Below are 57,671 nucleotides of genomic sequence, written 5' to 3'. Positions count from 1 at the left end.
AGCCTAGTTCAAACGGTACTACCTTATCAGCCTCACCCCAAATTAATAAAGTTGGTACATTAATTTTCTTCAATTCTTGACTAGGCAAGTCCCCTTCTCTATGCCTTAATAATCGAACAAGAGAGCAATAAAAAGCCTTTTCTTTTAATGGTCTGGAAAATTCATGGATTAATTCATCATGTATATAGGATGAATTTGAAAACACATTATTCAATGTTTCATTTATATCTTTCTTCATGATCCACCTTCTTGCAAAAAATGTGAAAAAAGGTAAGTATGAACTATACCTTAAAGAATTCTTCGCTTTTTCCCTATATGCTGAGCTACATAATAGAACCATTTTCTTTATCAATTCGGGATGCTTTTTTGCCAAATACAAAGAAATTTGACCTCCCATAGAATGTCCAACGAGAATGACGTCTTTAAAAGAAAAATAGTTAATACAGTCATATACAAGCGCTGCATAATTTTCAAAGGAATATACGAATACCTTAGATTTTTCACTTCGGCCAAAACCTGGTAGGTCAATAGCAACAACGGAAAAATGTTCTTTTAATAAAGGAATTAATCGTTTAAATGTATAAGTCGATGATACAAAACCATGTAATAAAATGATCGGAGGCTTATCATTTATAATGGATTCACAATAAATTTGCATCCCTTGCAGTGTAATGTACTCCTTCTTTATTTCTGCATGATTCATTTTTATCATGCACCCCCCTTTATTTTTGCTACATAAAAAATAAGTAATGCAAAAAGTAAATAAACATGTTAGTACTAAATATTTGCTTACTTTATTACGCCTAAGGGCAGCCCACGTCCTGTAGGCAACGGGTAATGTCACCGTCCTGGTTCCGGGGCACGGCCTCAACTTCCTACCACTTACTCGGTAAGTGGTAGGGGATTTCGACTCGTGCTGATCCCACTGGAGTCGCTGCCCTTCACTCCTGAAACGTTCTATTTTCAGTGTAGGATACGAAGTAACACATCCTTCACAAACTGCTTAAATTTTTACTATCAAAAGTATAGATTCAAAGACCCCGGGATCTTTTTTTAAAAGATAAATGGTACCCTTAGCTTAGTGTTATTTTCAGGTAGACAAAATAATTGACTACACAAATAAGTATGGTTAATATATCCATATTTAAAGATAATAATTCTCTATTAAAATTAAAAAAAACTACGGTTTATATTATCCGCAGCTTTCTTTATCTATATGAAAGAGTGTTTAATGGAGCTACATTTTCTCATTAAGTATATCAGTCATCCTTATTAATTTCTGTCCTAATATCTTTCTTCGAGATGTTATCAAACCATGTAGCTGGTTTCCCAAGCTTAGTTACCTTTTCCCACTGATCCAATAACCAATATCGATATAATCGTTCGCTTTTTAATTTACGTGGACGAGAGAATGGATCTGAAATTCCGTTTGCCATGATTGTTATTTTTAAATTAGAGCCAGAGGTATTCATTAAATAACTTCCTAGCTTAAAAATTTCCGCTTTATGGAATAGGTCATTTAACCTTAAATTTATTTGTCTGAATGCATTCATGTCTACATCCTGTGAATAACCAATATTAATTAAAAGTTGGTTACTTTCCGCAAAGTCTTCTGGAAGATAAGGTGCAGATATGACATATTTTAATGGTTCATCAAATGTATCCCCTTCAAATGTTCTTATAAAGAGGCAATCTTTATTATTTTTAACAAACGCCTTTATATCTTGAACATCAATATTAATATCACCTGTTTGGTTAAGCATTTCTCTAATTGCTTGTATCGGTCTTTGTTCAATTTGTTCAAAAAATATTTTTGCTTCTTTAATAGAAGTGTTTGAATCTAGCACTTCCATCATTCCATCACTATAAAAATAAAGAATTCCATCACAAATGTCCTTTAATTTGAAAAATTGGTGTATAGCTGCTTCCATCCGACTTTTCCCTTCAAAACGAAAGGGAAAGCGGAATATAATAAACAATAAGACATTCCTTTCTCGTAAATGATAAAGCTTCTTAATTAATGACTCTGTTTCACTTGGATTTCCCCCAGTAAATCTAAAAAAACAAATATTATCCTGTTCCATCGTGAGGAGGTATTCTAGTTCGTTATCACTTAACTCTTGTTTTATTTCATAGATTGTTATAGCATTATTCATTTCACTGTCCCCCTTCTTGCTCTTAATTATATAAAAGGGAATATAAAAAGCCTGTCATTTGCCGTCGTTATAAACACCAATATCTTTGTCATAATGTGCAAAAACTACTCAACTGCTTGTCTTTTTTGTATACTAGATTAACAATTTAAAAGAAAGGGACAAGAGACATGAATGAATAATCAGACTAAAATCATTATGATTGATGTAATTCATCGAAGTTTGGACGTTATAGGTAAGTGAATTGGATGATCCTTTTCCAAAGCTACTTTCAATTTTTGCTGCATGACTCCAATACCTCCATAACTTAAAAGAGGAAATTGTTTAGAGCAAGTATCGGGAAAAACATTATGAATGATCGGAACATACTTTTTCCCAGTTAACACAACAACATCATTACAATTGTATAATTGTTTTTCAATTGCTTGTTCTTGTAAGTCATTTATGGTTATTATTTCATTGCTCTTTCCGTTGAAAGTTATATCATAGGGTCCGTCAACAATATCATTTTCAAATAAAAACCCATGCTTTGCTGATAAGATAACCCAATAGTCAAAAAAATGCATAGCGTAGGCACGACACAAACGATGAAACGTACTTAAATATACATCTTTTGCTGGCATTGAACCAAATGTTGGATGTTTGTCCCAAACTTTTTTCTTTCCACATGGTATAATGCATAACTGCTTCAACTGCTTTCCTCTTCCCTTCTTATTAACATTCGTGCTCCTAACAATAAAGCCCAAGCACGTCCACCTTCCCCTTTGAAATAAAATTGGATAGGACGTTCTGTTTTTATAATCACCAATTTATTGGCACTGGCGCCCTTCAACTCAAAAATCTCTCCATTCATATTTAGCATTGGTCTGTTATTTTCAATAAATATTTTAACAGATGACCCTTCTTCACAGCTGTACTTACCAACAACGTTAGCTAATTGATCTATGGAAAGATTTTTTTCGGGATATGTTATACGTTTCTGTTCAAATGGTATATGTAATGCTGTATTAACTGCCCTTAACCAAATGTCGTCTGCTGCAATATTTGAAACATTACAAAGTACCGCCACAACCAAATTCTTTTCTGGAATAAATCCAAAATTTGATGATACTCCTGGTTGTCCTCCACCGTGCTCCACTAGAGTCATATTAGAATATTGTTTAGTTACTTTAAAGGCATAGCCATAATATGAACCTTCTGTAATTTCAAATGGATTTATCCACATTTGTTTAAGAACGTTAGAGGAAATCCATTGTTCCCTATTCCTTTTTCCAGCATCAAGGTAAAACTGACCATATTTCAATAAATCTAAAGCGGTTGACCTTACTCCACCTCCAACTTCATAGTTACCAAGTCTTGGCCATGGTTGTTCTTCTAACTTGTTTGTACTCCCATTATAATCATAAGGCGTTGATACATCTTCATATTTAGCCACTTCCTCTAAACTCATTGTTGAACGATACATGTTTAATGGATTTAAAATCATTTCTGTTATATGACGGCGAAATAGTTTCCCAGTAATTCGTTCAATGATGGCTCCAAGTAAAATAAAGGTGTCATTACAATAACTAAAAAATTTACCAGGTTTCCCCAAAAACTCTGGCTGTTTAGAATCGAAATATGTTACATGTTCTTTTAGTTTGTTCAGGTCTTCACGCCTTTCCATAGGTGCCAAGCCTGTTGTATGAGAAAGAAGATGGTAGATTTTAAATTGTTCCATATCCCTTACCCCTCGTATGGACCATTCAGGTAAATGTTTGATTACTGGATCATCTAGGTTTATAAGCCCTTTATCCTCTAATTCCATAATAGCTAAAGCTGTAAATGATTTTGTAATAGAAGCTATTCCAAAAATTGTATTAGGAGTAATTGGCTCCTCCGTTGTTATATTTTTATAACCAAATCCCTTTTGATAGATGACTTCTCCATGTTGTGATACAGCAACAGATACACCACAAATATGTTCATTATTCATTTTGTTAAGTAAGTAGTTTTCAAATTGGCTCCATTGTATTGTTTCCATCATTCCACCCCACTATTGAAATAAATTTTACTAGGCGAAAACGCTTTATGACAACTGCTTTGCTTTATAAAAATTATACATATGTTACTTAAACAAAAAATTATTAACTTAAATAATTACCCTTACCGTATCTAATAAAATTTTGCATGAAATAACCTTACTAACTATTTAATACTCCATATTCTAACTAAACATATCAATAAATATATATTGAATAAACTTACCTACTTGCATTTACCAGAAGGAGAGTGTCTATGTCACATTTAAATAAACCATATCTGATAACACGAAGCTTGTCTCCCGAAAACCAAGAAACACCAATTCACTTCTTAGAACATTTTACCCCTACTCCCCCTGACTATTTTTATATTAGGAATCATTTTAACTATCCGCCCTTAAAAGAAGATAATTATATATTATCGATTAAAGGTGAAGTTGGTAGCGTATCAACCTTTCACATTAATGATTTAATTCACTTTCCTTTAAGGACGGTCAAAAATGTTCTTGAATGTGCTGGAAATAAACGATCTTTTTTTTCTCCTAAAACTTATGGAGAGCAATGGGAGGCAGGAGCCATTAGTCAAGGAGCTTGGACTGGTATTTCTTTAAATAACATGTTAAAGATCACTGGGATTAGAAGCTCAGCAAAAGAGGTTGTATTTGAAGCACATGATAATGGGAAAGAAAAGAATAAACAAAATTTGCCGTACTGTCGGAGTTTACCATTAAGTAAAGCTTTACATGAAGACACAATAGTAGCACTTTTTTATAACGGGACTCCAATACCATATAAACAGGGTGCTCCTCTTCGACTAATTGTTCCTCATTGGTACGGAATGGCATCTGTAAAGTGGTTAAAATCCATTACATTAATTAATCATTCATTTCAAGGTCCTTATCAAACAGAAGACTACGTATATTATCCTAATAAGTATAATGATGAAAATGCTTCCTTTGTTACAAGCATGAACGTGAACACAATCATTCAAAAACCACTAGACTATTCAACATCTAGTAAAGGGACACATTGTATAAGTGGTATTGCGTGGACCGGATTGGGCCGTATTAAAAATGTTTACATAAGTACTGATGATGGTCAATCATGGAATAAAGCAACATTGCATCAAGCATTAAGTAAATATGCCTTTGTTCCATGGAGCTATGTATGGGAAGTAAATGATACAGGGGAATATACAATCCTTTGCAAAGGAGAAGATACCGCTGGACGAATTCAACCCGACAAAGCCTATTGGAACCGTAAAGGATACGGTTATAATGCAGTTTACAAAGTAAAAGTAAAAATCGAATAAAAGGTCTAAGGTGTGTTCTAGCTAGAACACACCTTAATAATAACGACGTCTAATATACTCTCCTTATCACCTTATAATATAGGTGATAAAAGCCTAGAAATAGACTCTTTAAATCTAATCTTTCTTGAACGGTTATTATACATCTCTTGTGTTAGTTCTGTTGACACTTTCATATCTTCTTCAAACATAGAAGCGAGTTTTCGAGATGTTTTAACATCGTATAAAAATGCATTCACTTCAAAATTAAGTTTAAAGCTCCTCATATCAATATTTGCAGTACCTACGGAATTTAGCTTTCCATCAACGACAATCGTTTTTGCATGAATAAAACCTTTCTCGTAAATGTAAACCTTCCCTCCTGCCTTTAACAACTCACCAACATAAGAAAAAGTTGCCCAGTATACAAAAGGGTGATCTGGCCTATTAGGTATCATTACCTTCACGTCTTTTCCAGATAAAGATGCAATTCTAAGTGCATCTAATAAGCTTTGGTCTGGTATAAAATATGGGGTTTGAATTAAAATAGATTCTTTTGCCGCATTTATCATATTTATATAACCATTTTTCACTTGTTCCCATTCAGAGTCTGGACCACTTGACACAATTTGCATGGCACAATCCCCATCACTGTTTTTCTTAGGGAAGTAACGATCTTCATAATGAATGTAATAATGCTTTGAAGCCTGATTCCAATCTAATATGAACCTTGTTTGAATGGCATCTACAGCCAATCCTTTTATTCTTAAATGAGTATCTCGCCAATAACCAAATTTTTTCTTCTTGCCAAGGTACTCATCACCTACATTAAAACCACCTACGTAACCAATTTGTCCATCAATATTTACGAGCTTTCTATGATTTCTATAATTTAATCGTAGATTTATTAAGGCAAGCTTGGAAGGGAAAAAGACCCCAACTTCTCCCCCAACTTCAGCAAGTCGAGAAAAATTCTTTCTTCTTAACTTTCGGGAACCAAGTTCATCATATAACACACGTACTTTAACACCATCTTTAGCTTTCTTTATTAATTCATTGATAATTCTTTTTCCTAATTGATCGTTTCTAAAAATATAATATTGAATATGTATATGGTTTTTTGCACCTTGAATATCATTAATTAATTGATCAAATTTTTCATTTCCGTCATTTAATATCGTTACTTCATTTCCTTTTGTTAATGGAGCATCATTATTAACTAAGTGCATGTAAATTAAGTCTCGATACTCATCTACCATTAAATTTCGAAAGTTAAATGCTGGATTTTCTATTTGTTTGATTTGTTGTGAGATTAAATCTTCAATACCAACCTTTCTTTTTCCATCCCAATCAAATAATCTTCGTCGAGTTAAGTTTTGCCCTAAAAATAAATAAATGATGAAACCCAGGAAAGGAATGAAGGTTAATATCATTAGCCAAGCCCATGAAGCACTAGCATCCTTACGTTCAATAAAAATTATAACAATAGCAAATAATATATTAATAACAAATAATACCGCTAATAAGATTGATAAAATATCCATGTATCAGCCTACCTTACCAGTCATTTCCTGTTATTTTAACACGAGATTCACTTAATTCATACTAAATCGTTCGGGATATAGAATAATCATTTACTAAATGATTATTTATTCATTTGTAAAACATTCACCATTTGTTCATATTTTCCTGTGAGGTTTTTGGGTATATATATACTAAGAGATAAAAAGGGGGTTATACCGTAGGAGACTCAACCATTCATGTTGGTTCCGACAAAATAAATAACTCATACTTCTTTTGAGTTATGTAAGACGAAGTTTGCTTATGTTGTCTCGAAAAAGTGTTTTGAATTGAATAATGTTTGATTGGATTTAAAAAAACTAAATAAATGAAACCTTAAACGGAAGCAACAGTTTCCTTATGTTAGTTACTATCAAACCTATTTAAGTACAAAAGAAAAGATTTTTCTAACCAACATTTTTTGATCAGTGAACGATTTTTCTAGTATTTTAGCTCAGTTTAAAAAAAACGATCAATTATAAAATAAACTAAGAGCTAAAATTTGCACCATTTAACGAATAATTTTAAAAAGGAAAGTAGAAATGGTTGAGTCCCCTTAGGTACTAACTTTCCCCTTGCTAATAAGCTAGGGTAATTTTATTGATTTAATACACTACACTAATAAAAAGAGCTCGACATAGCCGAGCTCTTTTTATTATAGCTTTTTTATACTTCGTTTACCTTGCTTTAATGAACAACTGAACCCATGCCCCATGATAAAACCCTACACCAATAGTATCGAAATTATCATTAAGTATGTTTTGTCTATGACCAGACGAATTCATCCACGAGTTCATAACTTGCTCAGGTGTTGTTTGACCCTTCGCTATATTTTCAGCAGCTGCTTGATAGCTTATACCAAATGTTCTGATCATATCAAAAGGGGAACCATAATTTGGACTATTATGTGAAAAATAATTTGAATTAATCATATCCTCTGCTTTTTTATGAGCAACATTTTTTAAATCAGCGCGATGTTGTAAAGGCTGAAGCCCCCTATTTTGTCGTTCTCTATTTACTAATTGAACAACTTGATCTTCAAATTGACTGTGATGCTCCGCAGATTCTTTTAATCGAATAACTTCTCCAACATGCATGTTATAAGGATCTACGTCTGGATTTAATCGCATTAACTGTCGATAATCTACATTATAACGTTGACCAATAAACCAAAAAGAGTCCCCAGGAGAAACTTTATAATGTTCAAATGGTGGTTCATCAAACATCTGAATTTGAGCATTAGACATCACAGGAAAAATAAACATCAAAGCAAAAGTTGCCAAAGCAATTTTCTTAATCATTTTTTACCTCCATTAATTTAAATTGTAATTTCATTTCTTTTTTAGTTTGTTTCCTCTTCAGAAAACCATGTATAGAAAATTAATTTTTCTATTTTAATTTGGAGGTAATCAATTTATTATATGTATTTTTGAATTCCATTTAAGATTTAAAGTTAAAATTTAAAATGTTATTCCTAAAACAATGTAGCTTAGTATCATGTTTCATTCTTTAATTATTGTTTCTACTTAAACTCAATAATTGTAATTGTTTATACAATCACCTATTTGAGCCTTCGTTATCTTTTTTTCTTCTCCAAACACTCTTTGCCATAAAGATGTCCGGCTTTCCGATTCCGTTTGCATCTGGAAGTATACCAGCTAATTCATAGCCCATCTTTTTATAAAACTCAAAGGGGTGATTATTCAAGTTTTTTATCTCACTTATATTTTTTAAAAGATTAGGATATAAGTCTTTATCAGAAACAGAAGTCATACCATTTTCATCATCTGTACCTAACCAAATCGTTAAACCTCCACGTTGCTTAACCTCATGTTCAAAGCTTGCAATTAAAGCAGTCCCAATGCCCTTTCCTTGTTCGTCTTTTTTAACAACTAACGGGTGTAACTCCCATACTTTACCGTCTCTCTCACTTATACCGCCAATCCATCCTACAACTTTTTCTTCCTTTAATGCAATTAAGCTTATTCTACCTACCTTTAATGATTCTCTTACTTCAATAAGGGCAGAATCAATTGTTGGCCAAGCTTTTGGCCAGTTTTCAGCAAAGCTTTCTTTAAGCATTTCCGCTATTTCATTTATGTATTTCTCTTGTTCTTCTTTAAGACAAATAATTTCCATCAAGGTGCCTCCTTTTTTCTTCGTAAATTTTCTTTTATAAAAATAGTACAACAAGAATTTATTTTGAGTAAAGTATTGTCCTTAGGTGTAATTGAGTCACCTGAACAAATGAACCTCCAAGATGTGAATTATCATCCCTCATGCTGCAAGTTTTCACTTGTATGGTATTGGTGATCTACCCTGAAAATAGAACCGTTCAGGAGTGGATGGCGGCGACTCCAGTGGGATCAGCACGAGTCCGAAAATCCCCTAGCACTTACTGTGTAAGTGCTAGGTAGTTGAGGCCGTGCCCCACGGTAAAGAAGACACTGTGAGGCATGAACAGATGTCGCACTTATGCCTGTGGTGAAAGCGTCCGCAAGAAACGGATGAACCATCTTTATGTATAATTTTCATCCTCCATGGTGCAAGCCTTCACTTGCATCGGCGGTCTACCCTGAAAATAGAAAAAGGATAAAAGAAATGATTTTCTTTTATCCTTTTCAATCTAATTAGATTTTTTTGTTTTCATTTTATAGGATATTTGCTTTAGTTGAAAATAAAGAAAGCATCCTACACAAAAACCTAAAATGGCAATAGTTGCAGCAATCGTTACCATTCCTACAAATACCCACGACAACCAATGCCCTGAAGTTAATAATAGAACAAGTGCTACTGTAAGCAATGATGCTGCGATCGATTGATTAAAACGTGTTAACACTGCAGACTCAGTTGCATCATTTCCTAAATCCTTCTTTATTAATGCATTTGTTACTATAAATGCTATATTCGCTTTAGGACCAAATATAAGTGACAATAAAATAAGAAGTAATGTTATTCCAACTAGCCATGTACTTTGAAGAATAATCGATAATAATGTTAATGTTGCCATCATCAGTTGATTTCCCTTAACTAAAGTCATAGGAATTTCTTTCATTTCATCCCCACCTTTCGAATTTCAAATTCATATACGATTACTATGAATTATCTCAAAGTACAAATAATATGACAACAATTTTGCTCAAAAGAGTGGATTTCATCTATTTATTCGAAGCATAATTCTGTTGAATAATTTATAATAAATAAACATCAGGCTTATGATAATCATACTATAACCAAGGATGGCAACTCCTTTTGTTATGCTATTTCCATCAGGATTACTTGCCACTACAATAAGTCCAAATATGATTAAAATGATTGTAGTAGCTCTAAACAAAATTGCTGCAAAACGAAACCATATTTCAGTCATCTGAATTTCAACTCCCTCTTTTACCCATTATTTCTAAATTTCCTTTTATATGTTTTACATTTTTAATTTTCCTTAAACAAATTTCCTTAAACCTTTGAAAAAATGTTTGTTTTCTAGTAAAATGTTAAAATTGTGTGGGTCTATTTAATCACACTTTTTTTTCACATATTCATAAACTAATGATAAATAAACGGATAGCAGGAGGAGAAAATAATGCAGTATACTCCAATAGCCTTCGAGAGGAAAGAAGAAAAGAAAAAAGAGACTTTAATTGAAGAATTTGAGGATTTAGAATTTCAAATTTATCGTATGAGAGAAAATATAAAAGAAATTGGTAAACGTAGTCAAATCCTTGGAATAGAACAAACAAAAGAAGATAAATGGGTCGTTGTTTATTCGGAGGACGACGGTCACATTTGCAAGATTATGTTATGTGATTGTGATTCTCCATATCGAGGGAAATGGGACTTCTCCATTCATGCGCAATACACAAATGACAATGAAATTCATATTGATGATATACGAGGAGAAGAGAATCGTGGCTTTGGTACTGTTTGTATGAAATATCTAAAGGACCACGCACTGGATCAAAATATTCAATATATAACTGGAGAGATTGTAAAAAGAGATTGGGATCATATTGATCGACTTGTACACTTTTATGAGAAACATCATTTTCATGTGGAAATTGAAAGTGAAAAGAAATTTGGAGAAATTTACTGGAGTCCAAGAGTATAAACAAAAACACTGAAGGAAGGTGTGTACTTGTAAAATACAAGCACATCTTTTTTACATATTAATTTACTTATCAAGTATTAATGTAATAATCGGGATTGTTACTAATGTAGTTACAATCATAATTATTCCAGAGCTTGCCAAAAAAAAGCTTAATGCACCTACTACTGCAGTGCTTACGGGAAGAAAGAAAGTTCCCGTTATGAGAATAATTAAGGAAGAACTATACTTAATCCATCCTTTCATGAACGTTCTTTGATGAATAATGATAGCAAACACAAGTTGGAGTAATATTAAAACACCTCCTAGTATTAAGAAAGAGGTCACTAACATTCACTCTCCTTTTCATTCCAATAATACTATCCATTACGTAGTATTATAAAACCTATCCTCAACCAATATATGCATTTCTTTCATAAAATGTACTTTTAAGTTCACAAAAACGTGTCGGAACATGGTCCCGCACATTTTTGTGAACTACCTGTCTTAACGAAAATGTAATTTTACAATGACAGGAGCAATAATGTATTTTATTAGATCTGTATCAGAAATAGCCTCTCTGTTTATGTCTACGATATCACCATTAGTTCCTGAGAATAACTCCATCGCCTCTAAAGGTACGCCCTGGTATTTCAGTTCAATTAACGGAACATTTTCATTATTTACGATTTTAAATTGTATTCCAGAAAAACCTCCATCGTTCTTACCAATAATATTTCCATTATGGTCATAAATAGTAGCATACTGCTTCATAGGGTTAAAAACATTCATTTTAAAAGATGAAATTAACAGATTTTCCTCATTATATATGTAATAATGTTGATGTAATCCTCTTTTCTTTTCTAAATAAAATAACACCTTTTCTCCATTCTCAACCACTAGTGTCTTCTTTAAGTAGGCTCTTAGACCAATGAGATGTAGAATAAATGTTTGTATCTTTTTCCATCCTTCTACATCCTCCCGTATACGTGCTACTGATTTTCCATTGAGTGCATAATAATCATATTCTCGCAACCAGTGTACATGTGAGACGAGCATTAACCGATTTGCTTTGAATAAATCCTTTTCATCTTTACTTAGTATTGGAACCTTGTAATTTGTTTTTGAACGTTTCTTTTTAATAATGGCAATTATTAAAAATGCAATACTACCGACGAAGGAATAAACACTCCATATAATAAATTCAACATTCCCTTCTGGTGGTACATCAATTATAAAAAACAATAATAGCAAAATAAGACTAAGAATAAATAACATTCCACTAAGAATAAAATATACAATTGAGGTTCTTTTATAATGATGATGTAAGCTCAACTTAATTGATCACTCCGTTTCTTACACATTACAAATTAAGCATTTTCTAATAAATTCACTCTTCTTTCCTGTAATTCCTTATGTTTCCTAACTAACTTATTTAAATCAATCTCTAGCCTATCTAACATATCATTAACTTGCTTTTCCATATTGTACGCTTGATTAAGGGAATCTGAAATTTTACCATGAACCATCCAATCAACAATGAGTCCATCAAAAAAATAATCAGCGAAGGTTAACATATTTCCTATTTCTAAATCAATATGAAAATGGTTCTTAATATCTAGTAGTTCCTCTTGAAAATGACGAAGTTTACTTTGGGCAACGTGAAGATCATCTTTTGCAGTTCCAAGATGACTATGCTTTACCGCAGTCGTAATCATACCACCACCTAGCATATCAAAGGTAGACCATCCTTTGGCTTTTTCTAATGATAGAATTACGTCCTTTAAGCTGTTTGCTGCAATTATTCCAGCAGCTTTCGCTTCAACATATTCGTTTAACATTGACTCTATTTCTGTCTCATCCTCCAGCAGGTTATATAATTCCTCTGTCCAAATGGTTGATTCGTCCTTAATAATTGTTTCTTTTTGAAGAAGTAATTTTTCATATTCTTTCTCACAACCTGATACAGTCAGTAATAATTCCTTATATTCCTTTATTTCTTTTTCTAGATCTTCTTTCGTTTTGATTGCTTCCTGATATTTTAATTTAGCAACAGCGACCTCTCCCTTTTCTTTTTCTAGCCTTTCAAGCTTTCTCCCAATAATCGTATAAAATAAATTATTTATAGAAAAGCTTTCTAATCGTTCAACATCTGCTTTTTCTTTTTTTAATAGACGATATAGTTCTTGCTCTTTCTTTTTTTCAACTAACAATAATTCCTTTGCTCGATGTAAATGATCATCCCACTTCTTTTTCTTTCTGCAACGTTCCTTTACTTCTTTTAATGTTTTATTTAAATCTGTAAACATAAATATCAACCTCCCTTAAAGTACATACGTTTTATTATAGTAAATCGTTACATATATTAATGAATTTTTCTATATAAAATAGCAGAAGCTGTCTTCCTAATAATAAGAAGACAGCTTCATTGAGGAGAATAAATCTATTTAATTCCTTTATAAGCCTGTTGATAAATGTCAACTAAATCCGAAACTAATGGTAGCTTTGGATTAGCTGTTGTACATTGATCTTCAAATGCACGTTCAGCTAATTCTTCTATTTTTCTATCAAAATCATTTTGAGAAACATCACAATCAGCAATGCTCAACGGAATGTCCAGTTCTTTTGCTAAATCTATAACAGCTTTAATAAGACTCTCTACCCCTTCTTCTGTAGAACTTGCTGGTAAACCTAACATTTTAGCTATTTCTGCATACCGTTCATCAGCAACAAAATGTCCGTATTTCGGAAAAGCGGTAAATTTCTTAGGCTTTGTTGCATTATAGCGTATTACATGTGGCATTAAAATTGTGTTTGAACGTCCATGAGCAATTTGGAACTCTGCCCCTAACTTATGGGCTAAGCTATGATTTATTCCAAGAAATGCATTAGCAAATGCCATTCCAGCTATTGTTGAGGCATTATGCATTTTTTCACGACTAAGTTCATCATTTCCATTTTTATATGCTTTCGGTAAATATTCAAATACCAGTTGAATGGCTTTCATAGCTAATCCGTCAGTATAGTCATTGGCCATTACAGAAACATAAGCTTCTATTGCATGGGTCAATACATCCATACCAGTATCAGCAGTGACTCCTTTTGGAACTGACTTCACATAAGTTGGATCTATGATGGCAACATCAGGAGTTAGCTCATAATCAGCTAACGGATATTTTGTACCTGATGATTTGTCTGTGATAACAGAGAAAGAAGTCACTTCAGACCCAGTACCAGACGTCGTTGGGATTGCCACAAACTGTGATTTATTTCCTAGCTTTGGATACTTAAACACTCGTTTACGAATGTCAAGAAACTTTTGCTTTAAACCACTAAACTCTACTTCTGGATGCTCATAAAATAACCACATTCCTTTTGCTGCATCCATTGGAGAACCTCCACCTAATGCTATAATGACATCAGGTTGGAACTTATTCATCATTTCCGCACCTGCCATAACCGTTTCAATGGATGGATCTGGTTCAACATCGGAGAAGATTTCATATTGTACTTTATCTTGTCGTTTATTTAGGTAATATAGGACCTTATCAACGTAACCCATTTTTACCATCATTTCATCTGTTACGATTAAAGCACGTGAAATATTTGGCATTTTCTCTAAATATTGTGTCGCATTTTTTTCAAAATAAACCTTAGGTGGAATTTTAAACCATTGCATGTTATTTTTTCGCATACCTATTTTCTTGAAGTTAATTAAATTTACTGTTCCAACGTTTTCAGAAACTGAATTTCTACCGTAAGAACCACATCCTAGTGTTAAGGATGGAATGTAACCATTGTAAATGTCACCTATGGCCCCTTGAGATGATGGGCAGTTGGCTATAACTCTACCAGCTTTCATTCGAAGGCCAAATTGTCTTATTACATCATCATCGTTAGAATGAATGACAGCAGAATGACCTAACCCACCAAAATCTAGCATTTCTTCACAACGGCTAAAGCCCTCTTCTATACTTTTTACCTTATAACATGCTAGGATAGGGCTTAATTTTTCCCTTGATAATGGATAGTTCTCTCCTACACCATTTATTTCTGCAATCAATATCTTAGTATCTACACTTACTTCAAAACCTGCTAATTTCGCAATGTCATAAGCAGATTGCCCCACAATTGCTCCATTTAGTGCACAACCATTTCCAGGGAAAGCTAGTGCCTCAATTTTTTTCTGTTCTTCTTTCGTCAAAAAATGACATTGATTTTTTATTAACTCTTCTTTTGCTTCACGATAAATTTCTTGATCAATAATTACTGCTTGTTCTGATGCACATATCATTCCATTGTCAAAGGTTTTCGATAAAATTAAATCGTTAACTGCTTGTTTTACAGTGGCTGTTTTTTCAATGTAGCAAGGAACATTTCCTGGTCCTACGCCAAGGGCAGGCTTCCCTGTACTATAAGCAGATTTCACCATGCCAGCTCCCCCAGTGGCTAAAATAACAGCAACACCTGGATGATTCATTAATGCTTGTGTCGCATCAATGGAAGGACTTGAAATAAATTGAATACAATTTTTAGGAGCCCCTGCTTCAATAGCAGCCTCGTATAGAATCGTAGCAGCCTTTTCACTACATTTTTGAGCAGACGGATGAAAAGCAAAAATAATTGGATTTCGTGTTTTAATAGAAATTAATATTTTAAACATCGTCGTTGAAGTAGGATTTGTTACTGGAGTAACTCCTGCTACAACTCCAATTGGTTCTGCTATTTCAATTATTTCTTCGTGCTCGTTTTCTGAAATGATACCAACCGTCTTATTATATTTGATAGCATGGTAAACATATTCTGTTGCAAACATATTTTTTATGATTTTGTCTTCGTAAATTCCACGTTTTGTTTCTTCCACGGCCAACTTTGCTAATGGCATATGTTGATCTAAACCTGCTAACGCCATTTTCTTTACAATTTCATTAATCGAATCTTGATCAAAACTAAGAAATTCATCATGTGCCTTTTTGGCTTTTATAACTAATCCGTCAATAATTTCCAAAACATCATTTTTCTTTTGTAGCATTTTTTCTTCTAATGCCATGTTAATTACCTCCCATTCGCCTATTATGTGAAATTATTCACATAATGAAGTTTAAGTGAATTGTTTTATTTGAATTAACAAGTCAGAAGATATTTTGGAAGAAATTACTTGCTAATTCCTTATGTGATCATTATAAAAGGTGAGGTTTAAAATAGCTATGACAAATTTGTGAAGTCTTTCACATAAATTGATGAAGCGTTTTCATTGTGAACATTTTGTTACCATTTTATACTAACTGTAATAAACGAAAATAAAACCCCTCGATTTTATCGAAGGGTTTTTCACTATTCTCCAATTATTCTCCTACTATACGATCTAAAATGGAAGTATCTACAAATCCATCTAAATCAGGATCTACATCCATAAATTGCAGTTCATACGATGCGTTAGCCCAAGCTTGTAAAGCATCAGCATGTGTTTCTGTCGTAATGACCATACGATCCCATGCTTTCTCTAACACATGGTCAGGTAAACGTGTTTGGGCTAATTCAAAGATCAATTCATTCACAGTGTGTAACGTATCTTCAGTGTTTTCATGTGTATAATCTACTGCTCGTTTATGAGCACGTAATGCTTGCTCTACTGCTTCCGGGTTATTTTCAAGGAACGTATTAGTCGTTACGATTACAACACTTGCTAATTCTTCCCCTAAAAATACATCATTCCACTCTGCTACAACATTTGCATTGTGTTCCTCAACCAGTAACGTTCCCCATGGTTCTGGAGCTGCTGCTGCATCAATTTGACCTTGTTCAAACATTCCAACCATACTTGCCGGATTCACCCTTGGTTGGTGTTCAACTGTTCCACCACTTAATCGACTACTCTTTAAACCAATTTCTTGTAACATAATTTCTAATTGAACATTATGTGTACATCCATTTCCAGGTGTACAAAATGACTTTCCGTCAAAATCTTCTAACGATAGAATACCAGAATCTTCGCGAGATACAATAAGTGTTGCACCATTTGCAGCTGCACCAATTACGACTACATCTCCACCTGATAAGAAGTAATTAATTGCTGGACCAGGTCCAACATAACCTAATTCAATTTCACCAACATCTAATGCTTCAATAAAATCGTTACCATTCGGGAAATTTTGGAAATCGACATTGTAATCTACCAATTCTTCTTCAAAATAACCCTTTTCTTTTCCAATAATCCCTGCTGCATGATCTAAGTTAGGAAAATATCCTATTGTAATGTCTCCACCTGATACACCATTATCCCCAGATACTCCATCATTATCATTCCCTTGTCCGCAAGCAGTAATGACGAACAAAGCACTAACAGCAATTAATAAGTTACGAAATTTTTTCATGTTGTGTTCCTCCTCTTTGTATTTACACATTTTTTATTATTGTTTTCCTAATCCCCATCTTGAAAGTACACGTTGTTCTATTTTTCTAAATACAAAATACTCCATAATTAAACCTATAACTGAAATAATCACCATAATAGCAATAACTAATTCCATATTAAAAAAGTCTCTAGCATCCATTAATGTTCTACCTAAACCACCTCGACCAAGTAATTCTGCTGCCATTAAGGCGCGCCAAGCAAAGGCCCAAGCAAGTCTTGCTCCAGTCAACGCAGATGGTATTGATGCTGGGATCATTACCTTCCAAACTAACTCTGAACGATTATATCCCATTGTTTTTGCTGCTCGTATCAATATTGGTTGAACATTTTTAATTCCCATTCTCATATTCATTGTCATTGGCCACGTACCCCCAAGGACTACAACAAAAATTATTCCAGGACCAGGGCCAAGTATAACAAGTGCAATTGGTAACCAAACAATACTAGGAACTGATTGTAGTGCAATCACTAAAGTCCCTAATGTTTCATCAGCAATTTTTGAAACACCGATTAAGATACCTAATATTGCTCCAATCATTACAGCTAAACTAAAGCCTAAAGCAATTCTTTGCATACTTTCTGTTAAAGCATTCCATAAAATACCTGTTTCAAAAAAACCTGTATACAATGCTTCTACTGATAATAATGGAGAAGGGAATAGGTTGACAGACCAAAACTGTAAATCAAGATTTACTCTATATATGATCTCCCATATTGTGATTAGTGCCGTAAAGAAGAGAAGCCTTCTTACTATTGAAATCATCACCCATTTCCTCCCTCATGACCTTCTCAATTTCTCCACCGAGTATTTCCATAATATCCTCTTCCATCTTTGCAAATTCTGGAGATGACGGTATTCTTGGACGTGGTAGATCTACTGGATATATTTTTCGAATTCCTCCTGGGCGCGTTCCCATAAGGACAATTCGATCAGATAACAAAATTGATTCTCGAATATTATGTGTCACAAAAATAATTGTCTTTTTCGTTTCTTCCCATATAAATTGAACTTCTTTATGAAGCATCGTTCTAGTTTGTTCATCTAAAGCTCCAAAAGGTTCATCCATTAATAATATCTTCGGATCCATCGCTAATGCTCTCGCTATAGCAACACGTTGCTTCATTCCACCAGATAGTTCATGTGGATAGGAATTCATAAATTTACTTAAATGGACCAACTTCAAATATTTTTTTGCATGCTCCTTCGCTTCAGTTTTCTTCATCTTTTTTCTTAAAGCGAATGCAACATTTTCTAATGCTGTTAACCATGGCATTAAAGCAGCTTCTTGAAAAACTACTCCTCTATCTGATCCTGGCTTCGTTACTTTTTTATCACCAACGTACACTTCTCCATTAGAAGCATCATCGAGACCTGCTACAATATTTAATAATGTTGATTTCCCACAGCCTGATGGCCCAAGTAGTGATACGAATTCACCAGATTCAACTGTTAATGATATATCATCAAAAACAGTAAAACTCTCATTCTTCTCTTTATTATTGAAGGTTTTTTCAACATTTTTAATATGGACCTTCTCCATTTGTAATCCCCCTTATTACAAAAGCCTTTTATAAATATAAAATCATTTATGTGATAAATTTCAATTTTAATTTTAAAAACTATAATCCTTATAATATTGATCGGAATTAATATGTTTAGTATATGACGGTATTATTAATGTGTCAACGGTTAACTTTTATTTGAATTTTTTTTATTTCTTTAACTTAATGAGTCAATTTCATAATTCACTATTTCATTCTAAACACGAACAACTATACAAAAAAATTAAATATAATTCGATCTCCCATTCAGACGGACGCTTTCTGCGGGCACGGATTCAACCTCCCACTAGACATTTTGTATACAGCTAAAGCACATGGTCCTGTCTCTGCCGCTACTAGTATTGCTCTGTTGATAGATGCGTCGAGACAACTCGAAGCTTATTCATGAAGCAAATGCTCGTCCCTAGAGTCGCCGCCTACCACTGCAATCGAAAATAATGTTCGTCTTTTTCAACAAATTTCTATATATGAAATTCATTCTAATACTTCCAAAAAAGAATTTTGCAACGTATTCTAGTGCTTTTAATTAGTTTTTACTTTTATCAACCCTTTATGCTAACCATCCAATCAAGAAAATAATTCATAATATTACCTTCATAGTAAAACAATATATTGAGAAAAAATTCTGTTTACAAAATTGTTATACTTTATTTTTAAAACTCATTTACCTTCTATATCATATAGGATAATATTATTATTTGGAATAAACAATTAGACAAAGGAGCACTAAAATGGACATGATAGAACAAATTTCGCATTTGCAATTATTGAATCAATTCTGGATTATTCTTTTATTCCTTATACCAATGGTTCTAATATCTAGAACTGTTGTTGCTGGAACAAGATATTCCCCTATTTTAATTATTGTTATTTTCGGGTTAGCAATGGGGTACATACTTGTCATAAGTGACGTTGCAACACCGGGTCTCCCTGAATTCCCATTTGTTAACCTTATGGCTGGTACTACTATTATTGCATTGATCGCAACATTCTTCGTGGGTGGACAAGAACTTCGAAAAATTCTAGGTAAAAAAGAAGTTGATAAAGATGATTTTGTAGTCCCATCTGATGAAGAAACAGTTTTAGGAACATCAAGAACACAATTTGTTTTTATTATTCGCGCTTTATTCATTTTATTAGGTATTGAAGGAGTATCGCGGATTTTACTTGGTACGGGTGGGAATTTAAATGAATTATCCAATTATTACCCACTAATCGCATATATCGGTTTAATAGGCTCTATTATATTAATTGATAACAAAGCGAAAATAAAAAACAAGCATCAATACATCCGTAAAGGTGTCATTGAAATCTTTATGATTATTGTAGTTTTATTCCTTTCGTTCCATGTTGCTGCAATTATTCAACCACTAATCGCATTACCACAAATTTTCTTTGCGATGATGATTTCTGCAGCACTAGGTGCCATTTGCTACCGCTGGCATTTTGGACCTACACTACGTTCCTTATTATTTGCAGGTATCCCAGTTGTTTTAGCTGGTAACTTTATGGTCGGAGGATCAAGAATTGGTGATGCTTTTGCTATTGAAGGAATGAATTCTGTCCTAACTTATGGGTTTTTCGGTCAGTTATTTTGGATGTTTGGAGGAATTGCCCTCCTAATATGGATTGCTAAAACAGCAAATGCTAGAAACTTAGCGCCAGGTATGGCTGGAGCATTATCCCATTCTGGATTAACAGGAGCTTGTACAGCTGGTGACTTCGGTTCAATTGCTGCAAAACGAGCACCAATTATGATCAATATACCGTTCTTCGGACATATTTTCGTTTTCTCGATTTTAGCTGTCAGTGCTGACCTTGGTAAGCTATGGATAATTCCAACCATTATTCTTGTACTTATTGGTATTGGATTAACAATTCTCTCATTAATTAAAATGAGAAACGCAAATGGCAATGACGCAAAAGAAGTAAATGCACTAATGATCTTTTCATTCGGTTGGCAAATAATGGCTGTTTTCGGTGGATTGTTCCTATTAAGCTTAAGTCAGATGCCATTTGATTATGCTGCAATGGCTCAATCAAGTGCTATTTCTCACTTTGGTTTATTCGCTGCCATTCAAGAAGGTATGTTTGGAGCAGATGCTGCATTACTTATTCCATTTATCTTTTCTATGCCTTTCCTTGTTCATCCACTTGTATTCTTCATGTTCGGTAGAGCAATGGAAAACGATGGTGAAATGCCAATTAAGCCAGTATACGTATTAGCAATAATTGGAGTAGTTGGAGTTATTGGTTCCCTATTTATCTTTTAAATAATGGTATTAAAGCTAGCATGGACATTCCTTGCTAGCTTTTTCTATGAATACACTGAAAATAGCTGTTATCAAAATTAATGGTATTCGCAAATATAGGGCAGGTTAATCATTCCCTACACCCCACTTAGCTTTCCTTCACCACAAGGGTATAAGTGTGACATCTGCTCTGCTTCACTTTCGTTCGCAATTACAGTGTCTTCTTTACCGCGGACGACCTGCCAAGCCTCCTCGGTCGTTCCACTCCCTGCGGTGTCTCTTGGGATTCCACTCATTCCAGTTGAATTAAAATTATTTTCATCCTCCATGGTGCAAGTTTCACTTGTATGGAGGTCTCCCCTGTTGTGTAAACTTTTCTAAAAAATTCAAATAGATTATATTTTTCTCAATCTAGATATAGTATAATAACAATTAATTCGGAAATCGAAATAAAAAAGGAGTGAACTACATGTCGGTAGAGTTAACAAAGAGGCATGAAGTAAAAGAAGAGGAAACATGGAAAATTGAAGATCTCTTTTCTTCAAAAGAGGCATGGGAAAAGGAATTAAAAGACTTAGAAGATTCCCTTACGGATGTTACAAAATATAAAGGTACCTTTAATGATGGTGTAGAAAACCTTTATCAATGTCTCCAAGCCCAAGAGAAATTCCAACAGCGATTAATTCTAGTTAGCACCTATGCTCATCTTAAATTAACAGAGGATGGAACAAACCCAGAATCACAAAGTAATTTTGCCCTGTTAAGTAGTACAGTTACTAGAATTAACACAGCCTTAGCATTTATCCAGTCCGAGATTTTATCATTATCTGATGAGAAAATTAATGCTTATTTTCAGGAAGAAAAAGGGCTAGAAGATTATCGCATACCATTAGAAACAATTCTTGAAAAGAAACCTTATTCCCTATCTCCTGAAACAGAGGAAATTTTAGCATCATTAGGAGAAGTACACGATGCACCATACCGAATCTATTCAACGAGTAAATCTTCGGATATGACTTTCGATTCTTTCGTCGATGGTGATGGCAAAGAGCAACCACTATCCTTTGCCTTATTTGAAGATAAATACGAACTTTCTCCTAACACAGAGGAACGAAGAAATGCCTATGATTCCTTCGTAAAAACTTTAAAGAATTATGAAAATACGTATGCTTCTGTTTATGCTACAGAAATAAAAAAACAAGTAGCTTTAGCTAAGATTAGAAATTATCCATCCGTTACACATATGCTTTTACAACCTCAAAAAGTAAGCATTGAAATGTACGAAAACCAATTAAACATCATTTATAAAGAATTAGCGCCTCATATGAGACGTTTAGCTAAATTAAAAAAACAGCAGCTTCAACTAAATGAAATGAAATTTTGCGATTTAAAGGCACCTCTTGATCCTGAATTTCAACCTGAGACAACGTATGAAAAAGTATCACAAATTATATTAGACTCCCTACAAGTCATGGGGCCAGAATATTTAAATATTATGGAAAAAGCACTATCAGAACGATGGGTAGATCGAGCAGATAACGTAGGCAAAATGACAGGGGCATTCTGTTCAAGTCCTTACGGAGCACATCCATTTATTTTAATGACATGGAAGGATACGATGAGAGGTGCCTTTATCCTTACCCATGAATTAGGACATGCTGGTCATTTCTATTTAGCAAATCACTATCAACGTGTTGGAGATACAAGACCATCAACGTATTTTGTAGAAGCACCTTCTACAATGAACGAAATGTTATTAAGAGACCATTTACTAAAAACAACAGATGATCCACAAATGCGACGATGGGTAATCTTACAATCCCTTGGAACATACTACCATAACTTCGTTACTCATTTATTAGAAGGAGAATTCCAACGTCGAGTATATAAGCATGCAGAGGAAGGGAAGCCACATACTGCTGCAACACTAACAGGAATTAAGCACGAAGTACTTCAAGGATTCTGGGGTGATGCTGTTGAATTAGATGAATATGCAGGACTTACATGGATGAGACAACCTCATTATTATATGGGCTTATATCCGTACACATATTCAGCAGGACTTACAGCTTCTACTACTGTGGCTAAAAAGATTCAAGAGGAAGGTCAGCCTGTAGTTGATCGTTGGTTAGAGGTTCTGAAGGCTGGAGGCACAAAAACTCCTCAAGAATTAATGGAGCACGCAGGGGTCGACATGACAAATCCAGATTCTATTCGTCTTGCTGTGGATTATGTAGGCACTCTTGTTGATGAACTAGAAAAAAGCTTCCAGTAGTGAACATGAAAGTAGAAATACTCACTAAAATAACTTGAAGCTCTAAAAAATGTATTTTATTAGACACTAAAGAGTAGCTGTCCTATTCACAAGTCATTTACAATGAACGGTTAGGACAGCCTCTTCTTTTTTCTAGGCTGTATTAAAGGATAGTGTTGTCTTAGTAGAAAATCAACTACATAATTTAACAGAGCCTTTTTCTAAAATCCCCTTGGCCTTTATATATGCCAATAATCATTAAAAACAATATTATTCCTTACTGAGCTTGTTAATTGAAAATATAATAACCAGATAGCGTGATTTTGTTCATCTGCTGAAGCTCTTTGAAACATTTGATTAATTTGTGGATGAAAAGATTGATCTGATAATGCTAAGTAAAAATCCGTTGCACTTTGTTCATCAATAAAGGCGTCTCTTAATGATTCAAGATAATTTGAAGGACATTTTCGTAAAAGCTCTGGTTCATATTTTTCCCCTTTTATAGAATAATAGAGCTCTGAAAATTGATTAAAATGTCGTATTTCATCTTGCCTAATTTCTTTAATAACTTCCTTCTGTTTAATCGTTGGAGCATTTTTTTCCATTTGTTTATATAAATATATAGAAGTATATTCCTCATTTATTACTGTAATTAAATGACTTAACAACTCCCGATTCTCTCCTGAACTAGCATAATAATGAGATGAATACACGTTTTATTAACCCTCCTTACCTTCCTAACTATTCTATATATGTATATGATTTTACGTTGGGCACGTGATGATTTTTTCTGCACCTCGTCATATTGCTTTGAACATGTTATAATTTTTAAGACTTTAAATTAGTAGAGGATGATTATGAACAATGATTACAGTAACAAATGTAAGTTTACGGTTTGGAGATCGTAAGCTGTTTGAAGATGTTAATATTAAATTCACACCTGGAAATTGTTATGGCTTAATTGGTGCAAATGGAGCTGGTAAATCTACATTTATTAAAATACTATCTGGTGATATAGATTCACAAACTGGTGATGTAAGCATGCCTTCTGGTCACCGAATGGCTGTGCTTAAACAAAACCACTTCGAATATGAAGAGCATGTTGCCCTTGAAGTAGTAATGATGGGACATAAAAGATTGTACGAAGTAATGAAAGAGAAAGATGCAATTTATATGAAAGCCGATTTCTCTGATGAAGATGGGATGAAAGCAGCTGAGCTAGAGGGAGAATTTGCAGAAATGAACGGCTATGAAGCTGAATCTGATGCAGCCATTCTCTTAAAGGGCTTAGGAATTAACGAAGATCTTCATCAGAAAAAAATGGCAGATCTTTCTGGAAATGAAAAGGTTAAAGTTTTGCTTGCTCAAACTCTTTTTGGTAATCCTGACGTTTTATTACTAGATGAGCCAACAAACCACTTAGATATTGAAGCTATCCAATGGTTAGAAGAATTTCTAATCCAATTTGAAAATACAGTAATCGTCGTATCACATGATCGACATTTCCTTAACAAAGTGTGTACTCATATTGCAGACCTAGACTTTGGAAAAATTCAAGTATATGTAGGTAACTATGACTTTTGGTATGAATCTAGCCAACTTGCTCAACGAATGGCACAAGAGCAAAACAAAAAGAAGGAAGAAAAAATTAAAGAACTACAAGCTTTCGTTGCACGTTTTAGTGCAAACGCATCTAAATCAAAGCAAGCAACTTCACGTAAAAAGCTGTTAGATAAAATCGAATTAGACGATATTAAACCATCCTCCCGTAAGTACCCATATGTTGCCTTTAAGCCAAATCGCGAAATAGGTAATGATGTTCTACAAGTAGAAGGGTTAACGAAATCAATCGATGGTGTAAAAATATTGGATAACGTAAGTTTTGTATTAAATAAAGATGATAAAGTTGCTCTTGTAGGAAGTAAAGAAATTGCAAAAACAACACTTTTAAAAATTCTATCTGGTGAAATGGAGCCGGACAGTGGTACGTATAAATGGGGGATTACAACATCCCAATCTTATTTTCCAAAAGATAATGCGAAATACTTTGAAGGCTGTGATTTAAACCTTGTTGATTGGTTACGTCAATATTCACCAGAAGATCAAACGGAAACTTTTTTACGAGGATTCTTAGGTAGGATGCTATTCTCTGGTGAGGAAGCCAAAAAGAAAGCTAGTGTATTATCTGGAGGAGAGAAAGTTCGCTGTATGCTGTCTAAAATGATGCTTAGTGGCGCAAATGTCCTTATGCTTGATGACCCTACAAACCATTTAGATTTAGAATCCATCACTGCATTAAATAATGGACTTATTAATTTTAAAGGTGCCATGATTTTTACATCTCACGATCATCAATTTAATCAATCTATAGCTAATAGAGTGATCGAATTGCAAGATAATGGATTATTTGATAAGGAAATATCCTATGATGAATATATAGAAATGAAAACTAAAATAAAGTAGAAAACAGACCAAAAGATCCTCTTTAAAGTTAAGAGGATCTTTTGGTTACACTTGAGTCAATTTCATCATTCTTTATTTCATTGTAAATCACGAACATTTATACAGAAAGCTTATATTTAATTCAATCTCCGCTTCAGACGTATCAATTACGCTTAAGGGCAGCCCATGTCCTGTGGACAACGGCGTAATCTCGCGGGTCCTGTCTCTGTATTGCTCTTTTGTTATATGCGTCGAGACTACTCGAAGCTTATTCGTGAAGTAAATGCTCGTCGCTAGAGTCGACGTCTTCCTCTGCAATCGAAAATAATGTTCGTCTTTTTCAACAATATTTCATTTATGAAATCCATTCACTTCTATAAATAATTTTATTATTTTACAAATACATGTAATTACCTTAAATAATTTTCCCTTTAATTATTCAAGGTGATCGATGAAGTTAAATACCCCATCCTCATTACGACGGATTTCCTTAACCGATTTAATTGCATCCAGATTAAGGTGGCCATAAATATGAGGAAACATGATTCCTGATTCTGATAAGTCTTCAAGAACAACTAAACTCTCTACTTCTTTAGAATTAATCTTTAATAGCAGGAGCTCCTTTTCCTCTGGAAATAGATCATTACCAATAGATATCATTTGCTCTTTCGTTGAACAATGGATAAATCCTTCTTTATCTACTGACTCTGGCCAATAAACATCATCCTGCTGCCATTTCTCCCAATCATTTCTACGCACCACATGATAAATCACTTGAATTCTCCCCCTCACCAACATCATTAACACTATTACCACATTGATTATAAAGGTTTTTATTGTTAATGTGTATGGGGTTCACCCAATTTCAAAAAAGAATCTATCTAAATGTTACAACTTTATGAACAATAGAAATATTTGCTAATCCTACAAGTTTTCTATCCTCACCCTACTACCAATTCCACCTGCTTCAGAAGGAGTTACAATTAATTTTCTAGGTAATCGTTCTCTTAATTCAGGAACGTGACTAATAACTCCTACAGATAAGTGAGTTGAGTGTAACTTTTCTAATGCATGTATAACCGTCTCTAAAAGATCTTGATCTAACGTTCCAAAGCCTTCATCTAAGAAGAAGAATTGAAGTGGATATTCACCCTTTAATTGAATAGATGCAGATAATGCTAGGGCTAATGCAAGGGAGGTTAAAAAGGTTTCACCGCCTGACAAGGTGGAAACTGGACGTTTTACACCACCATTACTATCATCGCGGATGACAAAGCCACCATTTGAATCGACTTCAAGAGCATAGCGTCCACGTGTAAGAGCATGTAGTCTTTGTGATGCTAATCTACTAACCTGTACAAGCTGTTCCTCTGCTACATATTCTACAAATGCTTTCCCACGAAATACCTGATCTAGTTTCGATAGCTGACTATGTTCCTTTTCTACTACTTTTAATTTTTGCTGCAGCTGTTCGAATCGATTAACACGTTTTTCCATTTCCATTAAGGCTGATTCAGTAGCACCATACTTCGAACCTAGTTGTTCTATTTCTCCTTTTGTATCTTCAACAAATTGCAACGTTTCTTTATATTTTTCAGAAGTAATTTTATTGTCTCCTAATTGACGTATGCAATCTTCCATTTTTGTTTGAAGCTGTTTCTTCTTATCATTAAACAGATTGATTGTATCTTCTAATTCTTTGATTTTATCAGCTGATAAACTGTTTCGCTTAACTTCATCACTTGTTTTAAAGGAAGTCTCCTGAAGTTGCTTATTCCAGTTTAGCTCTGCTCTTTCAAGGCGTTGAGTTGCATGACGTAATGCTTCATTACTAGTAGTGATTTCATACTCTACTTTCTTTTCCAATTCCTTGCAATGTTTATATGCGTTTTCAGCATTTTTACACTCCTTTAGTAAGGAATCTAATTCAACTGAATAGTTGTTAATAAGTATGTCTACGTTATTTCCCTCGATTGATTCAAGTATTTCCTTTTCCTTTTTGGAAATCCCTATCTTACGCTGATTAGCTTCTGTTTTCAATGCAGATTCTTTTATGGAAAGTTCGTGTATAGACTTTAAATGCTTCTCCACTTTCTTCTGTTTCTCTTCAATATGAGGAACACTTTTTTCAATTCTAAGCCTTAATTGTTCTGTTTGTTCTTCCTTATGCTGTAACTCTTTAAATTCTTCACTTATGTGTTCATAGTTTAATTGAGGAAAGAGTCCTCTCCATTCTTCTATCATATGATTAACTTTTGCCTTTAATTGTTGTGTAAGTTCCTTGGTTTCTTCCAGTCGTTCGTATACTGTTTTTACGTTCGTGGAAAGATCATTAAACTCTAATTTTAGTTCTTCATATACATTTAAGTCTTCATTCACCTTAAGGAAAAGTTGATCAATTGCTTCCGTTTCTTTTTTTAATTTGTTCTTCTGGTTTCTCCATTCCTCTATGGCTTCCAATTTATCCCCTTTCCATTTTTCCATTTGTGTAGCATTCATAACTTCTTCGTCTACAGTAGCACTAATTTCTACATTCTCATCAATAAATCTTTTGAGTTTCGTGGAATACTCATCTAGCTGCCACTTTTTCTTATCGATATTCCGTTCCTCTGCATTGATTTCTTCAAGTATTTCATCAATCCATGAAACATTTACTTCCTCTATTTCATGATGTGTATGACCAACTTCATCAGCTTCAATAGGATGTTCTGTGGATCCACAAACCGGACATGCTTGTCCATCAATTAATTTAGCACGTAATTTTTTCGATAACTCCAGTTGTTCACTTTTTTCCAAATCCTCTTTGTAATGTCTTAATTGTAGGGATAGGGAGCTCAGCTTCCGTTCCTCATTGGAAATTCTTTCGTACCAATGATATATCTGAGAGAAACGATCTTTTAAAACCTGATGTTTTAGATTTAATACATCGTGTTGCTCATTGTAGTTCTTTTCAATCTTGTCCTTCTTTTGAACTATAACTTCATGTTCTTGTGCCTTTTCCTCTAGCTGCATTTTAATTTGATTGATCATTTGCTTTTTTTCAATCGCTTGATAGATCTGTTTTTTATATTCAGACGATGTGTATACTTTCTGAAGCTCCACTTTGAGCTCGTTTTGCTTTTCTTCATATCGCATTCTATCGTTATCCGCTTTGTTTTTATCCTCTTCTAGCTTCTTTATTTTTTCTGTTATCTCTACCAACTGTTTATCTAATGCTTTCAATTGGTCCTTCTCTTCTTGTAATAATTCCTGCTCTTTTTTTATTTGCTGTAACTGTTCAATTCTAATCCGTAATCTTGTTTCATTCTTTTCCTTTTCGTCTTTTAATTCGTTAAATTCTTCTTCTGCCACTACTGTTTTATGTCTTACTTCTTCAACTTTTTTACCAATCTCTTCAACTCGTTGTTGAAATTTATCTCTTTCCTCTATACTCGATTCCCATTCCTTAATGTAAGGTAATAGTACAACTGCTTCTCTTCCATTTATAAGTCTTTGCATATCATCAGACATTTTCTCTTCCTGAGAAGTAAGCTGCTCTAACTGTTGTTCTACCGTTACTTTTTGCTCTTGCCAGTGGACAATCTCCTTTTCAAATGCTTCCTGTTCCTCTAGTTTTTTTAGCTTAGATTTCCTAAACACCATTTCCTTTTTTATTATCTTTAATGATTCTTTTGCCTCTTCAAGGGCTTCTTTTGAAGCATTACCTAACCCTAGTTGCTCTTTTTCTACTAGCTCTTTTTCATGCTTTGTCTTTGTAAGACGGTTTTTCAGTTTCCACTGAAGTTCATCTCCATATTTTTCTAAATGAAATAATCGTTGTAGCATTTGTCTCCGATCGTTCCCTTTAAGTGATAAAAACTCAGAGAACTTCCCTTGAGGAAGAACAACAGCCCTAGTAAAGTCATCAATAGATAAGCCGAGCAAGTCTTCTATCCCTTTATTAACATCCCCAGCTTTATCAGCTAGGACAACAGGGGTTCCTGTTACCTCAAGAAATCGACATGTTGCGGAACGAATAGATATCTCCCCACTTCTCTTAAAGCTTCTTTCCACTTCATACCGTTTCGTTCGTTCACCTTGACCTAATTGAAAAGTAAAAGAAACAAATAATTCATCTTCAGCATGATTTAATATTCCTTGTGTATTGTTTGTGGCTCTTTCTACTTTTCCATATAAAGCTAATGTCATAGCATCAAGCAAAGAGGATTTCCCACTACCTGTTGGTCCAAATATTCCAAATACACCACCTTCACAAAGAACCTCGAAATTAACTTCTTGCTTTTCTCGAAAGCTGTGTAGCCCTTTTACACACAATTTTATAGGCTTCATTCTACTACCTCCTCATTTACGAGCTCTAAGAAAAGAGATACTAGGTCAGCTTCAGGAGTAGCTCCACCAGTTTGTCGTTCATAGAACCTTACAAAAAGTTCATCTATAGGAAGCTGCTTTTTACGATAACCATCAATTTGTTGAATCTCCTCTTTAAAAATAGGACGAATAGTTAACAATCCGGGATACGCCTTTTTCATTTGATGTATTTGCTCAATGGTAGGAGTATGCTCCATATAAACGTCTAATTCAATCCACGCATTACTATCTCTTTTTTCATCCATCCATTGGAACACTTGAGGTAAACCTTCTGTCGCATTCCAACGGACAAGAGGTTTACCAGAAAGCAAATAAACTTCTTCTATTATAGGCTCTTTCATAGGTTCTACATCAACAATTGTCACTGATTTAGCATAACCTGCTTCAGAAAAACTAAATGCTAAGGGAGATCCTGAATATCTTGCACGCCTTGGTGATCGTTTAATATCTTGTGGACGATGAAGATGCCCTAGAGCAGTATATTGAACATTATCAGGAAGGGTGGTAGCACGAATGGTATATGCTCCGCCTACTTCTATAGGTCTTTCTGATTCTGTACTATTCCCCCCTGCTACAAATAAATGACTCATGGCGACACTAACTTCATTCTTTGGAAGTTCTTTCGTTAGCTCTGAAAATATATCTTTAATCCGTACATCATAGGCATCACGAAGAGATTCTTCATCTCCAATTTCTACAAAACTCTCCTTCAGTCTTGACTCAGAAGGATAAGGGAGTGCTGCAATATTTAATACTTCCTTTCTTCTTGGAACGTGAATCTTCAATTTTTCAATTGTTGGATATCCTAAAATGTTTATTCCTTGTTTATTTATTAAGGATCTTGTAGCTGATAAACGATCTGGGTGGTCATGATTTCCAGCAATTATAATAATAGGTCTCGTCCCATTATCACTTAACTTTGCCATACTTTCATAAAATAGCTCTTCCCCTTTTGCTGGAGGATTTACGGAATCAAACACATCACCAGCCATTAAAATAGCGTCAATTTTCTGATCTTCTACAATTTCATATAATTCGTCAAAAAATTGTTCGTGTTCTGCTAATCTATCTCTTCCTTCTATTGTTCTACCGATATGCCAATCGGCTGTATGGAGTAAACGCATCTCGTTCACCTTCTTTCGTTCTTCATTGTTAAAACATGTGCTCCATCAAAAAAGAATAAATATGCTTCATCTATCGTTCGATTCCAACTTTTTTCTATGGCTTCAATATACAGTGAAATTTGCACTTTATATCGTTTTTTTAATGTCTCTTCTGCTTCCTTTATCCCCTCAGGAAACACTCCGGCTATCGTATCAGTTTTATAATCTAGTATTATGATATGACCATCTTCGTCTTCAAAAACACAGTCGATGATACCTTGAATTAAAACCGTTTCTTTCTCAGCAGAGTTGCTCCATGTTTGAAAAGCTTTAACAGCAGGAATCCCTAAACTAAATGGAATCTCTCGTTCTATCCACTTAGAAGATAATAAACGCTTTCCAATTGTTGTCTTTAAAAATTGTTCTATTTCATCTGTATCAACTGCTTCTGCTTCTTCCTTTAGAAGTAATTCCTTTTCTACCATAAGAAAAATCTGTTCTTCTATTATTTCCTTCGTAATCTGCCCCTTTAAAGGGATATGTTGCATAACACCGTGAATTACTGTCCCTCTTTCTGCAGCACTTAATGATTTCTTTTGTAAGAATTTGGGCCGATTTGCATATCTAGAATTAAATTTACCTACAAAAGGTTTCTCACTATATTCATCCATCATTTCTCTTTTTAGCTCAGTTACAGTCTGTTTTGATCGGTGGGAGGCTGAATTTTTAAAGGAATATGACCATTGAAGTCTTTGTTCCACAACTTCTAATAAATGAGATTGGAATGGTACAGGTTCATAATTAGTAAGAAGAGATTCTACTTTTTCCTCTGCTGAGAGCTTCTCTTCCTCTCTAGCTATTTGGAGTTCCTCTTGTTCGATAATAGATACATTCCATTTAGAAGGATCCGCACTTATGGTCCCTTCTACAATAGATTCCATTTTTAATAGATTCTTCTGAACTGTACCATGTCTCAAAACAGCTGGACCAATCCAATCTAAATAAGAATTACTTTTTTGTCTTTCTACAGCCGGTAACAACCAATGAGCTTCATTTAAAGATTCCTGCCATTTTTCTATTGATTTTTCAGCATCATTGACAGTACCAATAATAAATAGCTTTTCTTTAGCTCTCGTTAAGGCAACATACAAAACACGCATTTCCTCTGCCAATGCCTCTAGTCTCATACGTTTTTTAATGGCTAATTGTGGGATGGAAGGATATGCAACTCGTAAGGTAGGATCAATATACTTAGCTCCAAATCCAAGATCCTTGTGAAGTAAGTAAGAACCATTTAAATCCTGCATGTTAAACTTTTTATTTGCACCAGCAACAAACACAACAGGAAATTCTAACCCTTTGCTTTTATGAATGGTCATGATTCTTACAACATCCTCTTGCTCACCTAGAGCACGGGCTGTACCTAAATCATCACCTCTCTCTTGCATCCTTTCAATAAAGCGTAAAAAGCGGAATAATCCTCTAAAGGAAGTAGTCTCGTATGCCCTTGCTCGATCATACAATGCTCGTAAATTAGCTTGTCTTTGCTTACCTCCTGGCATCCCACCAACATAGTCAAAATAACCCGTATCACTATATAAATTCCAAATAAGCTCTGCTAAGGAACCTGAACGTCCCTTCGAACGCCATTCCTCTAACTTTTTAAGAAAGAATGCTGCCTTTTCCTTCATTTCTTCCTCTGGAGATTCGTTTGCTGTTATTTTAAGTGCTTCATAGTAGGAGCAATCACGCCCCATAATTCTTACGTGGGCTAATTGCTGTTCATTAAATTGGTATATCGGTGATCGTAAAACAGAAGCAAGTGGAATATCTTGAAAGGGATTATCAATCACCTTTAATAAAGACATCATTACTCTAACTTCAACAGCTTCAAAATAGCCTGTAGAAAGGTCTGCATAAATAGGAATTCCTTCTTTTTTGCATTCATCCATAATTGTTCCTGCCCAAGGCATAGAACGCATTAATATAACAATATCTCGATACGAAATAGGTCTTGTTGTTTTCAACGTTTTATCATAAACAGGGTATTTTGCTTGTATCAATGACTTTATTTTCTTAATTATATACCTAGTTTCCATCTGAGACGTTTCTAAATCCTCATCTAAAACTACTTGTTCGTCACCTGGCTCTTGAACAGTTAGAGGTGTACCTTTATTGATGATCCCAACTTCTGTCTCTAAACCATCTTGCTCTGGATAATCTTTGTTCCCTAAGCGTAATTCTGCATCCAAATCATACGTGATCTCTCCTACTTCTTCGTCCATCACTTGTCGAAACAAAAAGTTTGTAGCGTCTAATACTTCTGTTCGACTTCGGAAGTTTTTGGCTAAATCAATTCGCCACCCGTCCCCATCTCCAGCTTTTTGATAATGCTTATATTTGTTTAAAAATAAAGATGGTTCAGCTAAACGGAACCGATAAATACTTTGTTTCACATCTCCTACCATAAAGCGATTGTTTCCATTGGATAAAAGAGAAAGGATCGTTTCTTGGACGAAATTTGTATCCTGGTATTCATCTACTAGCAATTCTACAAAATGGTTTTGGAACTCCATTGCTGCTCTCGTAGGAAGCCATTGTCCATTACTCCCCTTCTGTCCTAAAATTGCTAAAGCAAAGTGCTCTAGGTCATTAAAATCAACGACCCCTTTTTCTCCTTTTATTTCTTGAAAGCGTTGTGAAAATTCTTTAATTAAGTAAACGATTGTTTTAATAGAAGGAGCCATTCTCTTTAATTCTTCAAGCATTGTAGGAGGGTGTTTAAGAAATAAATCCTTTTTCAATGTTTCCACTTGTTTTTTTGCCTGATCTCTAAAATTCTTTGCCCGTTCCTTTAGCTTTTCATCTACTATTTCTTTTTTTGATAAAGTTTTCAATCGACCAAACCCTGCTTGTTGAAAAGCGAAGTATAGGTCTTCCCACGAATTTGTTTGTAATAGATTTTTTATATAAACGATATCTTCTTCTAAGTTCTCATTATATTTTGCAGGACCAGCTGGTTCCTTCGTTAGTTCCAATCCTTTTTTCACCCACGATAAAGCCCCACTGAGTTGCTGCTTTACATCTTGAAGCAATTCCTCCGTCCACGGTAAATCATCTAACTGTTGTACTTCATTAAGCTCGTATGTTTTCACCATATCATCTAGCCACTTCATAGGATCAGGATGGGACCTTGAGAATGTATATAACTTCCGTATTAATAGACGTAGGGCGTCGTCACTTCGGTCCCCACTGAACCGATCCACTACATCAAAAAACTCTTCGTTGTTCTCTTTCCCATACTCTTCTTCAAATAATTCATCTAATATTTCTTCAACAATTAACTCTCCTTCTATGTCATCTACTATACGAAAATTTGGGTCCACATCTATTTCGTAATAATATTGCCGCACAATCTTCATACAAAAGGAATGTAACGTTGAAATATTTGCTCGATTAAGTAAAGAAAGCTGACGCCTTAGATGAAGAGAGGTAGGATTCTTCTTTAATTCCTTTTCTAATGCTTCACCTATCCTATTCCTCATTTCTGCAGCAGCAGCATTCGTAAATGTAGCAATAAGCAAACGATCTACATCCACCGGATTATCTATATTAACAACTTTTCGGATAATGCGTTCCACTAATACAGCTGTTTTCCCACTACCTGCTGCGGCAGCTACTAATATATTATTTCCAGATGCATCAATGGCCTTCCATTGATCATCTGTCCAGCTGACATCTTCTGGTTTAGGATTCACCTTCATCTATAGCCCCTCCTTCTTTTCTAATTTTCTCTATAGCTTCATCCTTTTTTAACTTTGTAAGCTTCCTATATTCATTCGTTTCTATTGAACTATCAAATTGACAAACAGATGAGAAGGAACAAAACGTACAAGCTACATGTTGTTTCGTTTTTACAGGTTGAATATCAAGGTTTCCGTCAGTAATGGACGTTCCAATAGCCTTTACCTTTTTCCGTAAAAATGATTGAATACTGGAATAGTCATCACTAGAAATAACGGAAGAATCAGAATAAAACTCTCCACTTTTTTTCAATGCTGCTGGAATGATGGTAGATCTTCCTTGGTCAATCGAACTATCCATTAGCCGAGCAACATCAGGATCTGCACTTATTAGTCCTTTCATTTTAAACTGCTTGAATAGCTCTTGTTCAATTTCATCTAGTGTCATCATTTCCGTCGCTTGTATTAAAGGATTATGAACATGAAAATAAAGAACTCCCGCTGGTGATGCCTTTGTTCCTATCCATCTTTCTGAGAAGGAAACAACTACATCTAAATAGATAAGCATTTGTAGAGATAAACCGTAATAAACATCAGATAAATGAACATCTTTTTTACTAGACTTATAATCTATCACTCGTAATAAAAGACCTTCTCCATTATCTGCTCGATCGACACGATCAATTCGACCAACAAGCTCCATTGTATGGCCATTATCTAACTGAAAGCGAAGAGGAGGAAGCTCTTCATTTGGACCGAAGCCTACTTCTAAACCAACTGGAGAAAATCCAGAGGCTTTTGACTGTTCAGCCAGTACTGATGAAGCTCGAGCCACTACTTCCTCAAGCTTTTTCTTAATATAATGATAGCGATTGGAGCTTAATAAAATTTGTCGTTGAATGTTAGGCGCTAATTCATTAACAATTTCTTTTGCTAAACGATGGCATTCATCCTTGGTAAGTTGAGAAAAATCGCGACCACTTTTCATTAAGTATTCTGCCATTTCTTTTAAAGCAGCATGAAATAAAGTACCAATATCAGGAGCCTCTAACTTGTATGTCTCACGTTCTTTCAGGGATAGCCCATAGTTTGCAAACTGTGCAAATGGACACGATTCAAATTGCTCCATTCTGGAAATACTCGTTTGTATTTCTGTTCCATATAATTGTGAACTAATATTTTCTGGTAATGCACTACCTTTATTTTTATAAAACAGGCTGTGGAGCACCATTTTCACTTGCTTTTCCCATGAATATTGACTAACGAACCAATTATACACATCCCACCAATAATGTGGTATAGGATATCCCTTTTTCCAAGATTGAAGTTCCGTTGTTAAATAGGATAAAGTCTTTTTTGGCCCGTTTATAAATGATAGCTGCTCATCCTCTGTCATCTCAGTTGGATCCGAAAACCAAAGCTTCTCTTCTATAGTCGGAAACAAGTCCTTTAATCTATTTATTGATATAGAAGGCTGGAGGGTCCTCCCCTCAGCATCTGCAAGAGGATAAGTCAAATATAACCGATTCGAAGGGGTTGATAGACTTAAATAAAGTAAGAACATCTCATTTAATAACTGAATTGTGCTACTAGGTGCTAAAGCTACTCCTTGTTTGTTCAGACTCTCTCTTTCTTCTTCAGAAATCATACCACCTTCATTTGGTGTTGCTGGTATTACCCCCTCATTCACACCTAAAATGAATGCACACTTAATATTAGTTAGGCGGGAATGCTCCATATCAGCCACAATCACTTGGTCAATAGCAGGGGGAATAATGGAAAATTTTAAGCTTTCCAAACCTGTATCTAATACTTTTCTAAACATATCAAAGGAGATTTTTTCCTCCCCAGATACTTCTACCAGTTGATCCAGCAAATCAATTACTGCATCCCATACTTGATCATGCTCCTTTGATCGTTGAAGCTCTTCAGCATTTAATGCATCATCACGTAAATTTTCTAGCTTCTTTGGAATATCACATCGTTCCAAAAATTCATAAAGTACTTCGCAATATTGTTGAACAGATTTCCCTTTCTTCATTCCTTTTTCTAATAATCGGATAGGAAAAACTAAAGCACTTCTTAATTCATTAATTTCTGTTTCAAATTGTTGTTCTTTATAAGAACCACTTTTCTTTTCATTTGCTGAGGTTCTTATCCTTCTGTATTTCCAAGGTTCTCCTTCGTACCATCTTGAACCTTGTATACCATAAGAAAGAACATAATTTTCTAACTGATCTACTCTTTCCCTCATTTCAGGAACATTCTGATCCTTAGAAAAGAGTAAATCTGTTTTAAAACAACGAAATACTGCTTCATATCTCCAATTCCCTTGAATAATTTCCATTGATGATCGAATTAATTCTATGACAGGATGATTTAACATTGTTCTTTTTTGATCCATAAAAATTGGAATATCATAATCTTCAAACACTGTATCCAATAATTCAACATATTCATTTAGATTCCTTAAATAGAGAACGATATCTTGATAACGATACGATTTATCTCGCACTAGATGAAGTATTTCTCTAGCAACCCCTTCAACTTCACTACGTCGGTGTACTGCAGCTATTACTTCAATACCGTCATTATTATTACTTGCTACAGTAGGTCTTACATCAAAAAACTTTTCTAAATGTACTAATGCTTCTGCTTTAAAACGGTAGTTTTTCTTTAGTAAAATAGGATCCTTCAGTTCTACCTCTGCTGCATGAGCTATGTGACTAATCTCCTGGTAGGTTCTAGCAGTTTCAAAGAATAAGTCCAATTCATTTAATCTTTCATTTTCGTCATAGCTACGATCGATCGTTAATGAAAAAGTAATTTCCTTACTATGAACCATTAGCTGCTGGATAACATTAAGTTCTGAAGGTGTAAAAGCATGAAAGCCATCCATGTATATATGAGCCTTACGTAAATAATTTGATAGGGGAATTTGTTCTGCTAATAACCTTAAGTAGTCTTCAGAACTTACATAGTGGTTTGATAATTCTTGTTCAAACTGGGTAACAATGATACGTATATCATGGAGCTTATCCTTAAGAATTTCCTCTTGAGGTCGTCTATTGTCTTTTACATTTAATTTCTCAAATTCTTCGTTTAAGGCTTCTATACTATCATATCGTTTTAATTCCGTTATCATTTGCTCCAATTGTTCAATAAAACCATTTGTATCTGTGGCTTTTTTAAATATTGAAAAGTTATCCTTTTCCCTCTCAACAATTTTTCTTAAGAGCATTTGGATTCCTGTACTTTGAATATGATACTTAGCAATGCCACCTGTTTCTTGAAGAATTCTTAATGCAAGCCTTGAAAAACTCAATACTTGTATTCTTGTCATCCCCTGTAGCTCCGATCTTACTAATTGCATTTCAGACTGAAACGTCATTTGATCTGGAACAAGATAAATAATTGTGCTACCTTGAGGATCAGACGATGTATCTTCAATCATTTTTTTTATAATTTTTGTTGTTTTTCCTGTACCTGAACGTCCTAATAAAAATGAAACGGACAATTCTCTCACCTCTTCTTAAAAACTATGCATTGTGTCCATTCTTACTTCTTCATTTATCATTCTATTTTATCAAATAAAGCTATAAAAGGTATGTTATGAACCTTAAAAACTAACTTGAAAAGAAAACCAAAGAACGTATGTTCTTACATTCATAAATTCTACACTATGTATAAGTAATTATCCATTATATAATGGAAATAGTCTTAATTGTTGCTACTCTAAAAACTATGGTGATTAGAAATGATACTTGCTTCTATTTTAACTAATTTAAATCCAAAGCGTTTTATAGGTGAACGGGTTCTTAAAACTGGTATTGCAGTGTTTATTACTGCTGGAATTTGCTTAGCTTATGATCTCCCTGCAATATTCGCTGTCATTACTGCAATTGTTACAATAGATTGATAGTTACAGTCAAGTAAAAATACTGATACATAAGTATTTTACCTTATAAAAGGAAAAGGAGAATAACAATATGGAGATAGATTATTATACTTTATTATCAGGTCTAGGGGGAACAGTTATAGGAGGCTTAATTACATGGATAGTAACAAGATACAGCCTGAATAAGCAGTTTGAGGAACAAGATAAAAGACAGCAGGCTCAGGAGAGAAAAAATGAAATCATAGCCCTTAATGCTGTTCTTAAAGAAATAGAACATAACCTTATTCAGTTTAGAGGAACAAAGAACCTAATGGAAAGTCAAAACATTGAGTTTATAAATTATAAGGCAAGTAATCTACATAATAATTACTCAATGGAGAAGTGGAATCAACATAGTGATACTGTGTTATTTATTGAGGACTTAAACTGCCTTTCTAAGTTACAGGCTTTTTACATTAACCTAAGTTTTCTAATAACTAATCAAATTACTGACAGAGAAAAAACAGAAAATTTGATAGATTCAGGACTGTATCTAAGCAAACAATTAGAACAGTATATTGAGGCATACAAAAAGTAGGAGACAGCCTAAGCCATCTCCTTTATTTATTGTATTAATCTAAGATTTTTCTTTCATAATCCTTATGTAAAAAAAGGAGCAGGAGCATCAGGCAGAGCATTAAGCTCCTCTGTATATTCCCACTTAGTAACCTTATCTCATATTGCTCTTTTTAAGAGCCTTACTTATTCTCTGTAAAGCAGTAGCCTTATCCTCAGCTCTTTTACTGATGCTACTTTTACTCTCTTTCTTATATGAGTTACTTTTAAATTCACTCTTTAAATCAGGCTGTTTTTTATCCATTCTGTTAAGCCTCCTTTGTATTGTTTAGGAGCAGATACCTCTACAGCATCTCCTCCTTTTATTTATCTTTCTGTATATCTGCTCCATAGCTCATCAGGCATGTAATAGCTCCTGCTAGTCTTATAGACAACCTCTTTTACTCTATTGTCTCTGTCCAGTAATGGAATAGGATAAACAGTAATTAATCCCTCTGCTGTCATTCTCCACTTAGGAGGCTTAGCCAGTATTTTTACAATAGCCTCTAACTTAGCATCTAGTATCTTTAGCCTTTTATCCTTATAGTAAGCCTCTAAAATACTGTATAACTTATCAGCCTGTTTAGGCTCTATGCAGTCCTCTATAAGATAGCTCCTTATCTCCTTAATGTTTTTACCCTGCTCAATTTTAATCATGTACCTGTCTCTAGCCTGAGCATAATCTAGCTTATTTAACTTGTAATAAACAGGTTCAGGATACTCTCTAGTAAAGTCTCCTCCTGCCTTTCTATCCTTAAAAAAGTCTGTAGCTACCTCAGGCTCTCTCTCTCCTGCTAGAATGTCTCTTACTATCCTTTTACTAAGTCCTGTCTCATCTGATACCTCAGTCAATACTAAGCCTTTTACATAGTGTAAATATAGGCTCTTATATACTATGTTTTTGTCCATTCCTTTTATCCTCCTCAAAAGTAAAAGAGCCAAAGCATCAGCCTCAGCTCTTAATCTATATATTATTTATTCCTACCTGCTTTAAATGCTTTTACCATAGCCATTGATATTACTACTCCTGCAATAAACTCCATATAGTAGACCTCCTTACAAACATAGTTAAGGCTATCTCCCTAGGCTCTCCCTCAAAAGCCTCTACTCCTTATAACTTACCTGCCTGTTGTAACTGCTGAACATAACCTCTTACTTTACTCTCATATGTCCATAGCTCAGTTACTAAGTCTCTAGCTCCTAGATGTTGTCCTCTATAGCTCTTATTCTGTTCTGCCTGAGAAACTAAGCCAGTATCTAATAAGACCTGCCTAACAGCTCTAAAAGAGTTATTTAATTCTGTAGCAAAGTTAGACAATAGCTTAGCATCCTCTTTTAATGCTGATAGACTTGTATTAGCTACATAGTAAGCATCTAACTCCTGATACATCTTTACAGCTCCCTTATGAGCATTAAAAAATCTCTCTACCTTATCCTCTAGCTCCTGATACATCTTAGTTATTTTAGCCTGAGCTACCTGCTGAGTTAAGGAAATATCCTGCTCTATAGCATCTGCCTGAGCTTTTAACATTCTACTCTCTCCTATATCTACTGATACTGTAAGAGCCTCCTGAGCCTTTTGTAGCTCATCCTCTAAGCCTCTTACTGTAGCTCTGTTATCTGATGCTGTCTCCTCAATAACCTCTAAAAAACTCTCTACATTGTCTCTAGCATCCTGTACCTCTGTAATCTTTGCTGTCATCTCTGTTAATCTCTTTTTACTCATTATCATTATCCTCCTCTGTATTTAAAAACTCATTGTATTTATCTGTATAATCCTCAGCCTCATTGTCTAGTTTTTCTAGTATCAGGCTTAAAGGCATCTTTTCTAATGCAGGAAAGACTTTTAATGCTCTGTCATAATCAGGCTTTACATCCTCATACTTAGGTAACTTAACAGCAGTCTTTTTATCTACATCCTGCTTAGCCTCTAAGAGCTGTAAATACATCTCCTTACCCTCATCAGCTCCAAAGATATTAATTAAATCTTTCTCCATCTTAGGACTAACAGGCTTTAGCTTTTTAGACTTACCATCCATAGCCTCAAAGTCTTTAATTGACTGCTCAGGCTCTACCTTATCTCCTGATGCTAACTTTAATAGTCTTACTGTCTGAGCTACCTCTACAAACTGAGGAGATACCTGTCCATTCCATAGACCTAACCACAGCAGACCTAAGGACATTACCTCTAATCTTATTACTGGATTATCTAAGTCAATGCTGAGAGCCTTATCTGTAGCTCCTACTGTTTTAGGAGTACCTAAGTAATGAAAGTCACTCTCTGCAATTAATGATTTAACTAAAGTAGCTGTATCCTCATCCTGTACTAGAGCTTTCTCATTATCTCTATAAAAGCCTCTCATTGTTGCATTCCTTAGCTGAGCATACTGCCTAAGCTCTGCTCCTGAGATACCAAAGTATTCTAAGATTGTAGCTAAGTCCTTAGTAGATGTTTTACTACTCTGTAGCCTTGTTAGTAAGTTCTGATATACAGCCTCTAAAGCATCCTCCTCTAGCTCTGCATCTACATCTATTAGCTCAGGCTGTTGCTGATACTTATCAAAAGCCTCTACATATATAGCTGTATAGTCTTTCTTATATTGTCTGATGCTCCTTACTGATACTCCTATAGCTGAGTTATCTGCAAAGTCCTGCTGAGAGCAATCATACAAAGCCTGAGTATGAGCTAAAGCCTGTACTAGCTGAGCCTTATCTGTAATCTTATATTGACTAATAACCTCTGATAATAGTTCCTGCCTCTCCTCAGCAGTAGCCTCTTTAAATTTATATTTTAATAGCATCCTCATTCACTCCTTAGTATTAGTTAGGCTGTAATACTGCCTATCTTATTTCCTATTACTTAGGTAGCTGAGCAGTAGGTTTATAAAGTGTATTACTAACTTTATTTTTTTAGTTAGGAAGTAGTTAAGGCAGATCCATTGTATTTTATCTACAGCTACTGTCTTTATTAACAGTATTTATTACAGTAAACAGTAATACAGTTATAAGCAGTAATAGATAGATACAAATTATTGGTACACTATTAAGCTATTGTCTCAGTTATTGGTACAGCCTCAGCTCTTACCTATTGTTATATCAGTAGTTTAGGCTCTCCCTTTGTCTCAGTTATTGGTACATAGTGTTAAGCTCCTGATAAATAAATAAAAAAGATGCTCTAATCCACTTTAAAAAGATGCTCCATAGCTCCCCTATAAGTACCAGAGTTGATTAAGCAGCTCAAACAATTATAAGGGGGATATTACATCATGAATAAGGAGCTAAAAAGAAAAGGAAAGCTAACTAAGAGCCATCTACAAACATATGAGCAGTTTATTGAGACTTATAAGCAGTACAGAGCAGAAAAGGCTAAGGCATCAGCTACAGCATCTACAGAGGAGGAGTTACATCATGACAGTAAATAAGTTAATGCAGGAGGCTGAGCAGAGGATAAAAGCTAAGGAGGTATTTACTGTTATAGATGCTAATGGAGAGCTTAGAGAGGATGTAAGAGTTATTACTCCTGAGATGCAGGAGACTAGCAATAAAAGAAAGGCTCTACAGACTTATAAAAACAGAGCAGATAATCCTTTTACTCTTGTTAATATGGAGGCATCTAGAGAGTTAGCTTTATTAGAGGAGCTTAATACTAAGGAGTTAGGATACTTTCTTATTTTACAGAGCTATATAGATTACTCAGGCATGTTAAAAAAGACCTCTGAGGCTAACCTCCCTATGACTAAAAAGGAGATAGGAGAGGCTCTCAGGATTAAACAAAGAACATACTCTAAGATATTAAAAAAGTTTATAGAATTAGGCTTACTGCATCAGGAGGCTGTTACTCAGTACAATAAAGAGTATCAGGCTTTTTTTGTTGCTAATAAATACTGCTTTAGAGGCTCTAATAAGTCTGATAAAGTTGTTAAGATGTTCATAGGCTCATTACAGGAGCTATACACTCAGACAGATATAAGACCTGCTGATATAGGCTTTCTTTTTATGCTCCTGCCTTATATGCACTTTCAGACTAATCATCTAGTAAAGCATCCTTATGAGAGAGACCTTTATAAGTCTGAGGCTCTTTCTCAGAGGGATATACTGGAGCTTACTGGAATAGATGAAAAGAATGTTAAAACTCATCTTAGGATGAAACTCTCAGGAGTTAATGTTTTTGGTACTTTTAGAGCAGGTAAAAACTCAATATATAAAGTCAATCCTAGTTTATTCTTTAGGGGTATTATGCCTAATGAGGAGCTAAAAGCAGACTTTACACTAACAGGACAGAGCCTCTAAGCTCTGCTCCTTTTTTTGTCTATAGAGACAGCTGTAGTCTTGGACTTTATTGGGGGGTTTTTATGCACTTTTTTAGGCTCATTGGGGGGTTTTTATGCACTTTGCAAAAGTGACCTCATACTTAGAGCCACAAGGGATACAGCCATTTTAGCAAAGGAGAATCCCTCTTATCTTACATAGAACATATTTAGTTACTCCCTGCTCCCTAACTGTTATAGAGCTTTAATCTACTGCTAATAGATGGATATAATAATGTAGAGGTTAATACCTTTACAAACATAGTTTAGGCTGTGTCCTTAGTTTTTGAGTGTAATCTCTCTCAATTACTCTCCTTAAAAGAGGCTGTCTTTATTGTAGTTTATTCTACAGTAGAGGCAGTCTTTTTTTATGCCTAAAAGACAAAGAGCAAAGGCTAGAGCCTTAGTCCTGAGACAAGCTCAGTCCTACATACATAAATAGAGCCTATTGTATATTCCATTTGTTATTACATATGTATTTAATCTTTGTAGAGAGAAAGGCTTTAGCCTTGCTCCATCTTTTGACCTTATTACAGCTCTAACAGTTAAGGAGTACAGCTAAGATTACAGTTAAGGAGCAGTATAGTAAAAGTAGATATTCTGATGATTATTCTGCAAAGTGTAAAAGTCCAACAAACACTACTCTCCCTGCCTTCCCTCCTGTCAAGCATTCAACCTTTACATACTCTAAGGAATAACAGCCAGTAACTAACCTCCTCTCTGCCAGTCCTCACAGTAATTAATTGTATAGGAGCAGTTAGTATAAGCCAGTAGTAGAAAGACCTGAGAGCCTGTCCTGTAGCCTATCCTATGCCAATTTCACAGGAGGGGTATTATATGTATAGGGGTTAGTTTTGCTATAGGAGGAGGATATGTTATAGGGAGTATCTCTCTTTATATAGGGGAGGTCTCAGCAGTAAAAGGAGGCTCTTATAGGCTGTTACTTTTGATACTAACTTATGAGACAGCTTAGAGCCTTTAGTATCAGCAGTAGATAAAATGTCTCATAAACATGTACTATTGAGACTGCATCAGTACAGCAGGAGCATCTACAATAACAGAGGGAGAGGCAGTAGCTGTAGTAATAGCAGACAGTAATAGAATAATACATAGATTTATCTCAGACTGCTCAGAACATCTTAGATTAAACAGTAACAATAATTAATTACATATGTATTAGTAAAGAGAACAGATACAGAGAGAATAGCTCAGGTAGGGGGTATATGGGGGGAAGGGGTAGCTCCTAACTAGGCAGGTAGTGTAGTAAATATATATTTCCTAAAAATGCAGTATTAGGAGGAAAACAAATAAAAAGAGAGCCTCAGTAGCTCCCTTCTACAATCTTTCCATTAGCTTTTACTCTAGTACCCTTAGGATACTGCTTAAACTCCTCTAATCTACCATCATGTTCTAGCTCTGTTTTATTAGGCTTTATAGAAATGCCATCATTAATCTCTACTAATGCTCTAGCTAGTCTTGCTGTGTTTAGCTTTCCAACAGTTTTAACCCTTCCTTTATCAGTCTCTCTAATGTTTATCTCTAGTCCCTCCTCCATATTTTCTATCCATTTATCATAACTAAAGCTAATTTGCATCTCTTTTGAATTAAGGAGTTCATCTTTTATTTGTCCTTGTATATCAGCAGAATACCTAGAAATAAGAGACTGCTCCTCACTTGTTATTAAACCTTTGTCTTTGTACAATCTAATTCTCCTCCCTGTTTAGATAAGTTACTATAATATTAACAAAGGTTTATTTAATGTCAATGTATTCCAGTATACTATTTCCTGTAAATGAAAAAAAGGAGGCAAAGCTCAGCCAGTACATATTGTACTTTTCAGCTCCAGCTCTACCTCCTGCATTATCTATTTAGTTATACATTCTTTCCAGTACAGCTCTCTCCTGCTCATCCTGTAGCATCTCCATAGCAGTATTATAGGCTAAGATACTCTCCTGTCCTGCCTGTCTACTAAAGCCTTTAATAACAGATTTAACTGTATTAGTAGGTAAACCATTCTTACCACTTAGCTCCCTTATCTCCTGAGCATTCAAACCCTTAACATGATGTAAATATAATACTTTGCCTATCTTATAACCATTTAGAGTATCTGATGTAGTATTACATCCTAGTAACTTATAAGCCTTACTGCTCCACTCCTGAGCCTGTTCTCCTGACTGTCTCCACTGATTAAACTTATAATTAATACCTGACATAAAAACTCCTCCAAGTAAGTTTGTAGGCTATAATAACCTCCCTTACTAGATTGCTGACAGGTACAGATTTAAAGTAGTTATAGTAAAATTATTCCCCTTTATATTCATTAAAATAATTAATTAAAAACAACAATTCCTCTCCAAGCTCTCTTAAAGATTTAATGTAAAAATTGTAATTATGGGGAGTTGCTAAGTTTGCACCTGCATGAATAGGTATAGAAGTGACAGCATTTAATAAAGTCTCTAAATTTAATAAACCTTCTCTCAAATCATCAGGAAAAAATGCAATATATCTTGAGATAAACTTCTCAATGTTTTCCTCATTTTGTTCTTTAAAAAACTTACAAAATTCTTGATAATCTATGTATTCTCTCCCAATCCTGTCCTTTCCAATTTTGTTATTAAGGAATTTAACTTTTCTATTTTTTTATCAATAGAATCAGGTGGTACAAGTTCTTCTAATCCATCTAAACAATTTGTTATTTGCTTAACAAGCCTCTCATCTACTCCAAGACCTCCTGGGTCTCCATATGGTTCTCTTGTTATAAGGTGAACATATCTTGTACTAACCTTACTAACTAATCCTGAATATCTACTCCCTATAAGTCTATAAGCCTTTTCTTTAGCTTTTTTTTCCTCATTTTTTTGCAATAAAACTGCAATGATATAAGCTGTGACAAGAATACTAACCATCTCAACAATCATATTTGGTATTAATAACAGTCCAAAATTCCTATCTACTCCTCCAAAAATAAATTGTAATAGAATCATACATATTATTACTACCAAAATAAAACAGAGAATTAATAAGTGTTCTCTATAAAACTTAAATACACCTTTTGTTAAGCTTAATATTTTTCTCAATAAAACCACTCCTACTTTTGAGACTGTATTTAATATTACCATTAAAACTAAATATTTAGAATGATTAGAAGATTGATTTTACAAATGTGTTAAACTAGATAAATATAACATGGAGGTGGAAAATATGGGAATATTAACTAAACTATTTGGTCAAAAAAAAGAGAAAATAACTAAAAGTGAACAGAAAAAAACACAAAGTTATAGTTCTTATGAAGAAGTATTAAAAGAACACAAGGATTTAAAAGACAGACACAGTAAGCTGTATAAAATTTCAGAAATTGCTCAGCAGTTAAATGAGGAAGGAAAAACACAGGAGTTAAAAGTCTTATTGGAAACAGCAGTTTATGAGATGGATAGTGACATACCATATCATTTCACAAAATTAGCAGAGATATATGAAACTGAGAATGATGAACATGCACTTATTAAGCTAAAAGAAAGAATTGTCAAAGAGGCAAAAAAGAAAAGAAATGTACCTAATGGCAGCAATGTTAAGTTTGATAGGATGGCAGAAGAAATAGCTTTTACTCTTAATCTTACCAATCTCTCAGAGAAACTAGCTCAACTGGTTAAAAACACTGGACTTAATAAAAAACAAGTTGTTGACATAGCTGTATCTGAATTGGAACTGGATTCACAAAAGGCTAATAAATTATACAAGTTTGCTTTAGAAAAGGAATTCATCTATAGGGAAAAAGTAAAGGGAGTATTTCAGCACTTTGCAAAGTAAAGGGTAAATATATTTAGCTTTTATTACCTAGTGTTATTATTTCTAAACTCAATAGTTGAGCATTATATACCATATAAAGAGACTGTAAAAACAGCCTCTTTTTTTCTTGTCTTTTAATCATTCCCAGTAGAATAAACCTATGGTTACTTATAATGATAGTACTCCATTTTTAATAATTACAATTAAAAAGGGAAATTTTCATTTATATCTATTTTATGTAGTGCATTCTCTATTTCCTCAATATACTCTAATAATAACAAGCCTTTTTCTACACTATTTTCAGGGAATGAATCTAGTAATGGCAAATAGGATTGTACTTTATCATAATCTTTTATAGCTATTTGACCTAATAATTGTCTTAACTGGTTTTCTAGCTTATTAAGAGCCAATTTAATAGCCCATTCTATTGCATGATTATATTTTGCATTAGCAGAATTAGGATGTGTATTTATTGAAAATGCCATATCAATCCTTTTTCTAAAAGTGTCCAATTCTTCTTGTGATAAGTACTCCATTAATTTATTTATATTTAGATTTCTTAACTTTTCCTTTTGTTCATTTCTATTAATTGTAGCTTGGTATTCATTTTCTAAATCAGAATTACTACTTTCCTCTGCCCTCCTTATTTGTTCTACATCCTTAGTGACATTTTCCACTTCCTCATCTGTAATATCTGCTCCTAAATATTCTTTAGCATACTGTACAAAGTTTTCTGTCCTGTACATATAAAACAGTTGATTTGTTTTATTAATAAATTCTTGAATTAGTTGAGGCTGAGGTCTTTTAATTTTGCCACTTTCTTTTTCCCACCAATCCTCTTTCTTTTCCTCTGTAATAAAAATTATTGATGTTGGATTTTCCTCTCTTTTTGCTCTATCTAACATTTGATTCCAAACTATTAAATCTCCATACTTTTGTTGATACCTAATATCACCATAAGTCCTGTAATCTTTCATGCTGTTTTTATCCTTGTCCTTAAATCCTGGAGGAACATTATGGACATATCTCTCCAGCCCATCTTTTTCAATGGCATTAATCATATCTTGAGTATATGGGTCACCTATAACTCCATCTAATAATAGTAATAGCTCATCTTGAGTTTCCTTTGAGTAAGGTAAATTAGCTATTTCTTTATCTAATTGTTCTTGGAGCTTATCATTAGATTTTTCTATATCCTCAATATAAAATTGAAAATTATCAGTAACTATGTATGGATGTTCACTTTGGACTGTTCTTAATGACTTTTTAGCATCCTCTTTTAACTTTTTTAACTCAGAGCCTAACAAATTATATCCCTCATGTTGTTTGAACATATTAGTCTCATAATTAAAAAAATACTCTAGAGCAACCTGATGTGGTATCCATAGCCTATTTTCTTCCTTTAATATTTTTAAAATGTCCAATAAACTTTTAGTAGATTCTTTAGATGTGTATTTATAAAAATTTAATAATACATTTGTATCAACCACAATAACTGCCTTTTCCCAAAGTCTTTTAAATTCTTCATCTGTATAACCAATAAATCCTTTAAATTGTTCTAACAAGTAAACCCCTCCTTATAGCAGTTATCTAGCCATTTCCTCTTTGTATCTTTTAGCTTTAACTTTCATACTGATAAAGAAAACTGTTATATCAATAAGATTTTTCAAATCCTGTATGTCTTTGCCATCCCATTTTCTAACATAATGTGTCTCATCATTCCCTAACCATGTAGCTCTTTCTGCCATCTCTTTTATATCAGTATCATCTATATACTCATTAATACATTTCTGTATAGAATGAATAGCCTTAACAGTTTCCTCCTGCTCAGGATGCTCACTTATAATATAATCCTTTAGTAAATGCTCTAGAGATTTTCTATACCCTACTCCACATATCCTATCCAGTTTTTCCTGTTCTGCATGGAGTGACTGATTATAAATAGCAACAAACTCAGGAGATAAGTCCTCAATATCAGAATTAAATACTTTATCTTGTTTAGAGACTGGATAAGTATGAGTTAAAGAAACATGACCACTGTTAAAAGCACTTCCTAAATAAACAGCAAAGAATAAGCTACCACAATTATTTCTAGGACACCCACAAAGTATTTCAAACTGATTAACAAATTTTTCATAAATCAGTATATATGTAGGAGATAAAGCATGATTACATACAGGACATTTATCAGGAAGGTTATCATAATTTTCTAAATACCTATAGTTTTCCTCATCATCAATATATTTAATTTTATTCTCATAATCTATTGCCATATGATTACCACCTTTCATTATTTTTAGTTATATCAGATGTCCAAATTATACCATATAGCAATACCCTATAAGTGTATAATAAAAAAAGAGGGTAGCCATTAGCTAATCCCTCTCTCTTTTATCTTTCTATATAATGTAGCCTTACTTACTCCTGTAATATCAGCTATCTGCTTAGCAGTATGCTCTCCCTCATTGTAAAGCTCTAGAGCATAGGAGACCTTATTACTGTTCTTAGTTGGTCTACCAAACTTAACTCCCTTATCCTGAGCTACTTTTACTCCCTCTTTTACCCTCTGAGTAATCATAGCTCTTTCCATCTGTCCTAAAGCTCCTAGTATAGTCAATAAAAAATCATTTAGAGGATTATCTGAGGTAGTATCTAACCATGTATCATTTATACTTTTTAAAGATGCTCCTTTATCCTTAATAATAGATACAATCTCTAAGAGGTCTGCTGTAGACCTGCTTAGCCTGTCAATACTAACTATTAAGACTGTATCTCCTGCCTGTAGCTCCTGTAGCATCTTATTAAGCTCAGGTCTCTCCCTCTTAGCTCCTGAAACTCTATCTGAATATAATTTATCACAGTCTATAAGTTGAGCCTCTTGCCTGTTAAAAGTCTGCTCCTCCTTAACTGTACTAACTCTCATATATCCTATTAATCTGCTCATGTTGTAGCTCCAATCTATTTTAATAAAGTTCCATTCTGCTCCATCTGTAGTAATATCTCAGCCCATTTTCTTAGATTAGGTTTATTAACCTCAATAACAGTAATATTACTTTTCTTAACTCCTGTAGTTACCTCAATTACTTCTTTTGAATGATATTTGATAGCCATATTTTATCCCTCCTGTAGCTATCATTAGAAGGGATTATTAATCTGTGACATTTACAATAAAAACTAATACTGATTTATTGTAACCATTCTATTTTAATCTGAGGCTCAGCATCTCTACTCTCTTTGTAGTAGCCTATCTTTGAGATAATACTTTTTAAGAAGGCATTACATTCAGTTACATGATGCACTTTCTCCTGCTCAGAGTAGTCTCCATTGTCTCTTATATCTGCTGTAGTTCTTAGCTTATTAATATTGCCTACAAGATAACACAATCTTTTCTCCTGAGCTGAGCTATCTAGATTTTTAAGGCTGTTCTTATGCTCCTCAATACTGGATAGATGTGCTTTCTTTTCATCCTGTAGCTTAGCCTGTCTGTCCTTAAAAGTACTGTTATCTATTAAGCCATCCACAGCTAAAGATAGTAAATTCTCCTCCTTAGCTCCTAACTGCTTAACAGCTTTCTCAGCATCTTTTATCTTATTGTTTAACTTATCAACTAGAGAGCTTTTATCATCAGTCTTTAGCTCTCCTAGCTCAGTCTCTAGCTCCTTAGAGTACTGTTTAACACTGTTAATAACAGCTCTCTCTATACCATCTAAAGCTACTCCATAATTTTCACAGGGAGTATGTCTATTATGACTACATTTTTTTATTATTCTTGTCTCATAATAGCCTTTTAACTTACCATTCCTTTTAGTTGTATTTAAAGGCATCCTAATACCACATACCTCACAAGTTACCATACCTGCAATAACATAAGCAGGAGCTATATCTCTAGTCTTGTTATAATGCTTTCTCCTGTTAAAAGCCATCTCATTTATTAGTTGATACTCAGCATCAGTTATTAGAGGCTCATGGTTATTTTTTAGCTCTACATTACCTCTAGCATTACTGTAAATTAATGTACCTCTGTAGATAGGATTAGTAAAATATCTCTGTATAGCTACATTAGTAAACTTACCTCCCTTTTTCCCTCTGTATCCTTTAATATTTAACATCTGAGAAATAGCTCCATAAGGTAAGCCTTGTAAACATAACTCCACAGCCTCCCTAACTATCTTACTTTCATCCTCATCAGGTACTAACTTACCCTCCTCATCCTTTGTATAGCCATAGGCTACTAAGCTGTTTAGACATTTACCCTGTTTAGCTGATGCAATCTTTCCTGATAAAAGCCTCTTTTTTATCTGTCTGTACTCCTGCTCTGCTATAATAGAGCCAAAAGAGAACATCATTTTACTGCTGTCATCCCTGAGGTCATATTCAAAAGAGGGAGTAATAACATTAGGACAGAACATCTCTAGCATATTTGATAAGGCTAAAAGTGTAGCTCCATTCCTAGAAAGTCTGTCTACATCATGAGCAAATATAGCTGAGTACATGCCATTTTTTATATCATCTATCATTAGATTGTATTCTAATCTGTCTCCATCCATAGATGAGGCAATACCATCAGAATATATTTTAAAATTGTAGCCCTCTCTCTCAGCTAATGATGTTAAGGTAAGCCTGTGATTTTTTAGGCTGTCCTCATTCTCTTTCTTTTCTCTAGAAAGTCTCAGGTAGATACATGCTGTCTTTGTTGCTATTACAGTAGTCATTGTAAAGCCTCCTCAGTAGTGTGTTTAACTCATTACTAGCATTAGAATTTACTTGCTGTAACTGTGACACTACTGATGTAACCCTTGAACCAACTGCCTATGACTCCATAAGGAAGGGGGTTATTCGACTTCCCGCATCAGCAATTGGAGCTGCATTAGCTGTATTCTTTGTATCTATTTTAGGAGAAACAGCTTTAACCTTTGCATTGGCAGCAACTTTAACAATCATTATTTGCCAAAAATTTAAATTGCATCACGGGACACTTGTAGCTACTTTAACTGCAGTTGCTATGATCCCAAATATTCATGATCACTTCTTTATAGCCTTTTTAACAAGGTTAGGTACAACTACCATTGGGTTAACAGTATCAACGTTAGTTAATTTACTTTTATTTCCACCAAAATATGTGTCTACGATAGAAAATCAAATAATTTCCCAGATAGCTTTAATTCAAAAAGTTCTTTTTGAAACGATGAAGTATTGTACAAATTCAACTGAAAAGTCAGTAAAAAATCTACCTTTACAGTCGTACAAAGCTCTAAGAAGACATACGGAAAAAACAGAAGATATAATTTTTTATCAAGAAATGGAATGGAAGTACCATCGTATTAATCATAAAGAATATAAGCACTTTAAAGAATTAAAAGCAAAGCTACAAATAATCCAAAAAGCGAACCTTCATTTAGGTAACCTACAGTATATTGAAACACCTGTTGATTTAACTACCTATGAGAGGGAACTACTGCTTAAAGCTACCAATTTAATCATTTATACGCTTGATCATTTAAAAGATCCTATCACTGACGATTATTTTTATACAATAAATGAACTAGATCAATATTTGAAATATAGCTATTCATCGAATAATCTTAAAGACCCTAAATACATACATCATTTCCAAGTAAAAACAGTCATTTTCTATGAACTCCTATCTATACATGATTGTCTTGAAGAGCTTCAACAATTAACAAAAAAATGAGTTCTCACAAAACAATATTATTTTTTACGAGGTGTTTCGAATAAAAAAAGAAGCCATGGAGTATTTTTCAGAAGAAGTATTACAGATTAGCGCAAGTTTGTTTAATGTTAGCTTCGATTCTCTTAAGGAGCTAGCAGGATTTGAAAACATTATTTATAGTGGTAGCATTCATGAGAGGGATGTAGTCATTCGATTTTCCCATTCAAGTCATCGAAACGAAGAACAAATTGAAGCGATATACCAAGAGAACATATAACTCCCAGAGAAGATTATATGGAAATGTCTACAAAATTATTTTCTACTTATTTACCAAATGATCGGATTATTATTTCAAGAGTTAATACTTTGATTAACGTCATCAACCAACTCCCTAGAAATGATAAATTATATATGTTAATCCATACTGACCTCCATTCAGGAAATTTCTTTTTTGATGACGAACGTTTGTGGATATTTGATTTCGATGATTGTGCCTATCATTTCATTGTTCATGACTTGGCCATGCCCTTATATTATTTCTTATGGCAGTTTGAGGGAACAAGGGAGGAAAAAGTAAAGTTTGGAACTAACTTTTTAACAATTTTTTTAGCAGGATATTTAGCTACATCCGAAATAGCTTTAGATGAATTCCTGAAGCTCCCAATATTTTTAAAATTGCGCGATTGTGATTTATACGGTATAAATCGTTAAATGATAAGCAAAAAAAGCTCATCTCTGAGATGGGAGATAGAATCATCCGTGATCAACCTATTGTACATTTAGATTATGAAAAGATTTATGCGTTTGCAAAATCTTATTAGAAACTCCTTTTATCATGAATTTACTAACTTTAATGAGAGGGCTGTCGAGATTGGTAAAGGATGCTATTATTATTTTGTTACTTTTTCAAATAGGCTTACTATATGTATTTTATTCTTCTAATCTTGTTCATAGTAACCCTTATTTTATTGTAGCAACTTACATCGTAATCACAAGTATCGGATTATTTTTTATCTTTTTATCAAAATTATCTAAGGTGTGGTTTCGACGTCTTGTTATTGTAAATATTGCCGTTATCATCTTTATCCCGTTATTGGAGGGCTTTGACTGGATTGGTATCTCCATTTTATATCTTGTCTTTATTACTTTTCTCTTTATTGGCTATTCAACTTACGAAAAGCGAACAAAATAAGGATACAGCTAGTCTTATTAGCTGCATCCTTTTAAATTTTTTCGTCCGTTAACATATCAAATGACCATTTCCCCTTTAAAACCTTCCTACGTATTAGGAAAATCATAATTATTGCAAGAATAAACACTGTCCCTGTTACCATAACCATTTGCAAGTCAGCAACAACAAACGTTGCCCCTATAAGATTAAACACGATTGTACCAGGAATGATTCCGATCATTGTTGCCCCTAAATATTTCTTAAATTCTATTCGAGACAGGCCGGATAAATAACTAACAAAATCAAAATTGATTACAGGAATGATTCTTAATACTAAAACATATTTAAAACCATTTTCTTCAATCTTCCGCTGTAAAGTCTCTCCCTTTCCCTTCCATCTTTTATGGATTTTTTCTCCACCAATTTTTCTAACGGCCAAAAAGGAAATTATTGCTCCTGATAGAGAACCGATATACGTAACGATTGGACCAAGTATTGCACCAAAAGATAAACCGCCTGCAATGGCTAGAATGGACGCTGGAAAAAAGACAAAGGGACGAAAGGCAAATAGAGTAATAAATACAATGGGTGCCCACCACCCATACGATAAGACCCAATACCTAATTTCTTGAGCATTAAGATCCAAAAACATGTGATTAATCCATAAAATACAGAAAATGAAAATAGCAAATATCACAAGCTTAATAAAAAATTTAATAGGCATTGAATTGAAAAACTCCTTTAATAAAAGATCATTCACTACTATCTTATTAAGGAAAGCTAATTTAGCTCCAAGTGTTTTCCATTAGAAAAACGCTTTACTATCAATATTACCTAACCATTCTTTTTTTAAGCTTTAATTTTAAACTTAATTGTTTTTTGAAAAATACTTTTTTAATGCTTCTGCACACAAATGAAATGTAAACATTGCAAATGTTATAGCTATTACAGGAGCTAACGGTATCCAAAATTCATGGCGAATATGATCTCTCGTATCCGCTAGAAGGGAGCCCCAAGTTCCAAACCGATTTTGGATTTCAATTCCTCCCCCTTCCAATGTGAACCATTGCTGTGATATGAACATAGACAAAAAGCCAAGTTGACCAATCAAAAGCATGACCTTTGCTAATTCAAGCATAAACATAACAGCTAACGTAGGACCAATATGTCTCAGATCGTACTTTTTAAATCTATGCCAAAAGGTTGATCCAATCATTTTAGTAGCTTCATAATATGGTTTTTGGTAAAAAAGGTGAATGTCATTACTGAGTATATATGACAATCTTCCTACCTCTATCACTACAATAAACATTATTACTAAGCCCATTCTCATGCTTGATGCTTCGACGATTGCAAGGTTCATAAACAAAATGACCAATAGAAGAACAGGTAAAGCTGATAAATAATGATGTGATTTTTCAATAGTCCAAAAGATGAAACCAGTCTTTTTTCTTGCAAAATATCCCAAAGGAACAGCAATCATAAACCGTAATATCACGATTAAAAACACCAATAGAAGAGTATTTTGCCCATTTAACACCAATTGTTGAAACATGTCATGTCCTAAGCTATCTGTTCCTAACCAAAATTCAGATGAGGGAGGAAAAGGAGGGAAAATCATATCCCCTTCATCATTAGTAAGAAAAACTATCCCTTCTATATCACTTGGAAACCAAATTGGTAATATAAAACAAAAGACGAATAAAAGAAAGAGGCAACTGATTGCTGTAATATATATTGGATTCTTCATCATCCTTGCCTCCTATTTAGGTAATGGATAACGATTGACTGAAACACATGTGTTAATAAACTAAGAAGTAAAAAGCATGTAAGGAGCCAAATAATAACAGGCGGTTCAAATTGATGGTCAGCCACCATAGATCGATAGCTTCCTCTAATAGTTGCATCATGAAAGCCTAATGCTTGATACGTCCTCATTGCAGCTCCTCGCATAAAAAATAAGTATTCAAAAATTAATAGGTTCCCAATTATCATAATCATAATTGTATGTATGTGATGTGCTATCCGTTGAATGATATTCATCCATTGGTGCTTCATTAGAATAAGGAATGAGGTTATTCCCTTACTTTTTGCTGTATTTATGTAATCCTTATTTAATTCATCATCAAGAGCAGATTTAATCAACATACTTAAATATGCACCTGGAAATAAGGATACAATTATCATTCCCATCAAGTAATTATGCCAAGCTTCATATCCATACACACTAAATGATGGGAGACCCCATCTAAACAATTGAAATAAAACAATCTGAATCATGATATAGATAAAGAAATCTGGTAAAGATTGTAGTACCCAAGAGAAAGCAGTAGTGATCTTTCCAATTTTTCGTTCTCTTAAACTAAATTGAATTGTACCAATGACTACTCCTAGTATAATAGCAAGGAGAAAGGCACCTATAATAACAGGTAAACTCCTTTGAAAAAAATAAATAACAACATCGTTGATTACGGGTTGATCATATATGTTTACTCCAAAGTCACCTTCTATTAAACTAGCAAAAAAGAATCGAATATTTTCCCAATAAATTGTCCAATTTATAGAGAAACTTCTTTCTACGTGATAGTCATATGCAGTAAAAACAACACCTCTCGGCAGTAAAACGATTGAAATTATTGATAAAAACAAAAGAAAATATACGATTAGTATAATAATTTGATTCGTTATTTTGTTATTCATATGAGCTCCTTTACATTGTCAGTTCTTACAAATAACTGAACATTTAGTAGTGATTCATTTTTTTAAAAATTCATAATTATATGGTAACATATTATTTTAAAGTAAATATATCGAATCCAGTAAGTTTTATCATTTATCATTCATACTAAGACTCGAACATCTATACAAAAAGGAAACTTGTAATTCAAAAAATTACTTACAACTATGGCACAAGAAAGCCCCTTCATTCATTGATGGGGATGAATGGGGATGAATGGTGCTAATTCTTTTTAGCTCTTCATTAGTTTATTTTGTAAGAAAT

General features: G+C 34.0%; 51 protein-coding genes and 1 pseudogene (1 of these 52 running past the window's edge). 14 read left to right on the top strand and 38 right to left on the bottom strand.

Features of this window, described 5'->3' with window-relative positions:
• The 4 genes from QA612_RS19760 to QA612_RS19745 form a co-directional block, all read right to left on the bottom strand.
• Positions 1-712 carry the 5' portion of an alpha/beta fold hydrolase gene (locus QA612_RS19760; protein WP_278285555.1) on the bottom strand. The gene continues 116 nt to the left of window position 1, outside the view, so 712 of the gene's 828 nt are visible here — the first part of the coding sequence; its start codon is at positions 710-712; its stop codon lies off the left edge, out of view.
• A 547-nt stretch (positions 713-1,259) separates the two neighbouring features.
• Complete coding sequence (locus QA612_RS19755; RefSeq protein WP_278285554.1) at positions 1,260-2,156, bottom strand: FtsZ/tubulin family protein; 897 nt, start codon at positions 2,154-2,156, stop codon at positions 1,260-1,262.
• A gap of 209 nt (positions 2,157-2,365) precedes the next feature.
• On the bottom strand, positions 2,366-2,845 hold the full coding sequence (locus QA612_RS19750; RefSeq protein ID WP_278285553.1) for a DUF6884 domain-containing protein: 480 nt from the start codon (positions 2,843-2,845) through the stop codon (positions 2,366-2,368).
• On the bottom strand, positions 2,842-4,176 hold the full coding sequence (locus QA612_RS19745; RefSeq protein ID WP_278285552.1) for a serine hydrolase domain-containing protein: 1,335 nt from the start codon (positions 4,174-4,176) through the stop codon (positions 2,842-2,844). Before QA612_RS19745 ends, QA612_RS19750 begins: the two co-directional genes overlap by 4 nt.
• Before the next feature lie 254 nt (positions 4,177-4,430).
• Here QA612_RS19745 and QA612_RS19740 point away from each other — a divergent pair, with 254 nt between their 5' ends.
• Positions 4,431-5,486 (top strand): sulfite oxidase, encoded by a 1,056-nt coding sequence (locus tag QA612_RS19740; protein WP_278285551.1) that lies wholly within the window; start codon positions 4,431-4,433, stop codon positions 5,484-5,486.
• A gap of 71 nt (positions 5,487-5,557) precedes the next feature.
• On the opposite strand, the gene cls is transcribed toward QA612_RS19740, so the two are convergent.
• The 5 genes from cls to QA612_RS19715 form a co-directional block, all read right to left on the bottom strand.
• Entirely contained in the window at positions 5,558-7,006 is a 1,449-nt protein-coding gene (cls, locus tag QA612_RS19735) for a cardiolipin synthase (protein WP_278285550.1), read from the bottom strand.
• A gap of 693 nt (positions 7,007-7,699) precedes the next feature.
• Positions 7,700-8,323: a CAP domain-containing protein gene (locus QA612_RS19730; protein WP_278285549.1), complete on the bottom strand. Its 624-nt coding sequence runs from the start codon at positions 8,321-8,323 to the stop codon at positions 7,700-7,702.
• Between the two features lie 256 nt (positions 8,324-8,579).
• Positions 8,580-9,161, bottom strand: a complete 582-nt coding sequence (locus QA612_RS19725; protein WP_278285548.1) for a GNAT family N-acetyltransferase — start codon at positions 9,159-9,161, stop codon at positions 8,580-8,582.
• Between the two features lie 487 nt (positions 9,162-9,648).
• The gene (locus QA612_RS19720; RefSeq protein WP_278285547.1) at positions 9,649-10,077 is read right to left on the bottom strand and encodes a DUF4395 domain-containing protein; all 429 of its coding nucleotides are present in this window, start codon (positions 10,075-10,077) and stop codon (positions 9,649-9,651) included.
• Between the two features lie 99 nt (positions 10,078-10,176).
• Positions 10,177-10,389, bottom strand: coding sequence for a hypothetical protein (locus tag QA612_RS19715; protein WP_278285546.1), 213 nt, complete (start codon positions 10,387-10,389; stop codon positions 10,177-10,179).
• Between the two features lie 213 nt (positions 10,390-10,602).
• Between QA612_RS19715 and QA612_RS19710 the strand changes: the two genes are divergently transcribed.
• A complete protein-coding gene (locus tag QA612_RS19710; RefSeq protein ID WP_278285545.1) occupies positions 10,603-11,127 on the top strand; it encodes a GNAT family protein in 525 nt (174 codons plus the stop codon).
• Positions 11,128-11,190: 63 nt separating this feature from the next.
• Here QA612_RS19710 and QA612_RS19705 read toward each other — a convergent pair whose 3' ends face one another.
• From QA612_RS19705 to QA612_RS19675, 7 genes are all read right to left on the bottom strand, one after another.
• The gene (locus QA612_RS19705) at positions 11,191-11,457 is read right to left on the bottom strand and encodes a hypothetical protein (RefSeq protein ID WP_278285544.1); all 267 of its coding nucleotides are present in this window, start codon (positions 11,455-11,457) and stop codon (positions 11,191-11,193) included.
• A 153-nt stretch (positions 11,458-11,610) separates the two neighbouring features.
• Positions 11,611-12,438 carry a hypothetical protein gene (locus QA612_RS19700; RefSeq protein ID WP_278285543.1) on the bottom strand — a complete coding sequence of 276 codons (828 nt, stop codon included), beginning with the start codon at positions 12,436-12,438 and terminating at the stop codon, positions 11,611-11,613.
• Positions 12,439-12,473: 35 nt separating this feature from the next.
• Positions 12,474-13,412 (bottom strand): hypothetical protein, encoded by a 939-nt coding sequence (locus tag QA612_RS19695; RefSeq protein ID WP_278285542.1) that lies wholly within the window; start codon positions 13,410-13,412, stop codon positions 12,474-12,476.
• Between the two features lie 134 nt (positions 13,413-13,546).
• Positions 13,547-16,153 (bottom strand): bifunctional acetaldehyde-CoA/alcohol dehydrogenase, encoded by a 2,607-nt coding sequence (gene adhE / locus QA612_RS19690; RefSeq protein ID WP_278285541.1) that lies wholly within the window; start codon positions 16,151-16,153, stop codon positions 13,547-13,549.
• A 295-nt stretch (positions 16,154-16,448) separates the two neighbouring features.
• Positions 16,449-17,477 (bottom strand): aliphatic sulfonate ABC transporter substrate-binding protein, encoded by a 1,029-nt coding sequence (locus tag QA612_RS19685; RefSeq protein ID WP_278285540.1) that lies wholly within the window; start codon positions 17,475-17,477, stop codon positions 16,449-16,451.
• A gap of 36 nt (positions 17,478-17,513) precedes the next feature.
• Positions 17,514-18,281 (bottom strand): ABC transporter permease, encoded by a 768-nt coding sequence (locus QA612_RS19680; RefSeq protein ID WP_278285539.1) that lies wholly within the window; start codon positions 18,279-18,281, stop codon positions 17,514-17,516.
• Positions 18,214-19,059, bottom strand: coding sequence for an ABC transporter ATP-binding protein (locus QA612_RS19675; protein ID WP_278285538.1), 846 nt, complete (start codon positions 19,057-19,059; stop codon positions 18,214-18,216). Before QA612_RS19675 ends, QA612_RS19680 begins: the two co-directional genes overlap by 68 nt.
• 753 nt (positions 19,060-19,812) lie before the next feature.
• On the opposite strand from QA612_RS19675, the gene QA612_RS19670 reads away from it, so the two are divergent.
• Positions 19,813-21,354 carry a hypothetical protein gene (locus QA612_RS19670; RefSeq protein WP_278285537.1) on the top strand — a complete coding sequence of 514 codons (1,542 nt, stop codon included), beginning with the start codon at positions 19,813-19,815 and terminating at the stop codon, positions 21,352-21,354.
• A 116-nt stretch (positions 21,355-21,470) separates the two neighbouring features.
• On the opposite strand, the gene QA612_RS19665 is transcribed toward QA612_RS19670, so the two are convergent.
• Entirely contained in the window at positions 21,471-21,662 is a 192-nt protein-coding gene (locus QA612_RS19665; RefSeq protein WP_278285536.1) for a hypothetical protein, read from the bottom strand.
• Positions 21,663-21,802: 140 nt separating this feature from the next.
• On the opposite strand from QA612_RS19665, the gene pepF reads away from it, so the two are divergent.
• Positions 21,803-23,608, top strand: a complete 1,806-nt coding sequence (pepF, locus tag QA612_RS19660; RefSeq protein WP_278285535.1) for an oligoendopeptidase F — start codon at positions 21,803-21,805, stop codon at positions 23,606-23,608.
• Positions 23,609-23,826: 218 nt separating this feature from the next.
• On the opposite strand, the gene QA612_RS19655 is transcribed toward pepF, so the two are convergent.
• The gene (locus QA612_RS19655; RefSeq protein WP_278285534.1) at positions 23,827-24,300 is read right to left on the bottom strand and encodes a ferritin-like domain-containing protein; all 474 of its coding nucleotides are present in this window, start codon (positions 24,298-24,300) and stop codon (positions 23,827-23,829) included.
• 151 nt (positions 24,301-24,451) lie between these two features.
• Between QA612_RS19655 and QA612_RS19650 the strand changes: the two genes are divergently transcribed.
• A complete protein-coding gene (locus QA612_RS19650; protein ID WP_278285533.1) occupies positions 24,452-26,050 on the top strand; it encodes an ABC-F family ATP-binding cassette domain-containing protein in 1,599 nt (532 codons plus the stop codon).
• Between the two features lie 414 nt (positions 26,051-26,464).
• Here QA612_RS19650 and QA612_RS19645 read toward each other — a convergent pair whose 3' ends face one another.
• The 5 genes from QA612_RS19645 to addB all read right to left on the bottom strand — a co-directional run bounded on the left by QA612_RS19645 (position 26,465) and on the right by addB (position 38,769).
• Positions 26,465-26,803 (bottom strand): DUF952 domain-containing protein, encoded by a 339-nt coding sequence (locus QA612_RS19645; protein ID WP_278285532.1) that lies wholly within the window; start codon positions 26,801-26,803, stop codon positions 26,465-26,467.
• Positions 26,804-26,953: 150 nt separating this feature from the next.
• Positions 26,954-30,358, bottom strand: coding sequence for an AAA family ATPase (locus QA612_RS19640; RefSeq protein WP_278285531.1), 3,405 nt, complete (start codon positions 30,356-30,358; stop codon positions 26,954-26,956).
• A complete protein-coding gene (locus tag QA612_RS19635; RefSeq protein WP_278285530.1) occupies positions 30,355-31,521 on the bottom strand; it encodes an exonuclease SbcCD subunit D in 1,167 nt (388 codons plus the stop codon). Before QA612_RS19635 ends, QA612_RS19640 begins: the two co-directional genes overlap by 4 nt.
• Before the next feature lie 5 nt (positions 31,522-31,526).
• Complete coding sequence (addA, locus tag QA612_RS19630; protein WP_278285529.1) at positions 31,527-35,264, bottom strand: helicase-exonuclease AddAB subunit AddA; 3,738 nt, start codon at positions 35,262-35,264, stop codon at positions 31,527-31,529.
• A complete protein-coding gene (gene addB, locus QA612_RS19625; RefSeq protein WP_481804457.1) occupies positions 35,248-38,769 on the bottom strand; it encodes a helicase-exonuclease AddAB subunit AddB in 3,522 nt (1,173 codons plus the stop codon). Before addB ends, addA begins: the two co-directional genes overlap by 17 nt.
• Before the next feature lie 231 nt (positions 38,770-39,000).
• Between addB and QA612_RS19620 the strand changes: the two are divergent.
• Positions 39,001-39,159 (top strand): annotated as a pseudogene (locus QA612_RS19620) (aromatic acid exporter family protein); the annotation flags it as partial.
• 73 nt (positions 39,160-39,232) lie between these two features.
• Positions 39,233-39,718, top strand: coding sequence for a hypothetical protein (locus QA612_RS19615; protein WP_278285527.1), 486 nt, complete (start codon positions 39,233-39,235; stop codon positions 39,716-39,718).
• 132 nt (positions 39,719-39,850) lie between these two features.
• On the opposite strand, the gene QA612_RS19610 is transcribed toward QA612_RS19615, so the two are convergent.
• The 4 genes from QA612_RS19610 to QA612_RS19595 all read right to left on the bottom strand — a co-directional run bounded on the left by QA612_RS19610 (position 39,851) and on the right by QA612_RS19595 (position 42,536).
• Positions 39,851-40,000, bottom strand: coding sequence for a hypothetical protein (locus tag QA612_RS19610; RefSeq protein WP_278285526.1), 150 nt, complete (start codon positions 39,998-40,000; stop codon positions 39,851-39,853).
• 62 nt (positions 40,001-40,062) lie between these two features.
• The gene (locus tag QA612_RS19605) at positions 40,063-40,644 is read right to left on the bottom strand and encodes a hypothetical protein (protein ID WP_278285525.1); all 582 of its coding nucleotides are present in this window, start codon (positions 40,642-40,644) and stop codon (positions 40,063-40,065) included.
• Positions 40,645-40,846: 202 nt separating this feature from the next.
• The gene (locus tag QA612_RS19600; RefSeq protein WP_278285524.1) at positions 40,847-41,461 is read right to left on the bottom strand and encodes a hypothetical protein; all 615 of its coding nucleotides are present in this window, start codon (positions 41,459-41,461) and stop codon (positions 40,847-40,849) included.
• Positions 41,454-42,536, bottom strand: coding sequence for a hypothetical protein (locus tag QA612_RS19595; protein ID WP_278285523.1), 1,083 nt, complete (start codon positions 42,534-42,536; stop codon positions 41,454-41,456). The genes QA612_RS19600 and QA612_RS19595 overlap by 8 nt, the downstream gene beginning before the upstream one ends.
• A 465-nt stretch (positions 42,537-43,001) precedes the next feature.
• On the opposite strand from QA612_RS19595, the gene QA612_RS19590 reads away from it, so the two are divergent.
• Positions 43,002-43,157, top strand: a complete 156-nt coding sequence (locus QA612_RS19590) for a hypothetical protein (RefSeq protein ID WP_278285522.1) — start codon at positions 43,002-43,004, stop codon at positions 43,155-43,157.
• Entirely contained in the window at positions 43,144-44,025 is an 882-nt protein-coding gene (locus QA612_RS19585) for a helix-turn-helix domain-containing protein (RefSeq protein ID WP_278285521.1), read from the top strand. The genes QA612_RS19590 and QA612_RS19585 overlap by 14 nt, the downstream gene beginning before the upstream one ends.
• A gap of 1,338 nt (positions 44,026-45,363) precedes the next feature.
• Here the strand turns inward: QA612_RS19585 and QA612_RS19580 are convergent.
• From QA612_RS19580 to QA612_RS19570, 3 genes are all read right to left on the bottom strand, one after another.
• Positions 45,364-45,744: a hypothetical protein gene (locus tag QA612_RS19580; RefSeq protein ID WP_278285520.1), complete on the bottom strand. Its 381-nt coding sequence runs from the start codon at positions 45,742-45,744 to the stop codon at positions 45,364-45,366.
• A gap of 166 nt (positions 45,745-45,910) precedes the next feature.
• Complete coding sequence (locus QA612_RS19575) at positions 45,911-46,255, bottom strand: hypothetical protein (protein ID WP_278285519.1); 345 nt, start codon at positions 46,253-46,255, stop codon at positions 45,911-45,913.
• Between the two features lie 360 nt (positions 46,256-46,615).
• Positions 46,616-47,119, bottom strand: coding sequence for a hypothetical protein (locus QA612_RS19570; protein ID WP_278285518.1), 504 nt, complete (start codon positions 47,117-47,119; stop codon positions 46,616-46,618).
• A gap of 124 nt (positions 47,120-47,243) precedes the next feature.
• Here QA612_RS19570 and QA612_RS19565 point away from each other — a divergent pair, with 124 nt between their 5' ends.
• Positions 47,244-47,849, top strand: a complete 606-nt coding sequence (locus tag QA612_RS19565; protein ID WP_278285517.1) for a hypothetical protein — start codon at positions 47,244-47,246, stop codon at positions 47,847-47,849.
• Positions 47,850-48,031: 182 nt separating this feature from the next.
• On the opposite strand, the gene QA612_RS19560 is transcribed toward QA612_RS19565, so the two are convergent.
• From QA612_RS19560 to QA612_RS19540, 5 genes are all read right to left on the bottom strand, one after another.
• Positions 48,032-49,393: a PIN-like domain-containing protein gene (locus QA612_RS19560; protein WP_278285516.1), complete on the bottom strand. Its 1,362-nt coding sequence runs from the start codon at positions 49,391-49,393 to the stop codon at positions 48,032-48,034.
• Between the two features lie 21 nt (positions 49,394-49,414).
• Entirely contained in the window at positions 49,415-50,101 is a 687-nt protein-coding gene (locus tag QA612_RS19555; protein ID WP_278285515.1) for a hypothetical protein, read from the bottom strand.
• Positions 50,102-50,199: 98 nt separating this feature from the next.
• Positions 50,200-50,772, bottom strand: coding sequence for a recombinase family protein (locus QA612_RS19550; protein WP_278285514.1), 573 nt, complete (start codon positions 50,770-50,772; stop codon positions 50,200-50,202).
• A 14-nt stretch (positions 50,773-50,786) separates the two neighbouring features.
• Entirely contained in the window at positions 50,787-50,939 is a 153-nt protein-coding gene (locus QA612_RS19545) for a hypothetical protein (protein ID WP_278285513.1), read from the bottom strand.
• A gap of 74 nt (positions 50,940-51,013) precedes the next feature.
• Complete coding sequence (locus tag QA612_RS19540) at positions 51,014-52,540, bottom strand: recombinase family protein (RefSeq protein ID WP_278285512.1); 1,527 nt, start codon at positions 52,538-52,540, stop codon at positions 51,014-51,016.
• 20 nt (positions 52,541-52,560) lie between these two features.
• On the opposite strand from QA612_RS19540, the gene QA612_RS19535 reads away from it, so the two are divergent.
• The 4 genes from QA612_RS19535 to QA612_RS19520 all read left to right on the top strand — a co-directional run bounded on the left by QA612_RS19535 (position 52,561) and on the right by QA612_RS19520 (position 54,691).
• A complete protein-coding gene (locus QA612_RS19535; RefSeq protein WP_278285511.1) occupies positions 52,561-53,520 on the top strand; it encodes an FUSC family protein in 960 nt (319 codons plus the stop codon).
• A gap of 31 nt (positions 53,521-53,551) precedes the next feature.
• A complete protein-coding gene (locus QA612_RS19530; protein ID WP_278285510.1) occupies positions 53,552-53,776 on the top strand; it encodes a hypothetical protein in 225 nt (74 codons plus the stop codon).
• A 23-nt stretch (positions 53,777-53,799) separates the two neighbouring features.
• Positions 53,800-54,210: a phosphotransferase gene (locus QA612_RS19525; RefSeq protein ID WP_278285509.1), complete on the top strand. Its 411-nt coding sequence runs from the start codon at positions 53,800-53,802 to the stop codon at positions 54,208-54,210.
• A gap of 160 nt (positions 54,211-54,370) precedes the next feature.
• Positions 54,371-54,691 (top strand): hypothetical protein, encoded by a 321-nt coding sequence (locus tag QA612_RS19520; protein ID WP_278285508.1) that lies wholly within the window; start codon positions 54,371-54,373, stop codon positions 54,689-54,691.
• A 31-nt stretch (positions 54,692-54,722) separates the two neighbouring features.
• Here the strand turns inward: QA612_RS19520 and QA612_RS19515 are convergent, their stop codons facing one another.
• The 3 genes from QA612_RS19515 to QA612_RS19505 all read right to left on the bottom strand — a co-directional run bounded on the left by QA612_RS19515 (position 54,723) and on the right by QA612_RS19505 (position 57,370).
• Positions 54,723-55,394, bottom strand: a complete 672-nt coding sequence (locus tag QA612_RS19515; RefSeq protein WP_278285507.1) for a TVP38/TMEM64 family protein — start codon at positions 55,392-55,394, stop codon at positions 54,723-54,725.
• Positions 55,395-55,538: 144 nt separating this feature from the next.
• Positions 55,539-56,420, bottom strand: coding sequence for an ABC transporter permease subunit (locus tag QA612_RS19510; RefSeq protein ID WP_278285506.1), 882 nt, complete (start codon positions 56,418-56,420; stop codon positions 55,539-55,541).
• Positions 56,420-57,370: an ABC transporter permease subunit gene (locus tag QA612_RS19505; protein ID WP_278285505.1), complete on the bottom strand. Its 951-nt coding sequence runs from the start codon at positions 57,368-57,370 to the stop codon at positions 56,420-56,422. Before QA612_RS19505 ends, QA612_RS19510 begins: the two co-directional genes overlap by 1 nt.
• Positions 57,371-57,671: the final 301 nt, after the last annotated feature.

Source organism: Evansella sp. AB-P1, assembly GCF_029688925.1.
Classification (GTDB): Bacteria; Bacillota; Bacilli; order Bacillales; family Salisediminibacteriaceae; genus Evansella.
This window is presented reverse-complemented; position numbering and strand designations above follow the sequence as displayed.

Bases quoted from the DNA above. Each gene is read 5' to 3' on its own strand.
- QA612_RS19615 (WP_278285527.1), top strand. From the start codon at position 39,233: ATGGAGATAGATTATTATACTTTATTATCAGGTCTAGGGGGAACAGTT.
- QA612_RS19745 (WP_278285552.1), bottom strand. From the start codon at position 4,176: ATGGAAACAATACAATGGAGCCAATTTGAAAACTACTTACTTAACAAA.
- QA612_RS19720 (WP_278285547.1), bottom strand. From the start codon at position 10,077: ATGAAAGAAATTCCTATGACTTTAGTTAAGGGAAATCAACTGATGATG.
- QA612_RS19730 (WP_278285549.1), bottom strand. From the start codon at position 8,323: ATGATTAAGAAAATTGCTTTGGCAACTTTTGCTTTGATGTTTATTTTT.
- addA (WP_278285529.1), bottom strand. From the start codon at position 35,264: ATGAAGGTGAATCCTAAACCAGAAGATGTCAGCTGGACAGATGATCAA.
- QA612_RS19640 (WP_278285531.1), bottom strand. From the start codon at position 30,358: ATGAAGCCTATAAAATTGTGTGTAAAAGGGCTACACAGCTTTCGAGAA.
- QA612_RS19595 (WP_278285523.1), bottom strand. From the start codon at position 42,536: ATGCTATTAAAATATAAATTTAAAGAGGCTACTGCTGAGGAGAGGCAG.
- QA612_RS19680 (WP_278285539.1), bottom strand. From the start codon at position 18,281: ATGATTTCAATAGTAAGAAGGCTTCTCTTCTTTACGGCACTAATCACA.
- QA612_RS19545 (WP_278285513.1), bottom strand. From the start codon at position 50,939: ATGGCTATCAAATATCATTCAAAAGAAGTAATTGAGGTAACTACAGGA.
- QA612_RS19540 (WP_278285512.1), bottom strand. From the start codon at position 52,540: ATGACTACTGTAATAGCAACAAAGACAGCATGTATCTACCTGAGACTT.
- QA612_RS19585 (WP_278285521.1), top strand. From the start codon at position 43,144: ATGACAGTAAATAAGTTAATGCAGGAGGCTGAGCAGAGGATAAAAGCT.
- cls (WP_278285550.1), bottom strand. From the start codon at position 7,006: ATGGATATTTTATCAATCTTATTAGCGGTATTATTTGTTATTAATATA.
- QA612_RS19685 (WP_278285540.1), bottom strand. From the start codon at position 17,477: ATGAAAAAATTTCGTAACTTATTAATTGCTGTTAGTGCTTTGTTCGTC.
- QA612_RS19650 (WP_278285533.1), top strand. From the start codon at position 24,452: ATGATTACAGTAACAAATGTAAGTTTACGGTTTGGAGATCGTAAGCTG.
- QA612_RS19515 (WP_278285507.1), bottom strand. From the start codon at position 55,394: ATGCCTATTAAATTTTTTATTAAGCTTGTGATATTTGCTATTTTCATT.
- QA612_RS19670 (WP_278285537.1), top strand. From the start codon at position 19,813: ATGGACATGATAGAACAAATTTCGCATTTGCAATTATTGAATCAATTC.
- QA612_RS19565 (WP_278285517.1), top strand. From the start codon at position 47,244: ATGGGAATATTAACTAAACTATTTGGTCAAAAAAAAGAGAAAATAACT.
- QA612_RS19575 (WP_278285519.1), bottom strand. From the start codon at position 46,255: ATGTCAGGTATTAATTATAAGTTTAATCAGTGGAGACAGTCAGGAGAA.
- adhE (WP_278285541.1), bottom strand. From the start codon at position 16,153: ATGGCATTAGAAGAAAAAATGCTACAAAAGAAAAATGATGTTTTGGAA.
- QA612_RS19675 (WP_278285538.1), bottom strand. From the start codon at position 19,059: ATGGAGAAGGTCCATATTAAAAATGTTGAAAAAACCTTCAATAATAAA.
- QA612_RS19610 (WP_278285526.1), bottom strand. From the start codon at position 40,000: ATGGATAAAAAACAGCCTGATTTAAAGAGTGAATTTAAAAGTAACTCA.
- QA612_RS19505 (WP_278285505.1), bottom strand. From the start codon at position 57,370: ATGAATAACAAAATAACGAATCAAATTATTATACTAATCGTATATTTT.
- QA612_RS19600 (WP_278285524.1), bottom strand. From the start codon at position 41,461: ATGAGTAAAAAGAGATTAACAGAGATGACAGCAAAGATTACAGAGGTA.
- QA612_RS19605 (WP_278285525.1), bottom strand. From the start codon at position 40,644: ATGGACAAAAACATAGTATATAAGAGCCTATATTTACACTATGTAAAA.
- QA612_RS19715 (WP_278285546.1), bottom strand. From the start codon at position 10,389: ATGACTGAAATATGGTTTCGTTTTGCAGCAATTTTGTTTAGAGCTACT.
- QA612_RS19590 (WP_278285522.1), top strand. From the start codon at position 43,002: ATGAATAAGGAGCTAAAAAGAAAAGGAAAGCTAACTAAGAGCCATCTA.
- QA612_RS19635 (WP_278285530.1), bottom strand. From the start codon at position 31,521: ATGCGTTTACTCCATACAGCCGATTGGCATATCGGTAGAACAATAGAA.
- QA612_RS19665 (WP_278285536.1), bottom strand. From the start codon at position 21,662: ATGGAGGATGAAAATAATTTTAATTCAACTGGAATGAGTGGAATCCCA.
- QA612_RS19695 (WP_278285542.1), bottom strand. From the start codon at position 13,412: ATGTTTACAGATTTAAATAAAACATTAAAAGAAGTAAAGGAACGTTGC.
- QA612_RS19525 (WP_278285509.1), top strand. From the start codon at position 53,800: ATGTCTACAAAATTATTTTCTACTTATTTACCAAATGATCGGATTATT.
- QA612_RS19705 (WP_278285544.1), bottom strand. From the start codon at position 11,457: ATGTTAGTGACCTCTTTCTTAATACTAGGAGGTGTTTTAATATTACTC.
- QA612_RS19555 (WP_278285515.1), bottom strand. From the start codon at position 50,101: ATGGCAATAGATTATGAGAATAAAATTAAATATATTGATGATGAGGAA.
- QA612_RS19510 (WP_278285506.1), bottom strand. From the start codon at position 56,420: ATGAAGAATCCAATATATATTACAGCAATCAGTTGCCTCTTTCTTTTA.
- QA612_RS19710 (WP_278285545.1), top strand. From the start codon at position 10,603: ATGCAGTATACTCCAATAGCCTTCGAGAGGAAAGAAGAAAAGAAAAAA.
- QA612_RS19755 (WP_278285554.1), bottom strand. From the start codon at position 2,156: ATGAATAATGCTATAACAATCTATGAAATAAAACAAGAGTTAAGTGAT.
- QA612_RS19740 (WP_278285551.1), top strand. From the start codon at position 4,431: ATGTCACATTTAAATAAACCATATCTGATAACACGAAGCTTGTCTCCC.
- QA612_RS19725 (WP_278285548.1), bottom strand. From the start codon at position 9,161: ATGGAAATTATTTGTCTTAAAGAAGAACAAGAGAAATACATAAATGAA.
- pepF (WP_278285535.1), top strand. From the start codon at position 21,803: ATGTCGGTAGAGTTAACAAAGAGGCATGAAGTAAAAGAAGAGGAAACA.
- QA612_RS19550 (WP_278285514.1), bottom strand. From the start codon at position 50,772: ATGAGCAGATTAATAGGATATATGAGAGTTAGTACAGTTAAGGAGGAG.